The following is a 57671-nucleotide window of genomic DNA, read 5'->3' on the forward strand; positions in this document are numbered from 1 at the left end:
GGTTCGACGAGCCGGTCGGCGACAATGCGATCGAGGTCCATGTCACTCGCCTTCGCACCAAGCTCGCGCCGGACGGCCCGGGCATTCGCACCGTCCGCGGCGTCGGTTACATGCTCGATGCCGGCTGAGACCGTAGCTGCCGACCGGGGCACCCCGGCGCTGCGCACCCGGCTGTTGGTGGCGGTGCTCGGCCCGTTGCTGGCGGCGGCGATCCTGATTGGCGTGGTCGGCGCGACGCTGATCGCCGACGTGGTCCGCCGCACCAACGACCGCGTGCTCGGCGGGGCACTCGGCGCGATCGCGGAGACCGTGCAGGTCGAGCGCGGCGAGGTGACGCTGGACCTGCCCGCCGCCGCCTTCGGAATGCTGGAGAACACCGAGCGCGACAACGTCTATTACCGCGTCGCCGTGGGGAACGACCTGCTCACCGGCTATGCGGATTTGCCCGCGCCCGATCCCGCAACGCTGGCGATCGACGTGCCGCGCTATAGGTTCGCGCGCTACCGCGACCAGAAGATCCGCATCGCCGAAGTCCGCCGCTCGCTCCCGCGGATCGACAAGCCGGTCATCGTCCAGATCGCCGAGACGCTCGACAACCGTGGTGCGCTCACCCGCCGCCTCATGCTCGCGCTGCTGATCGGCGAATGCGTCCTCGTCGGTGCCGCGGCACTGCTTCTCCGCCCTGCATTAGGATGGTCGTTGCGTCCGCTGGCCCGTCTCCGGGGTGCCGTCGAAGCGCGAGACGAACGCGCGCGCCCGGATTTTTCGCCGCTCGACACCGGTCCGCTTCCCAGCGAACTCCGCCCGCTCGCCGGTGCGTTCGACCGTCTCCTGGCGCAGCTCGACACCGCCACCGTCGGCGTCCGCCGCTTCACCGCGGACGCCTCGCACCAGATGCGCACGCCCTTGTCGGTCCTGAAAGTCCAGGTCGCCCTCGCGCGGCGCGGTTCCGATGCCGAACGCCGCGAGGCGCTCGACGAGATCGCCGACGTCGCGATCCGCCTCGAACGTCTGGTGACGCAGCTGCTCGCGCTGGCGCGTGCGGAGGAGGCTGGCGTGTCCGCCCCGCTCGAGGCGGTCGACCTGCGTGAAGTCGCGAGCGCGGTCATCGCTCGCCAGATCAATACAGCGATCCGTGCGGGCGTCGACCTCGTGCTCGAGAGCGACGACGATCGCCGCTACGTCGTGGCGGGCCATCGGACCCTGGTATTCGAGATCGTCTCGAACCTGATCGACAACGGTATCCGCTACAATCGCGAGGGCGGGACGGTGTGGATCGCGCTGCGTGACACACCGGACGGACTGGCGATCGTCGTTGCCGACGATGGGCAGGGGATCGCGCCCGAGCACCGGGAAAAAGCCTTTGGCCGCTTCGTGCGCCTCGGTGCCGCGACCGGGGCTGTCGGCAATCCCGAGGGCACCGGCCTGGGCCTGGCGATCGTAAAGTCGGCCGCGGCGCGTCTCAACGCTACCGTCGGGTTCGTCGACGCGGACCGCGGGACGGCGATCATCCTGAAATTCGCGCCATCGGACGGTACGGTTCAGGTCCCGCCGGGCAACGCATGACGTGCCCGACGGGTCCGGTTTAGCGTTCGCTTAGAGGACGCGGTTGATTAGATTTTCGATCCGCTCCTGCTGGCCGGAAACCGGCTTCGGATCGATGCCGCGCTCGATCGCGAGGTCGGCGATCCCCGCCAAGTCGAGCCCGCCGATTGCGCCGCCGAATTCGCCGTCCCAGCCGGCATAGCGCTTGGTCTTGATCGCATCGATACGACCGTCTTCGATCAGCTTGGCAGCATTAAGAAGGCCCTTCGCGACGACGTCGATCGCGCCGACATGACCGTAGAACAGGTCGGCCGGGTCCATGCTCTGGCGTCGCACCTTGGCGTCGAAGTTGAAGCCGCCGGTGGTGAACCCGCCTGCACGAATGATCTCGAGATTGGCGAGCGTCAGTTCCTCGACCGAGTTCGGGAATTGATCGGTATCCCAGCCGTTCTGCGGATCGCCGCGGTTGGCGTCGATCGAGCCGAAGATGCCGAGCGCCGCGGCGGTCGCGATCTCGTGCTCGAACGTGTGGCTGGCGAGCGTCGCGTGGTTCGCCTCGATGTTGACCTTGACCTCGTTCTCCAGGCCATAGCGCTTGAGGAAGCCGTACACCGTCGCGGTGTCGAAGTCGTACTGGTGCTTGGTCGGCTCGAACGGCTTCGGCTCGATCAGGATCGTGCCGGTGAAGCCGATCTTGTGCTTGTGCTCGACCACCAGGCTCAGGAAACGGCCGAAATTGTCGAGCTCGCGCTTCATGTCGGTGTTGAGCAGCGTCTCGTAACCCTCGCGACCGCCCCAGAGCACGTAGTTCTGGCCACCGAGACGATGCGTCGCCTCGAGCGCATCGCGGACCTGCATCGCGCCGAACGCGAACACTTCCGGATCGGGGTTGGTCGCGCCGCCGGCGGCAAAGCGCGGGTGGCTGAACAGGTTGGCGGTGCCCCAGAGGAGTTTCCGCCCCGATGCGGCCTGGAGCTGTTCGAGATGGTCGACGGCTTCGGCGAAGAACTTGCGATGCTCGCTGATGTTGGCGGCGTCGGCCATCACGTCGACGTCGTGGAAGCAGTAATAGGGCACGTCGAGCGTCTTGAAGAACTCGAACGCGACCTCGCGCTTCATCGCGGCCGCTGCGCTGTCGTTGGCGCCGCGGTGCCACGGGCGATCGAACGTGCCGCCGCCGAACACGTCGGAGCCGGGCCAGCAGAAGGTGTGCCAGAAGCATGCGGCAAAGCGGAGGTGATCCTCCATGCGCTCGCCGAGGACCAACTTGTCCTTGTCGTAGAAGCGGTACGCCAGCTCGTTGGTGCTGTCGGGGCCCTCATACTTGATCTGGGGGATATCGGCGAAGAAGTCGGACATCAAAGCTTCCTACGATTTGGGGGTGATGCGGGAATAGGCTTGGCGGAACGCGGCCTTCTTCTCGGCGAGCGCCGAGACGAGGGCAGGGTCGGGGACGATGGTGTGCGAGACGGGGGGCGCGACGCAGATGTCGGCGGGATCGCCGCCGTCGACGCCGAGCTGCGCGAGCCGCGCGGCACCGAGCGCGGGGCCGACCTCGCCGCCCTGGAGGTAGACGAGTTCGACCTCCATCGCCGCAGCGATCACCTGGCCCCAATAGCGCGAGCGGGCGCCGCCGCCGATCACCGCGAGGCGCTCGACCGTCGTGCCGGCCTCACGCAACACGTCGAGACCGTCGGCGAGCGCGAACGCCACGCCTTCCAGCACCGCCTGCGAGAGGCGGCCGGCGTCGGTGTCGTTGTCGAGGCGGAGGAACGCGCCGCGTACCTCGGGGTCGTTATGCGGCGTGCGCTCGCCCGAGAGATAGGGGAGGAAGATCTCGGGGCCACTGGCAGGGCCGGCAGCCTCGGCGCGCGCGAACAGGTCTGCGGCACCGGCGGCACCGGTGATCCGCGCGACCCAGTCGATGCACGATGCGGCCGAGAGATGGACCGACATCTGGTGCCACATGCCGGGTAGCGCATGACAAAAGGCGTGGACCGCGCGCGCTGGATTGGGGCGGAAATCCTTGGTCGCGACGAAGATCACACCCGACGTGCCGAGCGACAGCAGCGCATCGCCGTCCCTGACGACACCGACGCCGACCGCGCCCGCCGCATTGTCGCTGCCGCCTGCCGCGACCGGCACTTGCGGCATGCCCCAGAGTTCGGCGACTTCGGCGGTGAGCGTGCCGGTGATCGCCGACCCTTCGAACAACGCCGGCATCTGCGCCTGCGTCAGTCCGCAGGCGGTGAGGATCTCGTCGCTCCAGCAGCGGCCGCCGACGTCGAGCCACAAGGTGCCGGCGCTGTCGGACAGGTCCGACGCCTTGTCGCCGGTCATCAGCAGCCGGACATAGTCCTTCGGCAACAGCACCGTGGCGATCTTCGCGAAGACCTCAGGCTCATGCTCGCGGACCCAGAGCAGCTTTGGCGCGGTGAAGCCGGGCATCGCGATGTTGCCCGAGATTTTGCGCAGATCGGGGACGGCGCGTTCGAGTGCCTCGCATTCGGCAAAGCAACGCCCGTCGTTCCACAGGATCGCGGGGCGCAGCGGCTTATCGTCGGCATCGAGCAACGTCGCGCCGTGCATCTGGCCGGCGAGCCCGACGCCGCGCACCGAACGGCGGACGCTCGGGTCGATCGCCTGGACCGCGGCGATCGTCGCCTTCCACCACGCGTCTGGATCCTGTTCGGACCAGAGCGGATGCGGCCGCTGCACGGTCAGCGCGGCGGTGCCTTGGCCCACCACGCTGCCATGCTCGTCGAGCACCACGGCCTTGACACCCGAGGTGCCGATATCGATTCCGAGGAACATCAGTTGACGAACGGATCGATGGTCGGGATCGAGCCGTCGGGCGCGAACTTGAGTTCGGTCACCTTGACGTTGCGCAGGTGGTTCTTGTTGCTCATCTGCGTATCCGCATAGAACAGCCACCATTTCTTGTTCCATTCGATGATCGAATGGTGGCTGGTCCAGCCCTGCACGGGCTTGAGGATATGACCCTTGTACGTGAACGGGCCGTACGGATTGTCGCCGGTCGCGTAGTTCAGGAAGTGCGTGTCGCCGGTCGAGTAGGTGTAGTAATATTTGCCGCCGCGCTTGAAGACCCAGGACGCCTCGAAAAAGCGGCGTTCATGGTCGCCGCCGAGCACGGGCTTGCCGGCCTCGTCGAGGATCTGGACGTCGCGCGGGGTCTCGGCGAAGCTCTTCATGTCGGGGTTTAGCTTGGCGATCTGGCCCGACAGCGCGGGCTGATCGTCCTTGCCGAGATCTGTGTCCGAGCCGTTGGCGTCGAACTTGCCGTCCTTCCAGCGCTGGAGCTGGCCGCCCCAAATGCCGCCGAAATACATATAGCTGGTGCCGTTCGCGTCGGTGAACACCGCGGGGTCCATCGAGAAGCTGCCCTCGATCGGCTTGGGATCGGCCTTGAACGGGCCGACCGGGCTCTTCGAGGTGGCGACGCCGATCCGGAACGTGCCGAGGCCGTTCTTGTCGAGCTGTTTGTCGCGCGCCGGGAAGTACAGATAATAGGTGCCGTTCTTGTAGGCGGCATCGGGGGCCCACATCTGCTGCGACGCCCAGGGCACATCCTTCACATCGAGCGCAACGCCGTTGATCTTCACCGGCCCGCCGATCCGGTCCATGCTCAGGACGCGGTAGTCGCGCATCGCATATTGATTGCCGAGATCGTCGTCGGCGACCTTCACGTCGATATCGTGGCTCGGATAGACGTAGATCTTGCCGTTGAAGACATGCGCGGACGGGTCCGCTGTGTAGATGCTGGTGACCAGGGGCTGCGACAGATAGCGCTTGCCCTCGGGGCTGCGCGGCGCCTTGCTTGCGGCGGTCGGGGCAGGGCCGGTGGATGGAGCCGTCTGGGCCAGCGCGACGCTGCCGGCGAGCAGCAGGGGCAAGCCCGCGGCGAGGGTGGATATACGAAGCTGCACGACCGTTCGATCCTTCCTAAATTACGCGATCTTCTGCGAGATCTGCCAACCCGCGTCACTGCGGAAATAGCGCTACCATAACAGGACGTTCGAGGCGGGCAAGCGGACTTTACCGACGATGGCCCAGGACTGAGGTCGATTGGACCCGGGTCCATGTCGACAGGCATTTCCTGCAAGGGGCGGTTGCGCTAACGATAGGGCAATGGATACTTCCCCACCGCCTATCGCCAAACCGTCCCGCCGCGCGGGCGGCGCGCCGACTATCAGCGACGTCGCGCGTCGGGCCGGCGTATCGCCGATGACCGTCTCGCGGGTCATCAACGGCGAGAGCAACGTCCGCCCGGTCACGCGCGAGGCCGTCAACGCGGCGATTACCGCGCTGAACTATGCGCCCAACCCCGCCGCGCGCAGCCTCGCCGGGGCAGGGCAGACCAGGATCGGACTGCTTTACAGCAATCCGAGCGCAGGATTTCTCAGCGAGTTTTTGCTCGGCAGTCTCGATCAGGCAGCGCGTAGCGATGTCCAGATCATCGTCGAGCAATGCGAACTCGGCGAGCATGAGCTCGAGGTCACGCGACACCTGATCGCGGGCGGCATCGACGGCATCGTCCTGCCGCCGCCGTTGTGCGAGGCAGATGCGATCCTCGAGCTGCTGGCCGAGGCGCGGATCCCGACCGTCTCGGTCGCCAGTGGCCGTCCGTCCGACGAGGTGCTTGCGGTCCGGATCGATGACCGCGAGGCGGCATTGACGATGACCCGCCACATCATGGCGCTCGGCCATCGGCGGATCGGGTTCATCACGGGCAATCCCAATCTTTCGGCGAGTGCGCGTCGCCTCGAAGGCTATGGGGCCGCGTTGCAAGAGGCAGGAATCGCGCTCGACGAGACGCTGATCCAGTCCGGCCTCTACACCTACCGATCGGGTCTCGACGCGGCGGAAGCGCTGTTGGCGCTTCCCGAGCCGCCGACTGCGATCTTTTCGTCCAACGACGACATGGCCGCTGCCACGGTCGCAGTCGCGCATCGTCGCGGCTTCGACGTGCCGGGGGACCTTACGGTGTGCGGATTCGACGATACCACATTGTCGACCGCGATCTGGCCCGAGCTCACGACGATCTACCAGCCGATCGCGGACATGGCGCGAGTCGCCGTCGAGATGTTGGTTGCGACGATCCGCCGCCCGAGTGGCATGATTATGAGCGATCGCCATCGTCTGCTCGACTATACGCTGATTCGTCGCCAGTCCGATGCGGCGCCGCGGCAGCGGCCGCGCGCGCAGCACGGCTAAAAGGCGACGGCGGGGCGTAGTTTTTGCAGGGCCGGCAGCAACGCGAGATGCTTGACGCCGTCCGGGAAGATGGTAGCGATACCAGCAATGAATGCCGCCAGCCGATCGGCGACGGCTCGATAGGAGAGTATCGCGTGCAACGGCAACCGGTTCGGCCCTTCCGATCGCGTGACTGGTTCGCGGACCCCGCGCGCTCGGATATGACCGCGCTCTACCTCGAACGGTTCATGAACTACGGTCTGACCCCCGCGGAGCTCCGCTCGGGACGGCCGATCATCGGCATCGCCCAGACCGGCAGCGACCTGTCGCCTTGCAACCGCATCCATCTCGATCTCGCGCGCCGCGTCCGCGACGGCATTCGCGACGCGGGCGGGATCGCGATGGAATTCCCGGTCCATCCGATCTTCGAGAATTGCCGCCGGCCGACCGCGGCGCTCGATCGCAATCTTGCGTATCTGGGGCTGGTCGAGACGCTGTACGGCTATCCGATCGATGCGGTCGTGCTGACCACCGGCTGCGACAAGACCACGCCGTCGGGGATCATGGCGGCGTCGACCGTCGATATCCCTGCGATCGTGCTGTCGGGCGGACCGATGCTCGACGGCTGGCATGAGGGCGAGCTGGTCGGATCGGGCACCGTCATCTGGCGCTCGCGGCGCAAGCTCGCGGCGGGCGAGATCGACGAGGAGGAGTTCCTTCAGCGCGCGACCGACAGCGCGCCGTCGGCCGGGCATTGCAACACGATGGGCACCGCCTCGACGATGAACGCGGTCGCCGAGGCGCTCGGCCTGTCGCTGACCGGCTGCGCGGCGATCCCCGCGCCCTACCGCGAGCGCGGCCAGTTCGCGTACGAGACCGGGCGGCGGATCGTCGACATGGCGTATGAGGACCTGCGGCCGTCGCAGATCCTCAGCCGCGAAAGCTTCCTCAACGCGATCCGCGTCGTGACCGCGATCGGTGGGTCGTCGAACGCACAGCCGCACATCCACGCGATGGCGAAGCATGCGGGGATCGAGATCACCGCGGCCGACTGGTCCGATCACGGCTATGACCTGCCGCTGCTGGTCGACGTCCAGCCGGCGGGGCGGTTCCTCGGCGAACGCTTCCACCGTGCGGGTGGCGTGCCTGCGGTGCTGAGCGAGTTGCTCGCGGCGGGCAAGCTCGACGGCGACTGCCTGACCGTCACCGGCCGGACGCTCGCCGAGAACATAACCGGCCGCGTCGCGACCGACCGCGAGGTGATCCGCGCGTACGACACGCCGCTGAAGGAACAGGCCGGGTTCCTGGTGCTGTCGGGCAATCTGTTCGACGTCGCGATCATGAAGACCAGCGTGATCTCGCCCGCCTTTCGTGCGCGCTATCTCGAGCGCTCGGGTGCCGAGGACGTGTTCGAATCGCGCGCGATCGTGTTCGAGGGCTCGGACGATTATCACCACCGGATCAACGATCCCGCGCTCGACATCGACGAGGACTGCATCCTCGTGATCCGCGGGGCGGGGCCGATCGGCTGGCCGGGCTCGGCCGAGGTCGTCAACATGCAGCCGCCCGATCACCTGATCCAGCGCGGCATCATGACGCTGCCGACGCTGGGCGACGGGCGCCAGTCGGGGACGTCGGACAGTCCGTCGATCCTGAATGCGAGCCCCGAAAGCGCGGTCGGCGGCGGGCTTTCGTGGCTGCGGACCGGCGACATCATCCGCATCGACTTGAAGGCGGGGCGGTGCGACGCGCTGGTCGACGATGACGAGATCGCGCGGCGGCGTGGCGAGCCGGCACCACCGGTGCCGAGGAGCAACACGCCGTGGGAGGAATTGTACCGCGAGAAGACGGGGCAGCTCGCCGATGGCGCGGTGCTCGATTTCGCGGTCAAGTACCGCGGCATCGCGGCGCGGACGCCGCGGCATAATCACTGACCGGTTCGACGAATACACGCAAAGACGACACCAGGCCGCAACGGTCGGCGTACAGGAGAGGAACATCATGGCGAATATGCACAGCGGAGACCCGGGGGCGGGATTACAGGCCGGATTACAGGGAAGCGCCGCGGTCAATCACGGCTTCATCGCCGCGATCGTTGCGGTGGCGACGATCGGTGGCTTCATGTTCGGCTATGATTCGGGCGTCATCAACGGCACGCAAAAGGGCCTGGAGGCGGCGTTCGGTCTCGGTCGGCTCGGGATCGGCGTCAATGTCGGCGCGATCCTCGTCGGCTCGGCGGTGGGGGCCTTCGGCGCCGGGCGGATGGCCGACGCGATCGGTCGCCGCAACGTGATGATGCTCGCTGCCGGGCTCTTCCTGTTCAGCGCGCTGCTTGCCGGTGCCGCAACCGGATCGGGCATCTTCATCTTCGCGCGCATCATCGGCGGCCTCGGCGTCGGCGCGGCCAGCGTCATCTCGCCCGTCTACATTTCCGAAGTCACGCCAGCCTCGATCCGCGGTCGCCTGTCGAGCGTGCAGCAGGTCATGATCATCTCGGGTCTGACCGGCGCGTTCGTCGCGAACTTCGCGCTCGCCCGCTATGCCGGGGGCTCGACCGCGGATTTCTGGCTCGGCTATCCCGCCTGGCGCTGGATGTTCTGGCTGCAGGCGATCCCGGCCGCGATCTATTTCTTCGCGCTGCTCGTGATCCCGGAAAGCCCGCGTTTCCTGGTCGCCAAGGGTCGCGAAGCCGAGGCGCACGTCGTCCTCACGCGTCTGTTCGGCAGCGAAGAGGCGGACCGCAAGGTCGTCGAGATCCGCAATTCGCTGTCCGCGGATCATCACAAGCCAAAGCTTAGCGATCTGCTCGACAAGACCACCGGCAAGATTCGGCCGATCCTGTGGGCCGGTATCGGCCTCGCCGTGTTCCAGCAGCTCGTCGGCATCAACGTCGTGTTCTATTATGGCGCGGTGCTGTGGGAAGCGGTCGGCTTTACCGAAGACAATGCGTTGCAGATCAACATCCTGTCGGGTGTGCTGTCGATCGCCGCGTGCCTGTTCACGATCGCGACCGTCGACAAGATCGGCCGCAAGCCGCTGTTGCTGGTCGGCTCGGCGGGCATGGCCGTCACGCTCTCGGTCGTCGCCTATGCGTTCTCGACCGCAGTGACGGGCGCGGACGGCGCGGTGTCGCTGCCCGGTCATAACGGCATGATCGCACTGGTCGCGGCCAACCTGTACGTCATCTTCTTCAATGCGAGCTGGGGCCCGGTGATGTGGGTGATGCTCGGCGAGATGTTCCCGAACCAGATCCGCGGATCAGGTCTCGCGGTGGCGGGCTTCGCGCAGTGGATCGCGAACGCCGCGATTTCGGTCAGCTTCCCCGCGCTCGCGGTGTCGCCGGGCCTGGCGGTGACCTATGCGGGTTACGCGTTCTTCGCGGCGATCTCGTTCTTCTTCGTGAAGGCGCTGGTCAACGAAACCCGCGGTCGCGAACTCGAGGACATGACCGGCTGATCGAGAGAAGGAGCGTGTAGGGCACCATCACGATGTTTGGCACCGTCATGCTCCTGCTCGTTCTCGCCATCGGATGGTTTGCAGGCGGACGCACGGCGTCTGGCCTGCGCCGCCTGGGTTGGTCACGGGGACTGGCGATCGGTGTCGGCGGGTCGCTGCTCGCCGTCCTGATCCTCGCGGTGTTCTGGACGACCGCGTTCTACTTCGTGTCAAAGCCGCCGGGTCCGGACGAGACGGACGCCGGGGCCATGGCCTTTGCGCATTTTTCATCGTGGGTGGCGCACTCGCCGCATCCGCCTGGATCGGCGGCATGGTCGGCGCGATCCTGGCGGTGCGACGTTAGGCGTCGAGCGGCCGAAACGCCGATGACGTAATCTCATAGGCAGGTTGCCCCGCCACACCCGCATCGAACGCGAACACGTCGCCCGCGAGCGGCTGTCGCGCGCGGTCTTCGTCGCTCAATCCCTTGGACGCGGTCGTCGCATAGGCGGTGCGGCCATCGGGGCCGCCGATCGCGATCTTGGTGACGTTCGAGACGGGTAACCGGACCTCGGCGACCTGCGTGCCGCCGGGGGCATAGCGCCGCACGCACCAGCCGCCGTAGAACGATACCCAGACATACCCGTCGGCATCGACGATCGGGCCGTCGGGATACCCCTGGGTCGCGACATCGACCGCCGCGAAGACGCGCGTGTCGAGCAGGCTGCCATCCGCGCCGATCGTGCAGGCGTGAATCGTGCCGCCGAGCGTGTCGCAGTGGTACAGGGTCGTGCCGTCCGGCGAGACCGCGGGGCCGTTGGTGATGACGATCCCGTCGACCACCGGCGCGACGCCGTCCGCATCCGCGCGGTAGATCAGCCCCGACACGGCGCTCTCGCCATCGTCCATCGACCCGAACCAGAGCCGACCTGCGGCATCGACGGTCGAATCATTCAGGCGGTTGCCCGGCGCGTCGGGCTCGACCACGTGGAGATGCGTGAAGCTGCCGTCGCCCGGATCGAACCGGTGAAGCCCGGTCTGCAAACCGGCGAGCATGCCGCCATCCGCCAGCGGCTGAACCCAGCCGACCTGCGCGGGCGCGGTCCAGCGCTGGTGGTCGCCGGTCACGGGGTCGAACCGGTGCACCTGATGCTGCTTGATGTCGACGAACCACAGCGCATCGTCGAGCCACAAAGGCCCTTCGCCGAGGGTCGCGCCGACCCTAAGGACCGGTTCCACGATACCGATCAGCGCCATCCCGCATCTACCCAATAATTATGACCGGTGCACATCCGCGCATCGTCCGACGCCAGGAACAACGCCATAGCGGCGATATCCGAGGGCTGGATCCGGCCGTCGAGGCACTGAGATGCGACGATCTCGGCCTCGCCTTCGGGAGTGTACCATTTCTCCTGGCGCGGCGTCTGGACGTTGCCCGGGATGATCGCGTTGACGCGGATCCCGTCGCGGCCGAGGTCACGCGCCAGGCTGCGTGTCATGCCCTCGATCGCCGCCTTTGCGGTCTGGTAGAGGATCAGTTCCTCCATCGCGAGGTGCCAGCTGATCGAGCCGAAATTGACGATCGCGCCGCGGCCCGCCGCCTTCATCGCAGGCACCACTGCCTGTGCCGCGAAGAACAGATGGCGGAGATTGACGTTCATCCGCTGATCCCAATACGCCGGGGTCACCTCGGCGATCGTATGGCGATCGTCGTTGGCGGCGTTGTTGATCAGGATATCGACGCCGCCGAGCTGGTCGATCATCGTCGTGAACACCGTGTTCAGCGCATCGAGATCGGTCAGGTCGAGCGCGTGAAAGATCGGCGCGTGGTCGGCGCCGTCCGACAGTCGCTCGATCAGTGCGCGGCTGTCTGCCTCCGCGACGTCGACGAACGCGACCTTCGCGCCCTGTGCCACGAAGCCTTCGACGAGCCCGGCGCCGATGCCAGATCCGCCGCCGGTGATGATGACGCGCTTGTCCCTGAGCGACGGATAGACGGCGCCTTCGTGGCGACCGGCGGTTTTCTGCAGCACATTGTTCTCCGAATAAGTCATGCCGACAACAGCCCGCGCGCGGCGAGGTTGCGCATCAGCGCTACCAAGCCGAATTCCCAGGGCGGTGCGGCCTTCGAGGTGGTGACGGTATTGACGAGGCGACCGAGGCCGGGCGCGGCGATCGAGACGGTATCGCCCGACTTGTGCGTGAAGCCGCGGCCGGCATCGTCGCGATCCTTGGTCGGCGCGAACAGGGTGCCGAGGAACAGGACGAAGCCGTCGGGATATTGATGCTCGCTGAGCGCCTGGCGTACCAGTTCCTCGGGGTCGCGGCTGATCTGGCTCATCGAGCTGGCGCCATCGAGGACATAGCCGTCGGTGCCCTCGATGCGGAGCACCACTTCGGCACGGCGAACATCGTCGATCGTAAAGTCGTCGTCGAATAGCCGGATGAAGGCGCCGAGCGAACAGGACGCGTTATTGTCCTTCGCCTTGCCCAGCAGCAGCGCCGAGCGTCCTTCGAAGTCGCGCAGGTTGACGTCATTGCCGATCGTCGCACCGACCACGCGGGCATCGGGGGCAACCAGCAGCACGATCTCGGGCTCTGGGTTGTTCCACGTCGAATCGGATCGCACACCGATCTTCGCGCCCCATCCGACCGTCGACAAAGACGGCGCCTTGGTGAAGATCTCGGCATCCGGGCCGATCGCGACCTCGAGATATTGCGACCAGAGTCCTTCCTCGATCAAGGCGGCCTTCAAGGCGGCCGCCTCGGGCGTACCGGGAACCACGCGCGCCAGTCCGCCCCCGATCCGCTGCTCCAGCCGTGCCCGCACCGCAGTGGCGGCACCGGCATCGCCACGCGCCTGTTCTTCGATCACGCGTTCGAGCGCGGATACGGCAAACGTCACGCCTGCCGCCTTAACGCATTGAACGTCGATCGGGCTCAGCAATCGCGGCATGCCATCGGTCGACAGGCCAAGCGAGTCGAGATCGCCGATCGATGTCCCGGCATGCGGATCGAGCAAGTCGCGCGCTACGAGTTCGGCAACCGTCGGCGCGACCCGGCTCATATCGTAGACAGTGCCGTCCGACACGATGACGGGAGTCGGTCCTTCGCCGAGGTCGACTCGACCAATCCAGCGACCGGTGCGCCAGTCGGGTCCAAGGGCGTCGAGGGTATCGAAAGCGAGTGTCACGGCAACATCTCCGGCAAGGCTGTTTCGGTCGGGCTAAAGGACGGCGGCGGGGGGAGGGTGGTAGTAACGGGCAGCGGCGGCGGACCGGGGGCGGGGCATTTCAATGCCTTGCACGTCATACCGGTCCATGCTGTCTCGTCACGGTGTTCCATTATGGCCGGGCTTACCGACCATGCACGTCCTCTCCTCCGCCGATTGACAACGGTAGCGGTACCATTACCGACATACCAACCGCGTTTGCAAGACGACTGGCGGTATATTCGACGTTTCGGCCAAAGCTCCGCAGCATGGTCGCACCCAAGGTCGGTCATCGCGGCAGCGTGATCGTCTTTTTGGTGGCAAGCACGGCCGATCGGATCGGTGTGCCGGTCCTCGCTTGGCCGCCGCCCACGCTGACCTTGAAGCGCCCGGCCGTGACTTTGCGAACGCGATCGGCGCCGTGACGCCAGCGAAGGACGCCATCGCAGAAGGTCAGCGGCAGGCGGCCTGCAGGGTTGATCGGCCCCGCGAGCATTTCCGCGATTGCAAGGCCACCGGCCTGGCCCGGATACCAAGCTTCGACGATCGCCGCGGCATTGGCCTTGGCCCAGGGCAGATCGATCGCGCTGCCGTTCATGGCTCCAGGTCGTGCGCCGAGACGATCATGTTGGCGCTGTGGCGGGTCGATTCCGGAAAATTGGTGCGGGCGCCGGCGCAAGCGCGCCGTGCAACGATTCCGTCCATATGCGCGGCATCCGGCGCGAGCGCCTGCGCCGTCTGTCGTGCGGGTGTCGGTCCGGCCACCGCCGCGAAAGCCTAAGCGATCGCCGCAGACGCCACGCTCCCGCGCCACAAGTCCTGACAGGCCCGCAGCGCAGGTCTCCCTTGCGGCACCTCAGGAAAGCGGGATCTCGAACGGTCCCACGGGCAGTTGCGCCTCGTCCGCCAGATTGACCACCGGGCTGTCGGCCCAGGCATAGCGGACGCGGACGACCGGCTTGCCATCGGGCGCGAGCGTTACCCGATCGCCGCGGGCGACCGCGCTGGCATAGCGGCAGCTCCCGGCATCGGCTCCGCACAGTTCGAAGCCGATCGCCTGTGCCGACGCCCGTGCATGCAGCGCGCCCGTGACCCCGGTGAAGCGTAGCGTCACTCCGCCGTCGGGGGTGCGGCTTGCCGACGCGATGCCCGGACCGACGGGCTCGCGGCCCGCATAGGCAAGCGGACGGATGACCCGCGCGAGTCGCTGCCCGACGGCATGCTTCTCGCCGGGATGGATATCGAGCGGATCGCCGAGATCGATCGTCACCGCGACCCCTGCATGACCGTCCCGCTGTGCCATCACGCGTTGCGCCTCGCGGACATTGGCCCAGCCGCTTTCGCCGGGCGCGATCGGGGGCGTGCCGTAATTGGCAAGCTGCGCGATCGCCAGCGGGATCGTCGGCCGACCGAATTGTTGCCGCCATGCGCGGGTCATGGTGGCCAGCCGCGTCTCGTATCCGGGCAGGCCGGTATCGGACTCGCCCTGATACCATGCGATCCCGGCGAGCGCCGTCGGCCCGAGCGGCGCGATCATCCCGTTGTACAAGGTCCCCGCGCCGTTGATGTCGTCCCAGGGCGAGCGCGGCGCGTTGCCCGGCACGCGCCTGGCGATCGCGTAGCGCCAGCCGTCACCGATCGGCACGACGCTGCCATCGGCCAGTGTCAGCGTCATCGTATCCGCCGGCCCGGTCATCCCGCCATAGGCATAGACGTCATCGTCGTTGACGGTGATGACGTTGCGCCCCGCCTTCAGCGCGCCAGCAGGCAGCGTATAGATGCGGGGCCGGCCGGCATTGCTGTTCCCGCCGACGCCGATGCCGTTGACCCATGTCCGATCCGCGTCGTCGACCACGCCGATCGCCAGCGTCGCCGCGCCGCGCGCCTGCGCGGTGGTCAGCGTGACGACGCGCTGATACCAGACCATGCCGTTATAGTCGGCGAGTGCGGGCACGCCCCAATTTTCGAAATTGCCGATCTTCGGCACGGGCTTCCAGTCGAGCACGGCGTCCGGCTGCCAGGGTTCGCGCCCTTTGGCGTCGCCCGTGCCGCCTCGCCACCATTCTTCCCAGATCGTCGACGCGCCTCGCTCTGCGGCGACCGCGTCCTTTGCGTGCACCGCGAGCAGGTCGGCCTCGCGCGCCATCCCGGCAGACCGCAGCGCAGTGTCGCTCATCCAGGCGCTGATCCGCGATCCGCCCCAGCTTGCGTGGATCGCGCCGATCGGCACGCGCTCGCTCCGCCGCAGCGCCTGCACCATGTAGAAACAGGCCGCCGAGAACCCCGGGACGGTATCGGGATCTGCCGCCGCCCACTGCGGTTTGGCCGCGAACCGGGCAAGCGGCGTTTCGCTGGTCGCCTTGGCGATCGTGACGAGGCGGAGTTGATCGTCGAGCGGCGGATGCGCGTCGGGTATCAGGTCCTGTGCCGAATTCACCGCCAGTTCCATGTTGCTCTGTCCCGAACACAGGAACACGTCGCCGATCAGCAGGTCGTGGATCGTCGTCACGCCGTCGCTACCGGTAACCGTCAGGTCGTAGGGCCCGCCTGCGGAAAGCGGTTTCAGGCGCAGCTCGAATCGACCATCGCGATCCGCCTTCACCGTCGAGGTACGGCCCGCCAGGCGGACCGTAACCGGCCTGCCCGGAAGGCTTTGGCCGCGCAGCACGACGGGCTGGCCACGCTGCAGGACCGCGTGATCCCCGATGATCCCGTCAAGGCGTGGGGCGATATTCGGATCGGCCGCTGCCGCCGAGCCAGATACTGCCGAGCCGAGCGATACGGCGATTCCGACCATGGCAACTGACAGGGCGTTCGACGGACGGATCTTCATGCGTTTGCCGCTTCGATAGGAGGAAAGGGGGAGGGAGGAGGTAAGGCGGGCATAGGAGCAACGGGGAGAATCATGGCGTCGGCATCCCCCGCGCGGCGATCTCGCGCAGCCGGATCCGGTAGCGCGGCGAGCCCGCAATCAGGCGCTGCCTCTCCACGCCGCTCTTCCGGATTGCTTGTCCGGCGACGACCGCATTCGGCATAGGGTTTTGCGCGGTCCGTCTCCCATCAACATCGTGTCGTACCTCGCCATTCTTGGCAGCGTTGGTATCGCTCACACTTCAATTTATACGCCGACAAAGACCGCCAGCAACTCTTTTCTGGCCGCCGTGAATTGGTCAATTCGACCGGTGCGTGCGTTGCGGGGTCTGCGTTCGGCCCTGCATCGTGACAGAGAAGGCGTCGATGCAATATTCGAGCGCAACTGTCCGTGATATCGGTATCATCTGGAGCGTATCGGGTGTCTCGCGCCGCCCGCCTTCACGACCGTTTCTTTGGGAGACCAGTAATGCCGATCGCTTCCTCGCTCGATACCGCATCCCGCCGCTGGAGGTACGCGCTCGCCGCATTGCTCGCGTCCACTCTGATGCCGGGCGCCGTGACGGCCGATCCGCTCGATCCGACCGGCCGCTGGAGTGCGAATCAACAGGGCCAGGCCGCCGTTCCGCCGATGGGCTGGAACAGCTGGAACGCGTTCAACAGCGGTATCGACGAGGAAAAGATCCTCGCGTCCGCGCAGGCGCTCGTCGATACGGGGCTGTCGGGGATGGGGTATCGCTACGTCAATATCGACGATGGCTGGTGGCTGAAACGCCGGACCTCGGACGGACGCATGGTCATCCGCGCCGCGCAATTTCCGTCGGCACGCATGTTGGCGAGAACGGGAGCCGCGAGCAGCCAGGGTGCCGATTATACCAGCTTCCGGCCGCTCACGAACCGGTTGCACGCAATGGGACTGAAGGCCGGAATCTATTCGGATATCGGGCGTAACAGTTGCGGGCAGATCTACACGGCGCAGTTCGACAACCAGCCCGTCGGCAGCGTTGCCGAGCGCGAGGTGGGGCTTTATGGGCACGTCGATCAGGATATCCGGCTGTTCTTCACCGAATGGGGCTTCGATCTGATCAAGGTCGATGGCTGCGGGGTGCGCGGGTTGCCGGCGGATCACCCGCGGGTGCGATCGGGGCTGTACCGTGCGTTCCCGCCGATCATCGACATGCAGTCGCTGGGCCGGACGGACGTCGCGGCGGTTCGCGCGCTATACGGTTCTGTCGGCGCGGCGCTGCACCGCGAACGCCCGCGCGGCGACTATCTGTTGTCGCTGTGCCTTTGGGGATCGGCCGACGTTCGCGCCTGGGGCAAGGATCTCGGCAACATCTCGCGCACCAGCGACGATATCACGCCGCACTGGACGCGGATGCTGACCAATTTCGACACCGCCGCGCAGCGTGCGCTCTATGCGCATCCGGGGTCGTGGAACGATGCCGACATGCTGTTCGTCGGCACCGGGGAGTTCGATGCGCAGCACATGACCGAAGCGAAGTCGCATTTCGCGCTGTGGGCGATGATCAATTCGCCCCTCGTGATTGGGTACGACCTTCGCAAGCTGACGCCGGCACTGCTGTCAGTGTTTGGCAACCGCGATATCATCGCGCTGAACCAGGATCCCGCGGGCAATCAGGCCGTGATCGCCTATCACAGCGACGACGTGCAATTCTTCGTCAAGACGCTCGCCGACGGCAGCAAGGGCGTAGCGCTGTTCAACCGCGATGCGGCCCCGGTGGATGTCGTGTTGCAGGCCGGACAGATGAAGTTTCGCGACGATGCGCCGGTGACGCTGGTCGACCTGTGGAGCAAGAAGACGACGCGGTTTACCGGCGAGACGCGCTTTACGCTGGCGGCCCATCAGACGCTGGTGTTCCGGGCGCAGGGTACGCGACGGTTGAACGAGGGGCTGTATCTGTCCGAACAACCGGGCCGCGTTAATCCCGCGGTCGACGGCGTGGATACCGCGCGCGCCGACCCGACGATCCATCATTCGGTCACCGCATGGTCGGGCACCAAGGGGCCGGGCGAGCATGTTCAATATGGCGGCTGGGGCGGCGCGCGGGCGGATCGCGCGGTATATGGTCAGGTGCTGCGGATTGCCGGCAAGGATTATGACACAGGCTTGGGCGTGCTGGCCGGTTCGCGGCTGGAGGTTCGTAACGCAGGGTTCACCCGGTTTGCGGCCGAGGTCGGTATCGACGACGCAGGTCCGGCGGCCAGCAGTCCGCTGCGGTTCGCGATTTATGGCGACGGCAAGCTGCTTGCGACCTCGCCACCGATCGGTTTCGGCGATCCTGCGGCGTCGTTGGAGGCCGACGTGACCGGCGTGAAGATCGTCGAACTCGTAACGCGATCGACCGGGCAGGGCGCCGCGCTGCCGCCGCGCCCTGCGGTGTGGGCGAATGCGAGGCTCACGCGATGACGGCGAGAGAAGCGACGTCGATGCTGATCTCGACCCGCAGTTCCATTCTATCGTGGTCGACCGGGTCTGCTGATCGTGACGATCGCATGCTGCGCATCGGGGGGCGTCCAAGGCCAATTAGCCGGCACCTACGCGTGCAGACACGCCATAATAGCGATGGTCGGCTGGGTCGTAATTTAGCTGGGGGTGCGGGCTGTCTGAGCCGCAGAGGACTGTATCAGCCCTGTCGGAAAATGGCTCCCTGAGTAGGATTCGAACCTACGGCCACTCGATTAACAGTCGAGAGCTCTACCGCTGAGCTATCAGGGAACGTTGCCGGAGGCGGCTCTATAAACGGCCAGTCGGACGATGCAAGCAGGTTTCGCCGCAAAAATGCAAAGTCCGCGATAAACCGCGCTCAGGAGACGAACTGTTCCATCGTGATCCGGTCGTCGAGCGCGTGCTCGGGATCGAACAACAGCGTCAGTTCGCGCGCGCGGTCCATGCAGATGTCGACCTGTGCGACATCGCGAATCTCGCGCTGGTCTGCGACCGCTGAGACGGGGCGTTTGCCGGGATCAAGCACGCGGATACCGATGCGGGCCTTGTCCGGCAGGATCGCGCCGCGCCAGCGCCGCGGGCGGAACGGGCTGATCGGGGTCAGCGCGATCATGCCGGAGCCGAGCGGCAGAATCGGGCCCTGTGCCGACAGGTTGTAAGCGGTCGAGCCGGCCGGCGTCGCGACGAGAATACCGTCGCAGGCGAGCTCGGCCAGGACGATGCGGTCGTTTACCGTCACTTCGAGATTGGCGGTCTGGCGGGTCTCGCGCAGGAACGACACCTCGTTGATCGCGGGTAGCGTGTGCGTGCGCCCGTCGACGCCGAGCGCGGTCATGCTGAGCGGGACGACCTTGAACGGCTTTGCGCGCTCCAGGCGGTCGCCGAGCCCGTGATGCCGCCATTCGTTCATCAGGAAACCGACCGTGCCGAGGTTCATCCCGAACACGGGGACCGGCGGCTTGCGGCGTTCCAGCATGGCGTGGAGCGTCTGGAGCATGAACCCGTCGCCGCCGAGCGCGATGATCACGTCGGCGTCCTCGACCGACACCCACTCGCCCATGTCGGCGAGCTGGGCCTCTGCGGCACGAGCGGGCGGGGTGTTGGACGCAACCAGCGCCCGCCGCTCGTACCGGCTCATCCGCCGGTGACGCTCATGTGGCGCGCGACGGCCGGGCCTTCGCCTTGGCCGATGCGGAAGTCGTGCGCCTTCGGCTTGGCGAACAGGCCGGCGTCAATCGCTGCGTCGAGCCCGGCGGTACCGCCTTCGCGCAGCGCCGCCTTCAGATCGACCTGATCGTCATGGCCGAGGCACATGTAGAGCTTGCCCTCGGTGGTCAGGCGGACGCGGTTGCAGCCGTCGCAGAAATTGGCGGTCAGCGGCGAGATCAGCCCGAGGCGCGTGCGCGTGCCGTCGACGTTCCAGTAGCGCGCCGGGCCCCCGGTCTTGTGGGCATCACGCGCGAGCGTGAACTGCTGGCCGAGTTCGTCAAACACCTTGGTCAGCGGCAGGAAACGATCGGTACGGTCCTCGTCGATCGCACCGAGCGGCATCGTCTCGATCAGCGAGAGGTCGAAGCCTTCGTCGCGACACCAGGCGAGCATCGGTGCGATCTCGTCCTCGTTAAAGCCCTTCAGCGCGACCATGTTGATCTTGATCGCCAGCCCCGCGTCACGCGCCGCGTAGATGCCGCCAATCACCTGCGAGACGTCGCCATGGCGGGTGATGTAGCGGAAGCGCTCAGGGTCGCGGCTGTCCATGCTGACGTTGACGCGGCGGATGCCGGCGCCGACCATCGCCTCGGCATGCTGTGCGAGGCGCGTGCCGTTGGTGGTCATCGTCAGCTCTTCGAGCCCCGACCCGATGTTGTGACCGAGGCGCTGGACGAGTTCCGCAACGTCGCGACGCACGAGAGGTTCGCCACCCGAAAGACGTATCTTCGTCACGCCACGCGCGATGAAGCGCTCGGCGATGATCGCGATCTCTTCGAGGCTCAACAGCTTGGCGCGCGGCAGGAACGTCATCTGCTCGGCCATGCAATAACGGCAGCGCAGGTCACAGCGATCCGTCACCGAAATCCGCAGATACTTGATCGTGCGGCCGTGTGTGTCCTGCAACGGCTTCTGCTTGAGGGCTGGCGCTGACGTCATCCCTTCAGAGCTAGGACGTGGCTGTCCCGGTAACAAGGCCGGATCGGCCGGTAATGGACGGGCAAATGGATTGGCGGGGGGCGATGCGCCAGCTAAGCTCGCACCGATGGTATTGGGTGCGACGGATATGGAAGACATGCAGACAGCAACGACACTGTTTGCAGTATCGTTCCGTCAACGCGATGAGATTGAAGAGATTCTGGCATCCACGGGGGCTGGTGCCGGCTGGCGTGCTGCGGTCTTCGGTGACGCAGAAGCGATCGGCAGCCGGTTTCTCGCAAGCCATGCCGCGGTCGCCCTGATCGACGCACGCGGCGCGCTCGACGAGGGCCTGGCCGCGGTGCGTGCGCTCGGTGGGCTGGTGGCGACCAACGGGGCAGCGTTGCTGGTGCTGGTCTCGCGCGGCGACGTCGAGGCGATCCGCGAATTCTTCGATGCCGGCGCGACGCAGTTTCTCGCCAGCCCTGCGAGCGAAAGCGAACTGGTGCAGGCCTTGCGGTTTGCCGGGCGCCATGCGGCGCGTGCTTCGGGCGGGACGATCGACCGACGTGGTATACCCGGCGCGTCGCGATATGATCGGGAAACGGGCGAAGCGCGGCGCTGGATCGTCGGGCGGATCGCAGAGGACCGCCCCGTCGCCGTCGTACTGGTAGCCCTGTCGCGGCTCGACATCGTCAACGCCGCGCATGGTCGGCCAGCGGTCGACGGACTGATCGAAGCGGCTGTCCGTCGTACCGAAACGGTCGCGCGCGAAGCCATCGGCGTCGAGGCGATGGTCGCGCGGCTGGGCGGGTCCGAGTTCGTGCTGGTTATCGAAGCGTCGGGGGCGGCGGTCACGGCGGCGATCACCGCGCTGGATGCGGCGCTCGCGCGCCCGTTCACGGTCGCGTATGCGCGCGCCGTACTCGGCTGCCGGTTCGGCGTGGCACAGCGCCAGCCGGGCGACGATGCCGCCGCACTGCTTCGCCGCGCGAGTGAAGCGCTGGCCGAGGCGAAGGCGAGCGACGGATCGGTGCTGCACGTCGCGTTGCCCGACGGGGTCGCCCCAATCGATGCGCTGGCGATCGATCTGCACCACGCGATCGAACGCGACGAGATCGAGCTGCGCTGGCAGCCGCAGATCGAGGTCGCAAGCGGCAAGATCACCGGCGTCGAAGCGCTCGCGCGCTGGAGCCACAGGACGCTCGGGCCGCTTGGCGCGGACACGCTGTTCGATGCCGCCGACCGTGCCGATCTGGGAATTGCGCTGTCCGATCATATCCAGCGCCTGGTGTTGGCGCGGGCGGTGGCATGGCCGGAAGCACTCGGCACGTTGCGGGTGTCGCTGAACCTGACCGCGGCGGATATCACCCGGCCGGGCTTCGCGGCGTTGTTCCTGGCGCGCGTCGACGAGAGCGGGTTTCCCCGTGGTCGATTGACCGTCGAGATCACCGAGACCGGGCTGATCGAGGATCTGGCCTCGGCGTCGGCCTTGCTTGCGGAGTTGCGCGGGGCGGGGTGTCGGGTGGCGATCGACGACTTTGGCACCGGCTATTCGAGCCTTGCCTATCTGAAATCGCTGCCGCTCGATTACGTCAAGATCGACAAGTCGCTGGTCCGCGATATCGACGGCGGCGCGCGCGACCGCGTGGTGGTGGCGGGCGCGATCACGATGGCACGATCGCTCGGGATGGTCGTGGTGGCCGAGGGGGTCGAGACGCCGGCGCAACTTGAACTGCTGGCCGCCGCGGGATGCAGCCTGTACCAGGGGTTCCTGGTATCCGAGGCGGTCACCGAGCCGGCATTGCTCGAACTGATGATGCGGGAGTGATGCGAAAATGATGCGTGCTTCGATCCTGCCGGTGGCGATGTTCGTTGCCATACCGGCGGCCGCACAAGCGCCGGCGGAAACGGCGATCCGCCAGGCGATGGAGGCGAGCGCCGCCGGCTGGAATGCCGGCGACCTCGCGCGGTTCATGGCGATCTACGCGGACGATGCGGTGTTCGTGACCCCGAAGGGCGTGTTGCGCGGCAAGCCGGGGATTGCCGCCAAATACCAGCCGAGCTTTCGCGGTGCCGGCAACGCACGCGGCACGCTGTCGTTCGCGTTCCTGGAGATGCGGGGGATCGATCCACGCCATGCGCTGCTCGTCGCGCGCTGGACCCTGAGCGGACCGTCGACGACCGAAAGCGGGATGACGACCCTGGTCTTCGCGCGGCGTGGTACGGCGTGGCAGATCATCGCGGACCACAGCAGTTGACCCCTAGCGGTTGACGGCACAGTGCCGCTACGGCTGCTGACGCAACGCGCCAGCGGACCGGATATCGGTGATCGTCGGATAGCCGTTGACCGCCATCAGCAGGTCCGCCTCCGCCAGCAGGCATTTGAGCACGTGCGCCGCGCCCGCTGCGCCACCTAGCGCTAGCCCATATGCATAAGGCCGACCGACGCCCACCGCGGCGGCACCGAGCGCCAGCGCCTTCACCACGTCGGTGCCCGAGCGCACGCCGGAATCGAACAATACGGGCGTTTCTCCCGAGGCTGCCACGACGTCCGGCAGCATGTCGATCGCCGCGATGCCGCCATTCGCCTGCCGTCCGCCATGATTGGAGCAATAGATCGCGTCGGCGCCGGCATCGATCGCGCGCCGTGCATCGTCGGGATGGCAGATGCCCTTCAGGACCAGCGGCAATTTGGTCAGCGACCGCAGCCACGGCATGTCGGCCCAGGTGAGCACCTTGCCGAACACGCCCGCCCATTGCCGCACCGCCGCCGCGGGGTCTTCTTCGGGCGGACGGTCGAGCATCGCCCGGAACACCGGATCGCTGAAATAATTCGCCAGAACATGCCCGCGCAGTTGCGGGAAGTTCGCCGTATTCAGGTCGCGCGGCCGCCAGCCCGTGACCCAGGTGTCCAGCGTCACGACGATCGCCTTGTACCCGGCGGCCTCGGCACGGCGGACGAGGCTTTCGGTCAGGGCGTCGTTCTTCGGGGTGTAGAGCTGAAAGAAGCCCGGCGTGTCTCCGAATTGTGCAGCGACGTCTTCGAGGGGATCGTTCGACAGCGTCGACTGGCAAAGCGGCACGCCGGTGGCGGCGGCGGCCTTTGCCGCTGCGAGATCGCCGTGACCGTCCTGGGTGCAAATGCCGTTGATTCCGACCGGCGCCATGAACAGCGGCGTCGGAAGGCGCATGCCGAACAGCTCGATCGACAGGTCGCGGCGGGAACAATCGATCATCATCCGCGGCGTCATCCCCCAATGCGCGAACGCGTCGGCGTTGTGGCGCTGGGTCTGCTCATCGCCGCACCCGCCCTGCAGATAGGCGAGCGTCGCGGGGGGCAGCGCGGCGGACGCTCGCGCTTCGAGCGTCGCGAAGTCGACCGGCACGCTCGGCAGCACGCCGTTCAGCCCCGCGAAGTAGATCGCGTTCTGGTAATCGCCAAAATGCGGCGCACTCTTGGGTGCAGCGGCCATGGTGCCTCTCCTATGTTTTGTCGGACACTACACCGGGCGCCAGCGAAGTCGGACAGATTTTCGCACGTCAGGCCGGCGAACACGCGCCTTTGGTCGGCGGCGACGGATCGAAACCAGGAAGGGAGTGGCGGATCGGGCCGTAGTCCTTAAGATCGCGCCATCCATGCAAGAAAGCGTAACCATGCATCTTCGCCTTCCCGTCATTGCCCTGCTGTCGCTATCTGCGAGTGCGATCGCGCAGATTCCTGTACAGACTCCCGCCCAGGCCCCTGCTGCCGATCCGGCCGATCCGAACGCGTATCTGGAGGATATTCACGGTGCGCGGGCCCTCGACACCGTGAAGCGCTGGAATACGCGGTCGCTGGCGGCGCTCGAAGCGAAGCCTGGCTATGCGGCGTACCGCCAGCGCGCGCTGGACCTGTTGCAGGCCGACCGCCAGATCGCCAACCCTGACCAGATCATCGGCGATCAGGTGCTCAACCTCTGGCAGGACAAGAGCAACGTGCGGGGCCTTTGGCGGGTCGCGTCGCTGGCGTCGTTCAGCAGCGGCAAGCCGGTCTGGCGGACGCTGATCGACGTCGATGCGCTCGGCAAGGCGGAGGGCAAGAGCTGGGTGTGGAAGGGTGCGACCTGTCGCTCGCCGTCCTATGATCGCTGCATGGTCGCATTGTCGAACGGCGGCGGCGACGCGGTCGAGGAGCGGGAGTTCGACATCCCGTCGGGCAAGTTCGTCGCGGACGGCTTCGTCGTGCCGATCTTCAAGACGCGGTTGAACTGGGCTGGGCCGGACGCACTGTACGTCGCGACCGATTTCGGTCCCGACAGCTTGACCAAATCGGGCTATCCGCGCGTCGCCAAACTGTGGCGCCGCGGTACGCCACTGACCGCCGCGACCGAGATCGCCAGCGCGACGCAGGATGACGTCGGGATCAACGTCAGCGTATTTCCGGATGGCGAGCAGCGCTATCCGCTGGTCGTCCGCGACACCGATTTCTTCCATTCAAAGCGCAGCCATGTCGCGCAGGACGGCCGGCTCGTGCCGTCGCCGCTACCCGACGACGCGGTGATCAACACCGTGCTCGACGGCCGGCTGATCGCGACGCTGGCGTCCGACTGGCGCGGTGTGCCGGCGGGAGCAGTGGTCGCCTACAGCATCGCCGACGTGTTGGCCGGCCGCGCGCCGACGATCGAGCGGGTGCTGGTGCCGACCGCGACGCAGGCGGTGGAACAGGTCGATTCGAGCAAGTCGGTGCTGTGGGTGAAGATGCTCGACGACGTATCGGGGCGGCTCGTGTCGCTGACGCGCCGTGCGGACGGTCGCTGGACGCAGGCGGTCGCGGCTTTGCCGACCGCTTCGACGATCCACCTCGATGCGACTGCGGGCAAGGACGATCTCGCCTTCGCGATGGTCGAGAGTTTCCTCAGTCCGCCAACGCTCTATGCCGTCCGTCCGAACGCCCAGCCCGCGACGGTCGATACGCTGCCTGGGCGGTTCGATGCCTCCAGAATGCAGGTCGAACAGCGGTTCGCGACGTCGAAGGACGGGAGCAAGATCCCGTATTTCCTCGTGCGGAAAAAGGGCACGAGCGGACCCGTGCCGGCGCTGGTCCATGCCTATGGCGGCTTCCGCAATGCGCAGACGCCGACCTACCTCGTCGACCAGCCCTATCGGTCGGGCCCGGCCGGTCTGTTCTGGGTCGAGGAGGGCAATGCGTTCGTGCTCGCCAATATCCGTGGCGGCGGCGAATACGGGCCGCGCTGGCACCAGATGCCGCTGCGTGAGAACCGGCAAAAGGCGTATGACGATCTGCACGCGGTCGGCGACGATCTGGTGCGGACCGGAGTCAGCGCGAAACGGAAGATCGCGGTGTCGGGGCGGTCGAACGGCGGTCTGCTGGTCGGCGTCGCGATGGAGCAGCGGCCGGACCTGTATGGCGCGATCGTGATGGGATCGCCGCTGCTCGACATGCAGCGCTATTCGCATCTGTCGGCAGGCGCGTCGTGGATCGGCGAATATGGCGACCCGGACAAGCCGGCCGACTGGGCGTTCATCTCGCAATATTCGCCCTACCAGAACCTGAAGCGCGGCGTGAAATACTCGGTGCCGTTCATCTACACCTCGACCGAGGACGACCGCGTCCACCCCGGCCACGCGCGCAAATTCGCGGCGCGGCTGGAGGAATATGCCGACCCGTTCTTCTACTATGAGAACCCCGAGGGCGGCCACGCGGCCGGCGCCGACAAGATCGAGGACGCCAAGCGCGCGGCGCTCGTCACCGTCTATCTCAACACCCAGCTCGGCACCGCTCCACAGCGCTGATCGTCAGGAATTAGACCATGCGTAACTTCCGTCTGCTACTCGGCGCCGCGATCCTGGTGCTGCCCGTTTCCTCGATCCCGACCGCAGCCGTGCACGCTGCGGAGAACGCCACGTTCGCATCGCTGTCGAAGCGCTATGTCGATGGCCTCGCGCGGCTCAATCCGTCTTCGGCGACCGGCCTTGGCGATCACCGGTTCGACGCGCAGGTCACCGATATGTCGGCGGCCGGGCGTACCAAGCGCGAGGCATTCTCGAAGGCAATGCTAGCGGACCTCCAGCGGATCGATCGGAAAGCCTTGTCGCGCGAAGAGCAGGTCGATGCGGCGTTGCTCGACAATGCGCTGCGCTACGACATCTGGGATGCGGATACGCTGCGCGGCTGGGCGTGGGATCCGCAGGTCTATAACGACATCGCCGGCGGATCGCTGTATTCACTGGCCGCACGCGATTTCGCGCCGTGGCCACAGCGCCTGAAGGCGGCGACCGCGCGGATGGAGGCGCTGCCGGCGTTGCTGGCGCAGGCGCGCGCGAACATCGTGGTTGCGCGTGTGCCCTCGATCTACGCGACGACGGTGGCGAAGCAGAACAGCGGTATCGTCGACATCGCCGAAAGCATGCTCGCGCCGCACAAGACGGAGTTGTCGGCTGCGGACGCCAAGCGCTTCGACGCGGCCCTCGTGACGCTGAAGGCGGCAGTGGCCGAGCATCAGGTCTGGCTCGACAAGACGCTCGTGCCGGGCGCGAAGGGCGACTTCCGCCTCGGCGCGGCGCTGTACGACAAGAAGCTCGGCTTCGCGCTGCAATCCGACCTCACCCGGACCGAAATCAAGCGGCGCGCACAAGCTGCGATCGTCGATACGCGCGCGCAGATGTACGCGATCGCACGGCAGATATTCGGCGCCAAGCCGGGCGCGCTGCTGCTCCCCGACAAGCCATCCGACGCGCAGCAACAGGCCGCGATCCAGGCCGCGCTCGAACTCACCTACGCCAAACGTCCGGCACGCGACGGCATGATCGACGCCTCGACCAAGGCGCTGGCGCAGGCGACCGCGTTCGTCCGCGACAAGGGGCTGGTCGGGATGCCCGACGGTCCGGTGAAGATCATCACGATGCCCAAATTCCAGCAGGGCGTCGCGGTCGCCTATTGCGATTCGCCGGGTCCGCTGGAGAAGAACCTGGGCACGTTCTTCGCCGTCTCGCCGGTCCCGGACGACTGGACCGAGACGCAGGCGACCTCGTTCCTGAGCGAATATAACGACTACATGATCCACGACCTGGCCGTGCACGAGGCGATGCCGGGGCATTTCCTCCAGCTCGCGCACGCCAACGCGACGCAGTCGACGCTGCGCGCGGTGCTTGGCTCGGGGCCGTTCATCGAGGGCTGGGCGGTGTATGCCGAGGGGATGATGGCGGACGAGGGCTATCTGAACGGCGATCCGCTCTTCAAGCTGACCGTGCTGAAAATGCGGCTGCGCTCGATCTCGAACTCGCTGCTCGACATCGGCATCCATACCGAGGGCATGACGCGCGAGCAGGCGATGCAGCTGATGACGCACACCGCGTTCCAGCAGGAGCGCGAGGCGGCCGGAAAATGGGTCCGCGCGTCGCTCGGCTCGACCCAGTTGCTGAGCTATTTCACCGGCTATTCGGAGCATATGGCACTGCGGGACGAGGTCAGGAAGCGTGAGGGCGCGGCGTTCAACCTGAAGCGCTACAACGATGCGCTGCTCGCGCATGGTTCGCCGCCGGTCCGCTATGTCCGCGAGCTGCTGCTCGACCTGCCGATCGGGTAAGTGTCGGTCGCTTGACCGGGTCTGCGAATGCTGTGACCCTGCTCCGATAAAAAGAAGTCATCGGAGGGGTGTCATGGCCGCAGCATTTCGTGGGCGCCGTACAGGGTTGCGGCGTTGACCGGCCCGCTCGCCGGGATACGGATCGTCGAGCTTGCCGGGATCGGGCCCGCGCCGTTCGCCTGCATGATGCTCGCCGATCACGGGGCGGAAGTGATCCGGATCGAGCGCCCGGACGCGAAAAGGGGCGGCCCGGGCGGCGATCCTGCCAAGGACATCCTACTGCGATCGCGGAAAACGATTGCGGTCGATCTCAAGTCCGCCGCGGGGATCGGTGTCGTCCGCGATCTGGTCGCATCGGCGGATGGCTTCGTCGAGGGGTTCCGGCCTGGCGTGGCCGAACGATTGGGGCTGGGGCCGGAGGTGCTGCTCGGGCTCAGGCCGCGGCTCGTCTATGGTCGTATGACAGGCTGGGGGCAGAACGGGCCCTATGCGCAGGCCGCGGGGCACGACATCAACTATATCGCGCTGGCCGGGGCGTTACATGCCTTCGGGCGCGTGGGCGAGAAGCCGACGCCGCCGATCAACATGGTCGGGGATTTCGGCGGGGGCGCGATGATGCTCGCGTTCGGTATGGTTAGCGCCCTGCTTCATGCGCGGACGACAGAGCAGGGGCAGGTGATCGATTGCGCGATGACCGATGGCGCGGCGTTGCTGATGAGCATGATCTGGAGCTTTCACGGGCAGGGCCTGTGGCGCGACGCCCGCGGCGTAAACCTGCTCGATAGCGGCGCCCATTTCTACGATACCTATGCCTGTGCCGACGGGACATACGTGTCGATCGGCGCGATCGAGCCGCAATTCTACGCCGTGCTGCGCGAGAAGGCGGGACTGGCGGCCGATCCCGCGTTCGACCGGCAGATGGACCCACGCGGATGGCCGGCGCTCAAGGAAAGGGTGGCGGCGATATTCGCAAGCCGGACTCGCGACGAATGGTGCGCGCTGCTGGAGCATAGCGACGCCTGTTTCGCGCCGGTCTTGTCGCTAGCCGAGGCGCCCGCGCATCCGCACAATGTCGCGCGCGGCACGTTCATCGAGGCGGGGGGGGTGATCCAGCCGACGCCTGCACCGCGCTATTCCGTTACACCGACGGTCGCGCCACGCATGGCCGATGGGCAAGCCGACACGGCGCGTGTTCTCGCGGAAATCGGATATTCGCCAGCATCTATAGCAGCGTTGACGGCGGAGAAGGTTATCGCCTGAAGCAGGACGCGGTTCCGGTCCTGTCCGGCATGGCGGTGCCTAGGATCGATGGTCGCGCGTTCGCAGCGGTTTCGATCGATCGGCCTGCGGGTATGATCCGGTATGCTGGTGTGGGCCGGTGCTTTCACACCGGCCCGGTAGATTAGTTGCTATCCGAATCGTCGCTATCGCCATCGATTGCGAGGTACAGACCGCCGCCAACCGCGACAGCGGCGAGTGCGACGATGATCAGGCCGCCGTCGCCGGCGATCTTGCTCTTGTCGCCGGTTGCCGATCCCGAGCGAACGGACTTGCTCACCGACAGGCTGCCAGCGGGGCTGGTCGGTGCAGCGCTGGCGGCGACAGGTGCAGCAACGAGTGCGAGGCCGGCCGACGCCATGGCCAAGGATTTGATAAACATTACAAAGTCTCCCGAAAGCACGGCGAACACCACCGCGGCCTACAAAAACGTTCCTGCACGGTAGATTGTTCACAAAGTTTAAAGATCGACGCCCTGTTTCTTCCAAAATTGAAATTAGACGGTCCGTTCGACCTGGGCCTTCGCATGTCTGCTTACGTCTGGTGATTGGCCGCCGGATGATTGTTTCGCCTGAAACGAAAGCGATAGCGCCAGAATCGATCGATTCCCGGCATCCGGTTCAGCGCGGAGAGCGTCGCTATCGACCGACGAACAGACCGGCGAAAAAATTGGTGGGCCCGGCAGGAATCGAACCCGCAACCTAGCCGTTATGAGCGGCCAGCTCTAACCGTTGAGCTACAGGCCCCACCGCCGCCTGCGTTAGCGCAAGCGATCATCCGGCAAAAGGCCGCACAGCAAATGCGCAAAGAAAAAGGGCGCCCCCGAAGGAACGCCCTTTCCGACACTAAATCCTATCGAGCGTAGAAACGCCCGACAGATTTTAGTTCATGTTGTCGGTCTTCTCGTCGGCAGCGTCACGGACGTTGTCGGCAGCTGCGTTCATGTTGTCGGCAGCGTTCTCGAGCACGTCGGTAGCGACTGCGTTCGAGGTGTTGTCCGCCATTGCGTCCATGTTGTCAGCCTGCATTTCCATGTTGTCAGCCAGCATGTCCGCGTTGTTCTCAACGGCGGCGGCTTCTGGCGACTTGCTGCAGGCTGCGACGGACATCAGGCCGGCGGCAGCAGCGATCAGAACGATCTTCTTCATTCGAATGCTCCCAAGCATAGTTTCACTCGCGGCCGACCCGATTGCCGTCGCGAAGTCACGTCAAATAGCGGACCCCGGCGGGCGGTCAATCCGCTAAATTCATCTGTCCGCAAGGTTTGCGGCAGAACGATGACGTTTCGGTTGCTGCAACTCGTCACTTATGGGGCACGATCGGGCCGATTTCCTCGGGCGCATTGGCGACCGTCGCGATCATCGCGGTCCACGCCGCGACGTTCTGGCGAAGCTGTTCGGGGTCGATCAGATCCAGCGTATCCTCGGGCGTGTGGTGGTAGTCGAAGTAGCGCAGACCCGACTGGTTGAGGTCGATTCCAGCGACGCCCGTCGCAATCACCGGGCCGACGTCGGTGCCGCCGTGCGGCGTATCGGCCCCGCGGATGATCCCGAGCGGGGCAAGCGCGACCGCCAGGCGGTCCTCGATGGGCTTGGCAACGGCGGGCAGGCTGCTCTCGAACCGCCAGACGCGGTCGGCACCGAAATCCGATTCGGCGGCGGTCGCGTGACGCTCGCCGGCATGCGCCTTGGCGTAGGCTTGGCCCCCGAAGCCGCCGCTCTCTTCGTCGCCGAACCAGACGACGCGGATTGTGCGACGTGGGCGCTGCCCGCTGTCCATGACGATCTTGGCGGCGGCCGCGGTGATCGCGATGCCCGCGCCGTCGTCGATCGCGCCAGTGCCGAGATCCCAGCTGTCGAGATGGCCACCGATCAGCACGATGCCCGCCTTGGGGTCCGTGCCGGGAACCTCGGCGACGACGTTACCCGATTCCTGCATCCCGACCTGCTTGTCTTCGAGCACCAGCTTCAGCGTCACCGGCTTGCCGAGCTTCACCAGCCGCTCGACATGCTCGGCATCCGCAACCGACAGCGCCGCAGCAGGGATCGGCGTCACGCCCGCTTCGAAATTGGTGTTGCCCGCGTGCGGCCCGCGGCCGTGATCGGTGCCGATCGACCGGATCACGATCGCCGCCGCGCCCTTCTTGGCGGCGACGTTCGGTCCGACGAAGCGCGCGGTGCCCTGCGATCCATAGCTCGACCCGTCCTGGGTCGGCTGCATCGCGTTGGAGACGAACGCGATTTTGCCCTTCAGGCTGCCGTCGGCGGCGAGCGCCAGGTCGTTGTACGTCGGGAAATACACGATCGGCAGGGTCAGTCCGCCCGGCGGCGTCGCGCCCGAATTGCCGAGGCCGACCAGATGCAGCTTCTGCGCATAGGGCGCGACCAGTTCCCCGCTCTCCGTGCCGCGCGACCAGACCGGCAGCTGGTATGTCTCGATCCGCACGTTCTTGAACCCGAGCGCCTTCAGCTTCGCCACCGACCAGGCGCGCGCCCGCGGTGCCGCCTCGGTACCGGTCATGCGCGGGCCGACCTCGGTCGTGATCCCCTCGACGATCTTGTAGGCGGTATCGTCGGTGAGCGCCTTGTCACGGAGTGCAGCGACCTTCGCATCCGCCGCGGTCGGCGGGGCGGCGGTGCGCTGCGCGAACAGGGGGGAGGTGAGGGCGGAGGCGGCCAGCGCCGCGAGCAGGGTGCGTTTCATCATCGGGGCAGCGTATGTCGGCGCTCCCCGTTTGCCAACGGCCCGCCGCATCGCTATCTGCGCACGTCAAATCCCGCCCATATTCAGAACGGAGCTCGGCACCCACATGGCCGTCCAGTATACCTACGTCATGAAGGGTCTGTCGAAGACCTTCCCCGGTGCCAACAAGCCCGTTCTCAACAACATCCACCTGCAGTTCATCCCCTCGGCGAAGATCGCGATCATCGGGCCGAACGGCTCGGGCAAGTCGACGCTGATGAAGATCATGGCCGGCATGGATCCCGATTTTACCGGCGAGGCCTGGGCAGCCGAAGGCGTCAACGTCGGCTATCTCGCGCAGGAGCCCCAGCTCGATCCGACCAAGGACGTCATGGGCAACGTCAAGGATGGCGTCCGTCCGGTCGCGGATCTGGTCGACCGGTTCAACGCGATCTCGGCCGAGATGGGCGATCCGCAGGACGACACCGACTTCGACGCGCTGATGGAGGAGATGGGCGAGCTCCAGGCCAAGATCGACGCGGTCGATGGCTGGGCGCTCGACAGCCAGCTCGAACAGGCGATGGAAGCCCTGCGCTGCCCGCCGGGCGACGCGTCGGTGGTCAACCTCTCGGGCGGCGAGAAGCGCCGCGTCGCGCTGTGCAAGCTGCTGCTGGAAAAGCCGCAGATCCTGCTGCTCGATGAGCCGACCAACCATCTCGATGCCGAAAGCGTGTCGTGGCTGGAGAACTACCTCAAGGAATATACCGGCAACGTCATCCTCGTGACGCATGACCGCTACTTCCTCGACAACGTCGTCAACTGGGTGCTCGAGCTCGATCGCGGGCGCTACTACACCTATGAGAGCAACTATTCGGGCTATCTGGAGAAGAAGGCACAGCGCCTCAGCCAGGAAGAGCGCGAAGAGGCCGGCAAGCAGAAGGCGATCGCCGACGAGCTGGCGTGGATGCGCCAGACCCCCAAGGCGCGCCAGACCAAGTCGAAGGCGCGTATCCGTGCGTTCGACGAGCTGATGGAGAAGCAGGAGAATCGCGTCGCCGGCAAGGCCGCGATCCTGATCCAGCTGCCAGCGCGTCTCGGCGGCAAGGTGATCGAGGCGAAGGGCCTGACCAAGTCGTATGGCGACAAGCTGTTGTTCGACGGTCTCGACTTCACGCTGCCGCCGGGCGGCATCGTCGGCGTGATCGGTCCCAACGGTGCGGGCAAGTCGACCTTGTTCAAGCTCATCACGGGCCAGGAAACGCCGGACGAGGGCACGATCGAAGTCGGCTCGACGGTCAAGCTCGGTTATGTCGACCAGAGTCGCGACGATCTCGATCCGAACAAGAACGTCTGGCAGGAAATCTCCGACGAGCTCGAGATCTTCCGCTTCGGCAAGCAGGAGATGGGGACGCGGGCGTATGTCGGCGCGTTCAATTTCCGCGGGCCGGACCAGCAGAAGAAGGTGGGCCAGCTCTCGGGCGGTGAGCGCAACCGCGTCCACATGGCCAAGATGCTCAAGGAGGGTGGCAACGTCCTCCTGCTCGACGAGCCGACCAACGATCTCGACGTCGAGACGCTGCGCGCGCTCGAAGAAGCGCTGGAGACGTTCGCGGGTTGCGCGGTGGTCATCAGCCATGACCGCTTCTTCCTCGATCGCCTCGCCACGCACATCCTCGCGTTCGAGGGCGACAGCCATGTCGAGTGGTTCGAGGGCAATTACGCGTCGTACGAGGAGGACAAGCGCCGCCGCATGGGCGACGCCGCCGATCGGCCTACGCGTCTGGCGTACAAGAAGCTGACCCGCTGAGGACGATGCCGGTCGTCGAACACCCCCCGGGCGGTACCAACGCTCCCGCTGCTGGCGAACTCGAATATCGTCTTCGCCAGCAGTCGATCCTGGCCGATTTCGGGATCGAGGCACTGCGCGCGCGGGATCTGGATCCCATGCTGCAGCGCGCGACCGAGCTGTGCGGCGAGGGCATGCGCTCGAAATACTGCAAGTTCCTTGAATATCGCCCCGAACAGGACAGCCTGCTGGTGCGTGCGGGGATCGGCTGGGAACCGGGGGTGGTCGGGTCGACCGAGATGCGGACCGATCTCGGCTCGCCCGCCGGGTTCGCACTGGAGACGGGCGAGCCGGTGATCTCGAACCATCTCGAGAACGAGCAGCGGTTTCGCACGCCCGAGTTCATGGCGCGCCACAAGATCCGGCGGGCGATCAACGTGCTGGTCGAGACGTCGGGCAAGCGCTTTGGCGTGCTCGAGGTCGACAGCCCCGATGAGGGCCAGTTCGAGCCTGCCGACTTCGCGTTCATGCAGGGGTTTGCGAACCTCATCGGCGTGGCGATCGAGCGGCAGCAGGCGGAGCAGCGGCTGAGCGAGGCGATGGAGCATCAGGAGCTGCTCACGCGGGAGGCCAGCCACCGCGTGAAGAACAGCCTCGCTTTGGTCTCGGCGATGCTCAACCTGCAGATGCAGGAGGACGACGATCCGCGGATCCGGCGGCTGCTCGGCGACGCGCAGGCGCGGATCACGGCGATCGCGCAGACCCACGATCAGCTGTGGCGTGGCGATCAGGTTGGCATCGTCGCGCTCAACGATCTGGTCTGCGGGATCGCGACGGGGCTGGGCGAGCAATCTCTCAACCACCGAATCGACTGCGATATCGAACCGATCCTGATCAGCGCGGATGTCGCGATCCCGGTCGGGTTGCTGGTCACCGAACTCGTCACTAACGCGATCAAATACGCGTATGGCGACGATGGCGGCGTGATTTTGGTCTCGGTACGCAGCGCGGACGGGCGGATCGTGTTGACGGTGTCCGACAAGGGCGGTGGATTGCCGGCGGACTTCGACCTCAAGGCGGCGTCACGCAAAAGTCTCGGGATGCGGATGATCGGCAGCCTCGCGCGGCAGTTGCGCGGGACCGTGACAATCGAGAACGCCGCGATCGGGACCTGCGCGACGCTGGAGGTGCCCGATCCGCGGGTAACCGAGACTTAAATCCCGCGGGGTGGCCGGTTCAAACCGGCGCTATCACCCGGATGATCCCAGCCGCGACCTTAGCCGTCACCGGTGTCCGTGCCAGCACCTCGCCGTCGATCGAAATAGGCAGCGGCGGGATCGTGTTGATCTTCAGGCTCTGCCCCCGGAAATCGCGAACCTTTTCGTGGCGCGAGTCGAGCCGGAAGACGCTGGAGACCCAGTTCTGCACGAGCCGGCGCTTCACGTGGCCCATCACCGCCTGGACCACGATCTCGCCCGAGTCGACGGCGGCCGCATCCACCAGTTCGGTGCCGCCATGATAGGGCCCGTTCGATATGCGGACCTCGACGACACGAATCTTCACTGCGGTCGGCCCTTCGCCGACGATCAGGGTGAACGGGCGGAACCGGAGATATTGGTAGGCCGCCCAGGTGAGATAGCCGACCTTGCCGAAGACCTTCTTCAGACCGTGCGGTACGGTGGCGGCGATTTTCGGGCTGATGCCCATCGCCGCGCAGTTCGCGAAATAATCGCCGTCGATCATGCCGAGATCGATACGGCGCGGCTTGCCGGTCCGGATCACCTCGACCGCGCCCTCGATGTTCAAAGGAATGCCGAGCGTCCGGGCAAAGCTGTTGGCGGTCCCGAGCGGCAGTACGCCAAGGATCACGTCATGGCCGACCATCAGGTCGACCAGCCCGCTGACCGTGCCGTCGCCGCCGCCGAGAATGAGCAGGTCGGGCTTCTTCGCCAGCGCGCGCAGGACGGTCGCTTCAAGGTCCTTCGGATCCTCGACCGCGTGCGCGTCGACCTCATAGGGCAGTCCCGACATTGCGGCGCAGGCGCGCTTGAACAGCTTCTGTCCTTTACGCGACTTGGCGTTGACGACGAGCGCGGCGGAGGTGATCGTTTCGTTCGACATGGGGCCCTCAACGCACCGGATGCGGTTTCGCACCCGTAACGCTCATGGGTAAAGCTTGATCCGCCCGCGGTCATCCCGCAAAGCCCGGGCATGACCGCAAGCTATCCCGCGCTTCGCCTCCGTCGCACCCGCGCCTCCGCCTGGAGCCGCCGCCTCCATGCCGAGACCGTGCTGACCCCCGCCGACCTGATCTGGCCGCTGTTCGTTGCCGAAGGAGAGGGTGTCGAGCAACCGATCGCCAGCCTGCCAGGCGTGTCGCGCTGGTCGGTCGACGGGATCGTTGCGCGAGGCCGCGAGGCGCGCGACCTCGGCATCCCGTGCATCGCGCTGTTCCCGTACACGCAGGTCGAGCGCCGGACCGAGGACGGCCGCGAGGCGCTGAACCCCGACAATCTGATGTGCCAGGCGATCCGCGCGCTGAAGGATGCGGTGCCCGAGGTCGGCGTGCTGACCGACGTCGCGCTCGATCCGTACACGAGTCACGGCCATGACGGGCTGGTCGATGCGGCGGGCTATGTCGTCAACGACACGACCGCCGAGATGCTGGTTGCGCAGGCGCTCAACCAGGCCAACGCGGGCGCGGACATCATCGCGCCATCGGATATGATGGACGGCCGGATCGGCATGATCCGCAGCGCGCTCGAGGCGGAGTCGCATCATAACGTCCAGATCATGTCCTACGCCGCCAAGTACGCGAGCGCGTTCTACGGACCGTTCCGCGATGCGGTCGGATCGCGCGGGCTGCTGAAGGGCGACAAGAAGACGTACCAGATGGACAACGCCAACGCCGAGGAAGCGCTGCGCGAGGTCGCGATGGACCTGGCGGAGGGCGCCGACACGGTGATGGTCAAGCCCGGCCTGCCGTATCTCGACATCATCGTCCGCGTCCGTCAGGCGTTCGAGGTGCCGGTGTTCGCGTACCAGGTGTCGGGCGAATACGCGATGATCGAGCACGCGGTCGCCGCGGGTGCGGCGGAACGTGACGTCATGGTGCTGGAGACGCTGATGTCGTTCAAGCGTGCCGGTTGTTCGGGCGTGTTGACGTACCACGCGGCGCATGCGGCGAAATTGCTCGGCGGATGATCGAGACCGAGCGGTTGATCTTGCGCGGTTGGCACGAGGATGATGCCGCCGCGCATCACGCGATGTGCGCCGATCCGGCGGTAATGGCGTATCTCGGGCCGGCGCCCTCGCTGGCCGAGTCTGCTGCGGTCGTCGCGCGTCAGAACGCGATCCTCGCCGACTATGGCGCGTGCTTCTGGGCGTTGGAGAGGCGGGATACCGGAGCGTTCATCGGCTGGTGCGGGATCAAGCCGGGCTCGGTCGGTACGCCGATCGATGGCAAGCCCGAGATCGGCTGGAGTCTCGTCCGGACCGCGTGGGGGCAGGGATATGCTCGGGAAGCAGCGGAGGCTTCCCTCGCCTGGGGCTGGCATGAGCTGAACCTTCCGACGGTCTGGGCAATCACCGTCCCCGCAAACACGGCCAGCCGCAAGCTCATGGAACGGCTCGGGATGATCCGCGTGGTCGACGGCGATTTCGACTACCCGAAGCTCGCGGAAGACGACCCTCTCCGTCGCCATATTCTCTACCGGATCGACCGTCCCGCTTATGTCTGAAAAACCATTGATGGCGCGCTGGTGCCGGACGATGTTCGTCGCGACGATCCTGACCGGATCGTTCCTGCTGTTCCTCGTCCAGCCGATGGTGGCGCGGATGGCGTTGCCGCGGTTGGGTGGCGCGCCGGCGGTGTGGAACTCGGCGATGCTGGTGTACCAGGCGTTGCTGCTCGCGGGCTATGCCTATGCGCATTGGCTCGGGCGGGTGCGGCCGCGGGCGCAGGCGGCGATCCATCTTGGCGTGCTTCTCGTCGCGGCGCTGTGGTTGCCGATCGGGCTGGTCGCTATGGCACCGTCGGCGGAGGCGCAGCCGGCGCTCTGGGTGCCGTGGCTGCTCGGGCTGTCGATTGGGCCGCTGTTCTTCGCGGTCTCCGCGCAGGCGCCGCTGATCCAGCGCTGGTTCAGTGCGGCGAGTGGCGGCGGTGATCCGTATGCGCTGTACGCTGCGTCGAACCTCGGCAGTTTCGCGGGGCTGATCGCGTATCCGCTGCTGGTCGAGCCGCTGATGGCGGTGCACGGGCAGAGCTTGCTGTGGAGCGGCGGCTATCTGCTGCTGATCGTGCTCGTGCTCGCCTGCGCCACCCGCCTGCCCAGGACCGCGGCGGTCGACCATGTCGCCGCGACTAGCCCGCCGCCGGGCGCCAAGCGGATCGCGCACTGGATCGCGCTGGCGCTCGTGCCCTCGGGGATGATGCTGGCGACATCGACCTATATCTCGACCGATATCGTCGCGATGCCGTTGCTGTGGGTGATTCCGCTCGGGCTGTATCTGCTGAGCTTCAGTGTGGCGTTCGCGAACGATCGCTGGCTCGCCGACCTGCTGACGCGGATCGCGCCGATCACGATCCTGTTGTTCGGCGGCATCATCATGGGCGGGATGAACGAGCGCCCGTTCTTCAGCGCAGCCATCGCGCTGGTGCTGCTGTTCATGATCTCGGTCGCGCTGCACACCGCGCTGTACCGCAAGCGGCCCGCGCCCGATCGGCTGACCGGCTTCTACCTCGCGATGTCGGCGGGCGGCGCGCTGGGCGGAGTGTTCGCCGCGCTGGTCGCGCCGGTGGTGTTCGACTGGACCTACGAGTATCCGCTGTTGATCCTGGCTGCGGGGGCGCTGGTGCCGCAGATGTATCTGCTCGGCCAGTTCCGGAGCATTTGGATGGCGAAGGGGCGGACCCGGTGGATCGCGCTCGCGGCGATCACCGTCGTGGTGGCGGTCGTCGCCGGGCTGCGGATCACCGATCCCGGTGGGGTCTTCGGCGAGAGCCGGCAGGGGCTCGATTTCCTCGTCATCGCCGCGCTGGGCTTTGCCGTGATCGGGGCGCGCCTGCCGTATATGATCGTGCTGGCCGGCTCGCTGGTCCTGTTCGGCGGCTATCGCGCGCTCGAACTCTCGATCGATCCGGGCGCTCGGGTACGGAGCTATTTCGGCGTCTATACCGTCCGCGACGAGCCCGGACCCCATGGCGGCCTGCGCGAGCTCGATCACGGTACGACCGTGCACGGCATCCAGTTGCGGGGTTCGCCGGAGCGCGAGCGGACGCCGACCACCTATTACGCGGCGGGCTCCGGCGTCGGGCAGGCGATGCAGGCCGCCCCCGCGCTGTACGGCCCGCGCGCGCGGATCGGCGTCGTCGGGCTCGGGACGGGCACGCTGTCGTGTTACGCACGACCGGGCCAGCGGTGGCGGTTCTACGACATCGACCCGGCGGTGGTGCGGATCGCGCGCGATACCGGCCAGTTCACCTATCTGTCGCGGTGCCTGCCGAACCCGGAGATCCGGATGGGCGACGCCCGCGTGGCGCTGGCACACGATGCGTCGAACAGCCTCGATCTGCTCGCGCTCGATGCGTTTTCGTCGGATTCGGTGCCGATGCACCTGATGACGCGCGAGGCGTTCGCGACCTATGGCCGGGTGCTGGCGCGCGACGGATTGCTGCTGGTGCATATCTCGAACCGGTTCATCGATCTCGAACCGGTGATCGCGGCGGCGGCACGAGAGGGCGGCTGGATCGCGGTCGAGATGAAATATCGCCCGTCGAGCCTGCTGGTCGACCGCGCCTCGGCGTCGGACTGGGTGGCGCTGTCGCGTGACCCGCGCGGGATCGCGGCGTTGCAGGCGAAGGATCTGGATTGGACCGCGCTGACGCCGCGCGAGGGCTTTGCGGCGTGGACCGACGATTACTCGACGATCCTGCCGTTGCTGAAGGGGTTCTGAGTTTCTCGATCCTCCCCCGCCAGGGGGAGGTGGCGTTTGCCAGACGGAGGGGGAGGTCGGGGCAACCGCCGTTCCGTGTCCTCCCCCTCCGTCGCTTCGCGCCACCTCCCCCTGGCGGGGGAGGATTGAGAAGATGTGCTTACGCCGCGGGCATGCTCGCCTGGATGCGGCCGATCGTTTCGCTCTGGCGATCGGTCTCCGCCTGCGCCTTCGCCCGGATCGTCGCAAGCGCGGGATAATCCGGCTGCAGCTTCGCCGCGCGGTCGGTCGCGAGCGCCTCGATGTCGGTCACCAGCGACGAACTCTGCGCGCGCCAGTCGTCTAGCCCGGCGAGCGCGGTTTGCGCGGTGATCCACGCATCGCTGCCGACCGCCGCACCGCGCGCCGACCGTGCCAGCGCCTCCGCCTTCGCCGCATCGCGCGTAAAGCCCATCGTGATCGCATCGAGCTTGCCCGAAATCGCCGCGATCTCCTTGTCGAGCGCCGGATCGGGTGCCGCGACCGTCGTCTTCACCTCGGGCTCGGCGAACCCGAGCTTCTCGACCGGGCGCAGACCGAGCGACGGATAGGTGTTCGGATCCTTGCTGCACGCACCGGTTGCGAGAACCAGCGCGAACGATGCGAAGCGGAGCGAAAAGGCGTGTTTCATGTCTGCCGCTCTATGCCGGCCGGCGCTCGTGCACAACTTTCTCGCGGCAAACCCTTGCGCCCCCGAAAATGCCTGCTATCAGCGCCCCTCCAGTGCACCCATAGCTCAGCTGGATAGAGCATCAGACTACGAATCTGAGGGTCGGGCGTTCGAATCGCTCTGGGTGCACCAGGATTTTCCGCTTCATAGCGGGCTTGTCGAACCGGACACGGGACGGCGATGCACCCATAGCTCAGCTGGATAGAGCATCAGACTACGAATCTGAGGGTCGGGCGTTCGAATCGCTCTGGGTGCACCATTTTTCATCATCGGGTCTTCAGCCATGCGGCGATGCGATCGAGCAATCGTGACGTCGCATCGACGCGTCCGCCGAATTGCAGGAACGCGTGGATCATGCCGTCGTATCGGCGGTGATCGACCGCGACGCCGGCCTCGCGCAGTCGTTGGCCGTACGCTTCGCCTTCGTCACGCAGCGGGTCATTCTCGCATGTTACGAGCAGGGTCGGGGGCAGGGCGCTCAGGTTCTCCGCCAGGATCGGTGATGCACGCGGATCGGTCCGCGCATCCGGCGATGCGAGGTACAGGTCGATCTGCCGCTCCAGCGAGGCGGCGTCGATGATGTTGCCATCCTCGCTTTTGCGCGACGCATAGTCGGTTTCGCTGCGCAGGTCGGTGTTCGGATAGAGCAGGATCTGGCCGCTCAGCGCCGGGCCCCTTTCCGCAACGGAGCGTGCAGCGAGGGCGGTTGCGAGCGTGCCCCCGATGCTGTCGCCCGACACGACGATCCGCGTCGCGTCGATATCGAGCGCTGCGGCTTGCGCGACGAGGCCCGTCAAGGCCGTCCAGCTATCGTCCAGCTGCGCGGGAAAGCGGTGTTCGGGTGCAAGGCGGTAGGCGGGTGCGGCGACCAGCCAGCCTGTCCGGTTGGCCAGCGCACGCAACGCCGGGTCGTGACCCTCGATCGACCCCGCAATCGCCCCGCCGCCGTGGATGTAGAACAGCAGCGGCAAGGGGCCCGGTTTCGGCCGATACAGGCGCACGACCAGCGGCCCCGCCTCGGATGGCAGCAGCAGGTGCGTGATCGCGTGCACCGGTTCGGGTTCGCCCGAGAACGTCTTGAGCAGGGCGGTTTGATAACGGAAATCCGCCAGCCACTGTGCATCGTCCGCAGCGGGGTCAACGTCCGGCGCCAGCGTCGCGATCGAGTCGAGTATCGTCTGGGCCTGTGGATCCACCTGCATCTCCTTCGGGCATGGGACGTTTGGCGGTTGCGACGGGTTCCCGGACGCGCGTGTTGCGACTTTGGACATGGCCGCGCGTTTGGCCCGTAACGGATTTGAAGGAGATCGTGATGAAGCGGACGGGCAAGGGATTGATTGGTGGTGCGGTGCTGGCGGCGGTGTCGGGGATCGGGCTGTCGCTCTATTCGAGTCGGGTCGCGCGCAAGGCCGAGGAACTGGTGCCCGCGGAAGGCCGCTTCCTCGACGTGGCGGGTGCACGGCTGCACTATTTAGACGTCGGCTCCGGTCCGACGATCGTCATGGTCCACGGTCTTGGCGGGCAATTGCGCAATTTCAGCTATGCGCTCGTCGACCAGCTGAAGGACGAATATCGCGTGATCGTCGTCGACCGGCCGGGCTCGGGCTATTCGGTCGCGACCGGCAACACGACGCCGGGGATCCTCGCGCAGGGGGCGATCATCGCCGACTTCATCCAGAAGCTCGGGCTCGATCGGCCGCTGTTCGTCGGCCATTCGCTGGGTGGCGCGATCGGGCTGGCAGTGGGCCTCGACCATCCGCATCTGGTCCGCGCACTCGCGCTGATCGCGCCGCTGACGCAGCCGCTGGAACAGGTGCCCGAGAGTTTCCGCGGACTGGCGCGGATTCCGTCGGGTGCGCGTCTGGCGTTCGCGCAGGTGCTGGGCACGCCGCTGAGCCGCCTGACCGCTAAGAAGACGCTCGAGGGTGTGTTCGCGCCGGAAGCGGTGCCCGAGGATTTTGTGACGCGCGGCGGCGGTGCGCTATCGGCGCGGCCGATCGCGATTGCGGCGGCGGCGGCGGATCTGGCTGGCGCGAACGACGACGTGACGGCGATGACGGGGCGGTATTCGGAGATCGGCGTGCCGACGCGGATTTTGTTCGGGCGGCAGGATGCGATCCTCGATCCGGCGTGGAACGGTCATCGGACGGCGGCGGTGATCCCGGGGGCCAAGATCGACACGATCGAGGGCGGCCACATGATTCCGATCACTGCGCCTGAGGCGTGTGCGCGGTTTGTCAGGGCTGCGTTCGCGGCTGGGTGAGGTTCGGAATCGAGTTGACCTGAACACCAAGCCCCACCCCGGCGAAGGCCGGGGTCCAGTTGGAAAGGTCGACGTAACCGAGAACGGCGCTCCGTTAACAACGTTCCCCAACTGGGCCCCGGCCTTCGCCGGGGTGGTGTTGGCACAGTCGGCACCGACACGCCACAATCGAGCGGTAACTCCCGCTCCTTGTTCTCCCGCGAAGGCGGGAGTCCAGTCTGGGCTCCCGCCTTCGCGGGAGAACACGCTTTGGGCCAGCTTTACCCTGCGACGGGCAGCTTCACCTTGCCTTCGTCGTCGCGTTCCAGCGGGCCGTAGGACAGAACGACTTCCAGCAACAAAGGCCCGCCATAGATGTGTGGGAACAACTGTCCCCCGCGCGACTCTTCCCACTTCACGTCGTCACCAATCGCTTCAAGATCGATCGCGGCAACGTGCAGGTCGGACTGCCCAGCGAAGTGCTTGTCGACCGTTTCGGTCAACTGCTCGGCGGTCGAAAGGTGGATATAGCCATCCGCTAGATCCACCGGTGCTCCCGCAAAGCTCCCGCTTTCCAGGGTCGCCAACTGCTCGCCCGTCAGCACCTTATAGGCGATCGGATCGCGGCTCACTCGCCGTCCTCCGGGCCCGCAGCCGTATCCTCACCGATCGTAGCGCCGGTATCCGGAGCGATCTCTGGAACCGCATCCGCCAGGTTGATCTCGGCGTCTTCCTCGGTTTCCTCGATCCGCGCGGCGGAAACGACGTACTCGCCTTTCGCCACGTCGAACAACTTCACGCCGGCCGAGTTGCGGCTGATGACGCGGAGCGACGCCAGCGTCGTGCGGATCAGTTTCGCCTGGTTGGTGACCAGCATTAACTGATGCCCCTTCGCCGCCGCGAAGCTCGCCACGACCGGGCCGTTACGCGCGATGTTGTCGATGTTGGTGATGCCCTGGCCACCGCGGCCGGTCTGGCGATAGTCGTACGCGCTCGACAGCTTGCCGTAGCCGTTCTCGCAAACGGTCAGGATGAACTGCTCGCGGTCCTTCAGATCATTGTACCGTTCGGCACCCAGATCATGCTCACCTTCGCGCTCGCCCTTCCAGGGGGCGAACTTGAGGTACGTCTCGCGCTCTTCGGGCGTCGCGCCGACACGGTGGAGGACCGACAGCGAGATGACCTCGTCGTCGCCCTTCAGCGTCACGCCGCGGACACCCGTCGACGTCCGGCTCTGGAACTCGCGGACGTCGTCGCCGGCGAAGCGGATCGCCTTGCCGAGCTTGGTCGCGAGCAGCACGTCGTCATGCTCGCTGAGCAGCGCGACGCCGATCAGCTTGTCCTCCGAGCCCTCCTCGAAGCGCATCGCGATCTTGCCGTTCGACGGCACGTTGGTGAACGCATCCATCGCGTTGCGGCGCACGAGGCCGCGCTGCGTCGCGAACATCACGTGCAGGCGGCTCCACTCGCTCAGATCCTCCGGCAGCGGAAGCACGGTCGAGATCGTCTCGCCCGGCGCCAGCGGCAGCAGGTTGATCATCGGCCGGCCACGCGTGGCAGGACCACCCTCGGGCAGTCGCCAGACCTTGTAGCGATAGACCTTGCCGAGGTTCGAGAAGAACAGCACCGGGGTGTGCGTCGAGGTGACGAACAGCTCGGTGACGACGTCCTCGTCCTTGGTCGACATGCCCGCGCGGCCCTTGCCGCCACGCGCCTGCGCGCGGAACGTGTCGAGGCTGGTTCGCTTGATATAGCCCTGCATGGTCACGGTCACGACCATGTCCTCGCGCTCGATCAGGTCTTCGTCGTCGATGCCGTGGGCGGCGGCGGCGATCTCGGAGCGGCGCGGCGTGGCGAATTCGTCGCGGATCGCGATCAGCTCGCCGCGCATCACTTCGTACAGCTTCGCACGGTCGCCGAGGATGTGGAGCAGCTCGCCGATCGTCGCGGCCAGCGCCTTCAGCTCGTCGCCGATCTCGTCGCGGCCCAGCAGCGTGAGTCGGTGGAGGCGGAGATCGAGGATCGCGCGGACCTGCGGCTCGGACAGCTTGTAGATGCCCTCCTGCTGCTTGTCCTCGACCGCCTCGACGAGTGCGATGTACGGCGCGATCTCCTCGACCGGCCATTCGCGCGCGAGCAGCTTGCCGCGAGCCTCGGCGGGGCTCGACGAGCCGCGGATGATCTTGACGACTTCGTCGAGGTTGGTGACCGCGATGACGAGGCCGAGCAACAGATGCGCGCGCTCGCGTGCCTTGGCGAGTTCGAACTTCGAGCGGCGGGTGATGACCTGCTCGCGGAACGTGATGAACGCGCCGATGATGTCGCGCAGGTTGAGCAGCTCGGGACGACCGCCGCGGATCGCGAGCATGTTGGCGGGGAAGCTCGACTGTGCCGGCGTGTGCCGCCAGAGCTGGTTGAGCACCACGTCGGGGGTCGCGTCGCGCTTGAGGTCGATGACGATGCGCACGCCCATCCGGCTCGATTCGTCGCGAATGTCGCTGACGCCTTCGATGCGCTTGTCCTTGGCGGCTTCGGCGATCTTCTCGACCAGCCCGTTCTTGCCGGTCTGGAACGGGATCTCGGTGAGCACGATCGAGCGACGGTCGCCCTTGCCCTCCTCGACGATATGACGTGAGCGGACGATGATCGAACCGCGGCCGGTCTCGTAGGCGGACTTGGCGCCCGCGCGGCCGAGGATGATCGCGCCGGTCGGGAAGTCGGGACCGGGGACGATCTCGAACAGTTCCTCGGTCGTGATCGCGCCATTGTCCATATAGGCGAGGCACGCGGCGATGACTTCGCCGAGATTGTGCGGCGGGATGTTGGTCGCCATGCCGACGGCGATGCCGCCCGCGCCGTTGACCAGCAGGTTCGGGAAGCGCGCCGGCAACACCGAAGGCTCGCGCTCCGAGCCGTCATAGTTCGGCGTGAAGTCGACCGTGTCCTTGTCGAGATCGCCGAGCAGCGCGTTGGCGACCTTGCCGAGGCGTGCCTCGGTGTAGCGCATCGCTGCGGGCGGATCGGGATCCATTGAGCCGAAGTTGCCCTGACCGTCGATCAGCGGCACGCGCATCGACCAGTCCTGCGTCATGCGGGCCAAGGCGTCGTAGATCGAGCTGTCGCCGTGCGGGTGATATTTACCCATCACGTCGCCGACGATACGCGCGGACTTGCGGTATGGCTTGCCGGCGACGAAGCCGCTCTCGTGCGCGCCGTAGAGGATGCGGCGATGGACGGGCTTCAAGCCGTCGCGGACGTCGGGCAGCGCGCGCGCGACGATCACGCTCATGGCATAGTCGAGATAGCTCGACTTCATCTCGTCGACGATCGAGATAGTGGCGATGCCGGCGGGCTCGCCGCCGGTGGGTTCGGCGAGTGTGGTCTCGTCGGTCAAATCTGAACGCTTTCGGCTTGTGTCGGTATGATCGGATACCCTAGCCGAGGGGGCGACACGTTACCACCCCCGCGCACGCGTACGCACGAGGGGGTGGTATGTTTCGGGGCTATTTGCAGGCGGTCTTGGTCTTGTTGCCGGCAAGGGCGCAATCATACGTAACGGTCTTGCCGTTCGCGAGCTTGGCGGTGACCATACGGCCTTTCCTGACGGTCGTAGTGCGCTTGGCGACCCTGGTGTTGCCCATCGGTGTGGTCGTCCTGGTGGTGGTCGTGTGGGTCGCGACGGTCTTCGGCTGGACGGTCTTGGCCTGCGTCGCGGCGATCGCGGCGCCGCCGGACAGGAGTGCGCCGCCGGCGAGGATCGCGAGGGGGAGGGATTTGGTCATGGGGGGTATCCTCTCGTTTCGGCCTTGGTGGACGATGAGCGGAGAGTGCGCCGGGGGACCTGACTGCGTGATGGCAGGCGGGTGAAATCCGCGTCATGGAGGTTGATGAGCGCCGGACGTGGGCGTCGGCGGATCATATGACGCTATTCGCAACGTCACCCCAAATCCGTCACCCCAGCGAAAGCTGGGGTATCCCCGTTTGGCGGGCGGCACTTATCACACGATCATATCCCAGCTTTCGCTGGGATGACGAGTTGGGGCGGGGGGCGGAAGCGATATTGTCCGCGCTACGGCGTTACCTCGACGCCGTCCCACGCGAACAGTTTCCCGCTGTCCGGGGCGCGCAGGCCGTCGATCACGTCGAGCAACTGCACCGCCGCACGGTCCGCCTTGAACAGGTTGCCGGGCGTCACGTTGCCCTGGAAAGGCTTCGACAGCCCGGTATCGACTGTGCCCGGATGAAGCCCGACGACGATCCCGCTGGAGTTGCGTCGCTTGTCCTCGATCGAGATCGTCTTCACCAGCTGGTTCAACGCTGCCTTCGACGCGCGATAGCCGTACCAGCCGCCCAGCTTGTTATCGCCGATGCTGCCGACCCGCGCCGACAACACCGCGAACACGATCCGCCCCGCCTTTGAAGTCACCGGCAGGAAATGCTTTGCCACCAGCGCCGGCCCGATCGCGTTGATCGCGAAGTTGCGTGCCATCCATACCGGATCGAGTTCGCGCATCGCCTTTTCCGGCCCCTTGCCGCCGTCGTGCAACAACCCGGTCGCGACGATCACCAGCGTCGGCGACCCGACGCGCAAAGCCGCCGCGGCAATGCTCGCCTCGTCCTCCAAATCCAGATGTCGGTCGCCAGAGTCCGACCGCGAGAACCCGTAGACCTTGTCGAACGCACCCTCTTCGATCAGCGCCTCTTCCAGCGCCTTGCCGATGCCGCCCGAGGCGCCGATGACGACCGCGCTGCTCACTTGCGCACGAACCGGAACTGCGCGTCGCTGCTGCCCGCCGCGTCATAGGCATACCCGTCGCTGTCGAACCCCTTGATGCCGTCGATGTCGTCGACGCGGTGCTCGACCAGCCACCGCGCGACCATGCCGCGCGCCTTCTTCGCGTGGAAGCTGACGAACTTCTGCGCCTCGCCCTCGCGGAAGTCGATCGCGACGACGCGTATGGAGGAGGGCAGCTTGCCGTCCGCCGCCGCCCAATATTCCTGGCTCGCGAGGTTCACGATCGTCCCCGATCCCTCCGCGTCGACATCGTCCGCGAGCAGCTTGGCGATCCTGTCCCCCCACCAGTCGGTCAGTTTCGTCTTCCGCGGCGCCCATCGCGTGCCCATCTCCAGCCGATAGGGCCGCATCAGGTCGAGCGGGCGTAGCAGGCCGTACAGCCCCGACAGCATTCGCACGTGATCCTGCGCGTGATCCACCGCCGCCTCGTCGAGCGTCTTGGCCTCCAGCCCGGTATAGACGTCACCGGCAAACGCGAACATCGCCGGCCGCTCGGGTAGCGTGTCGAAATCGCGATACCGGTCGGCGTTCAGCTTGGCGAGCGCGGGCGAGATGTGCATCAGTTCCGACAGCTTCTTCTGCGTCAGGTGTGCAGCGGCATGCGCGAGCGTTTTCGCCTCGTCAGCAAACCGTGGCGTGGTGGGCTCGAGCTTGGGTAGTGCGCTCTCGTAATCGAGCGTCTTGGCGGGCGATAGGACAGCGATCATCGTCGCGATTTAGCTATGGCACGAGGCGCGTTCAATCGCCGTTCACGCGCAATCGCACATCAGCGGGATCCAAGCCGCTCGCTTGAACGTATGCATGGCGGACCATATAGCGTCGTCGCGCGCCGCCAAACCGAGGTGGGCCGACGCAGAGGGAGAGTTTCCGCATGAAGACCATTTCTAAGCTTGCACTGGTTGCGGCGTTCGCCACCGGCACGAGCGGCCTTGCGCTGTCTGCGCCTGCGTTCGCCAAGGACAAGAAGGCCGATGCGGCCGACGCGGCCGTCAAGTTGAGCCCCGAAGTCCAGAAGCCGGGCCTCGCTGCTCAGACCGCTTTGGCTGCGAAGGATTACCCGACGGCACAGACCGCGATCGATCAGGTCGATGCGGCGGCCAAGACCGACTATGAGAAGTATATCGGCGCAGCGCTGCGATATCAGCTTGAGTCGGAGAAGCTGGTCGCTGCGCAGACCGCGAACCCGAACGCACCGATCAACGAGACGACCCTGGCAACCCCGCTCGATGCGCTGATCGCCAACCCGGCGACGCCGGCCGCTGATCGTGGTCGTTATGCCTATCGTCGCGGTGCGCTCGCGTTCAACGGCAAGCAGTACCCGATCGCGCTGCAGTATTTCTCCAAGGCCAAGGAACTGGGTTACAACGATCCGAACCTGCCGTTGCAGATCATCAAGGCGAAGATGGATAGCGGCGATGTCGCTGGTGCTACTGCCGATCTGGATGCCTCCATCACCCAGATGAGTGCATCGGGTCAAAAGGCGCCGGAAGAATATTATCGTTATGCCGTCGCCAAATCGTATGCGGCCAAGCGCAAGCCCGAAACGATGGCGTGGCTGAAGAAGTGGATCACGGCATACCCGACCGCCAAGAACTGGCGCGACGTGCTGATCCTTTCCGGTATCCAGAAGGATGCGCTGATCACGCTCGACGAGCCGCAGAAGGTCGACATCTTCCGCCTGATGCGCGCGACGAACTCGCTCGCCGACCAGACCGACTATCTGCAATATGCAGACAGCGTGAACCGTCGCGGTCTCCCGAGCGAGGCGCAGGCCGTGCTCAAGGAAGGTATGGCCTCGGGCAAGATCCCTGCGTCTAACACCATGGCAAAGGGCTTGATGGCGGATGCCACCAAGAACATCGCCGCGGACGGTCCGTTGTCCGGTCTTGAAAAGCGCGCCGCGACGGCGCCCAACGGGAAGCTCGCTGCCGGTACCGCGGATGCTTATCTGGGTCAGAACAACTACGCCAAGTCGATCGAGCTATATCGTCTGGCACTGACCAAGGGCGGCGTCGACGCCGATGAGGTCAATCTGCATCTCGGCATTGCGCTCGCCCGCTCGGGTGACAAGGCCGGCGCCGCAACCGCGTTCGCTGCGGTCAAGGGCGCACCCAAGTCGGATATCGCCGGCCTGTGGAACACGTGGCTCGGCGCACCGGTCGCGTAAGCGACCGGGCTCCCGGCTTTGAGGACACGGGGCGGCAGCGATGCCGCCCCGTTTTCGTTTCGGGGCTTTCCCTATTATCCTCCCCTTGCAGGGGAGGATCGAAGTATCCCCTAGTCCACCACCACCGGTATTCCCGACAATGCCTTCGCGGTCCGGATCGTCAGCGACGTCTTCACGCTCGCAACGTTGGGTGCCGGCGTCAGGTGCGTCGTCAGGATCTCCTGGAAACTCTTCAGATCCGCTGCGACGATCTTCAGGATGAAGTCGATCTCGCCGTTGAGCATGTGGCATTCCCGGATTTCCGGAATATCCGCGATATGATGTTCGAATGCCGCCAGGTCGTGCTCGGCCTGGCTGCGCAGCGACACCATCGCAAACACCGTGATCGGGAAGCCCAGCCGGCCCGCATCGAGATCGGCATGATAGCCGCGGATCGCGCCTGCCTCCTCGAGCGCGCGGACGCGGCGCAGGCAAGGCGGCGCGGTAAGGCCCACCTGGTCGGCCAGGTCGACATTGGTCATCCGACCGTCGGCCTGCAACAGCGACAGGATCTGACGATCGATCCGGTCAAAACTCATTTCACGCAACTCCCGATAGGCATCGCAAACCGAGCGATTCATTCCTCATAGCGATAAGATTGTTGCGGCGAAACGCAATTGTCCCACTATGCGACGAACCTTCCGTCCTGCCGAAATGCGCTGTTCCGTCACCAGGTCGGCGGCGTTAAGGAATCGGTACGGAGAGCATGGTAGGCCCATGGCAACCGGGGAGCGATGTGCGGTTCGACGATAGCCTGAAGACGATCCTCGCTGCCGACATGGCCACCGATTTCGGCGCGCAATCCGCGTGGCGGCAATTGGTGGATCTGATGGGTCGCGGTCGGACGACGGTCGACGAACCGGCTATCGACCGGTTGCGGGTGTTGCGGGCGGCGGTGCCGGTCGAGGTCCGCGCGGCCAGCGCCCGCGCGCTCGCCTTCGCCCGGCCCGATGCCAAGCTGGTCGGGTTCTTCGCCGAAGATGCGTTGGCGATCGCCGCGCCGGTGCTGCGGACCGCGACGCTCGAGTCCGACGATTGGCTGGCGATCCTGCCGCGCCTGACGCCGGCTAGCCGCTCGGTGCTACGCCATCGCCGCGACCTGCCGGCGTCGGTGCAGCGTGGCTTGCAGAGCTTCGGTGCGGTCGACTTCGTATTGCCGCACCCCGACGTCCCGATCGAGGCTGAGTCCGTCGTTGCCGAACCGATCGCTGCGGAGCGGGTGCTGGCCGAAGAGCCGTCCGTCGTTCAGCCGCGGGTTTCTCAAGAGTCGGTTGCCGAGGTGCTGCACACGACCCCGGTCGACGTGTCCCCCGCCGCAGTTCCCGAACCGCCGCTCTACACAGCCCCCCTTAGCGAGACCCCGTTCATGGCCCTCGGCGCGGTCGCGCGCGGCCTGCCGTTCGTTGCCGAGGCGTTTCGCCATGCCAAGCTGGCCGAGAGCGAGCCTCCCGTCGTCGAGCCGAGCGGACCGACATCTGCAGACCGGTTCGAGATTTCCGACCTCGTCGCGCGGATCGAAGCGTTCAACCGCGATCGCACCGCCGACGCCGCCACGCCGACGCCGCCGGCGGCTGAAATCGAGAGCTTCCGCTTCGAAACCGATGCCCAAGGCATCATCCGCATGGTCGACGGCGTCGCCCGCTCTGCGCTGGTCGGCGTGTCGCTTGCCTATGCCGCGCAGCAGGGCGAGGCGCATCTCGATGGCGTCGCCGCCGGCGCATTCCGCCGCCGCTCGCGGTTCAACGATGCGCGGCTCGAAGTCGGCGGACTGTCCGACGCGTTCGGATCGTGGCGGCTGTCGGGCGTGCCCGCGTTCGAGCATGCGTCGGGTCGCTTCATCGGTTTCCGCGGCACCGCGCGCCGGCCGCGTCGCGACGAGACCGCGCACCTGGCGCGTGCGCCGGTGCTCCAGTCGTCGCCGGTCGCCGATTCACTCCGCCAGCTCGTCCATGAACTGCGCACGCCGACCAACGCGATCGCCGGGTTCGCCGAGCTGATCGAGACGCAGTTGCTGGGGCCGGTCTCGCCGACCTATCGCGACCGTGCCTCGGCGATCCGCACGCAGGCGGGCGATCTGCTCGCCGCGATCGACGACCTCGATACCGCCGCGCGGATCGAAGGCCATGCACTCGACCTGCGACCGACGACCGTGCCGGTTCGTGCGTTGCTCGACCGCGTCACGAAGGATTTGCAGCCGCTCGCCATCTTGCGCGGGGCGAGCCTGTGCGTGGCGATGCCAGCAGGCGACTGCGCTATCCGCGGCGACGATCGCGCGGTCGAACGGCTGGTGGGCCGCCTGCTTGCCGCACTGGTATCGGCCGGGCGGCAGGGCGAACGGCTCGGGATCGTCGTGCGGCCCGTCGCCGAGACGATCATGACGGAGTTCGACCGCCCCGCCGCGCTCGCCGCGCATGCGACCGATGTGCTGCTCAGCATCGATGCCGAGCAGGAGGCTGACGGCGCACCGCTTCTCGGCACCGGCTTCGCGCTGCGTCTTGCGCAGAATCTCGCGGTCGAACTCGGCGGCGTCCTCACGATCGGTGCGGAACGCCTGACGCTGCAACTCCCGGCCGCAGATGTCGTGGACGCGGAGCGCCCCGTCGTCGATGTCGCGGAAGCGGAGCGCATCGCCGACGATCAGCGGTGAGCTACCGCCCGCCGCGGCCGCCCGATGCGCAGCGGATAGTCTGGCCTGAGAATTTCGGCACCCGCTTCACCGTCTTTGTGGACGTCGAAGAGGAGTTCGATTGGCGCGCGCCGCTCGATCGCCGCAACCGCGCGACGACCGCGATGGCGGCATTCCCCGACGCGCGCCGCCGATTCGCCGAGCGCGGCGTCGCGCTCAACTGCATGGTCGACCACCCGATCGCCACCGATCCCGCTTCGGTCGCGATCCTGTCTCACGTCGTCGAGGATGGGCGGTCGGAGATCGGCACGCAGTTGCACGCCTGGGTCAATCCGCCGTTCGAGGGGGCGGCGACATCGGCGGCGAGCTATGCGGGCAATCTGCCGCGGGCGTTGGAGGCGGCCAAGCTCGAAACGCTCACGTCGGCGATCACGACCGCATTCGGCACGGCCCCTCGTGCGTATCGCGCCGGTCGTTACGGCATCGGGCCGCATAGCTTCGACCTGCTGGCGGCGCTCGGCTACCGGATCGATAGTTCGGTTCGTCCCGGTTACGATTATGGCGGCGACGGCGGCCCGGACTTCTCGATGGCTGATGCGGGTGCGTATCGCGAGCGCGGCATCGTCGAACTGCCGCTGACCACCGTTTTCACCGGTCGCGCGCGATGGGGCGGCGGCAGGCTGTACCGCGTGCTCGGACATGTGCCGAAGGGCAGGGGCGTGTTCGCCCGCGCGCGCCTGTTGTCGCGGATAGCGTTGACGCCCGAGGACATGCCGATAGAGGCTGCGCTGGAGGCGGTTGCGGTTGCGGCGGGCGAGGGGTTGCGGCTGCTCAATTTGTCGTTCCACTCGCCGTCGCTGGCGCCGGGTAACACCCCCTATGTGCGCGATGCCGCCGACCTGAAGCGCTTTCATGCATGGTGGACGACGATGCTCGACGAGTTCGAGCGTCGCGGTATCCGCAATGCGTCGCTCGGCGAGATTATCGCCGCGCTGGGATGAGCTGGCATGTCGGAACGATCCTCGATCGCAAGGGGGAGGCGGCGCGAAGCGTCGGAGGGGGAGGACACGGAACAGCAGTTCTCCCTTGCCTCCCCCTCCGTCTGGCAAGAGCCAGCCACCTCCCCCTAGCGGGGGAGGATCGCCGCAGACGCCGCTTTCTATCTTGGGCTCCTGTGCGCGGGTGAACGATGTCGTCCTGCACCAATGCCCAAAACGAGAAAGGGCGGCCCGTTGCCGGACCGCCCTTCTGATACGCAATACTGAAAGCGAGATTAGCGCTTCGAGAACTGGAAGCTACGACGGGCCTTCGCCTTGCCGTACTTCTTGCGCTCGACGACGCGGCTGTCGCGGGTCAGGAAGCCTGCTGCCTTCACCGAGGTGCGCAGCACCGGCTCGAAGCGGGTCAGGGCCTGGCTGATGCCGTGCTTGACCGCGCCGGCCTGGCCCGAAAGACCACCGCCCTTGACGGTGCAGACGACGTCATACTGACCTTCGCGCTCGGTGATGCCGAACACCTGGTTGATGACGAGGCGCAGCGTCGGACGTGCGAAATACACTTCCTGGTCACGACCGTTGATCGTGATCTTGCCGGTGCCGGGCTTGACCCAGACGCGAGCGACGGCGTCCTTACGACGGCCGGTCGCATAGGCGCGGCCCTGCTTGTCGAGGATCTGCTCGCGCAGCGGCATCGGCTCGCGGACGGGCTCGTTGGAGACCGGTGCGGCGAGATCGCCTTCGCTGGTCGGCAGAGCCTGCTCGGCGGGGGCAGCCGGCGCGGGCTGGTTGGTCAGGCTCGCAAGATCGGCGAGCGACTGGCGGTTGTCGGACATTATGCGCCCACCTTGTTCTTGCGGTTCATGCTGCCGATGTCGAGCACGGCAGGGTTCTGTGCCTCGTGCGGATGCTCGGTGCCCTTGAAGATGCGCAGGTTGCGCATCTGCTCACGACCCAGCGGGCCGCGCGGGATCATGCGCTCGACAGCCTTTTCGAGAACGCGCTCCGGGAAGCGGCCGTCGAGGACCTTGGCGGCAGTGATGCCCTTGATGCCGCCGGCGTACCCGGTGTGCTTGTAATAGATCTTCTTCGCGGCCTTGTTGCCGGTGAAGCGGATCTTGTCGGCGTTGATCACGACGACGTTGTCACCGCAATCGACATGCGGGGTGAACGACACCTTGTGCTTGCCGCGCAGGACGTTGGCGATGATCGATGCGGCACGACCGACGACGAGACCTTCCGCGTCGACGATATGCCACTGCTTCTCCACCTCAGCCGGCTTCGCCGACTTGGTGGTCTTCATGAGCGCCTTCATGGGCGTTAGACCTTCCAGATTGAATGCAAGCGCACCAAGGGGAGGCCCCGCAGCGCGAATGCCGGCCTAATGCTGAAAGGTGGGCTTCAAGTCAAGCTTTCCGCCGGTTTCCTGACGGGTATTATTATACCCGCTGCTTGAGGCCCGGTTGATTCAGGCGGGGTGCGCTGCCGATCGCGTGGGCGGCAAACATTGCGGCGATCAGCAGCAACGCGGAATTGCCCTGGTGGGCGACCGCGACGTCGATCTGCACGCCGGTCATCAGTGTCGCGATCCCGAGCATGATCTGCAGCGTGACGAGGCCGACCACATAGAACCCCGCGCTGCTGCCGGTTTTGGTCGCCTTGATCGCCAGCCAGATCAGCCCGGCGGCGGCGGCGAAGGCGAACCAGCGGTGGATGAACTGCACGACGATCGGGTTGTCGACCGCGTTGCTCCAGGCGGGGTTCACCATCGGCACGTCGGCCGGGAACAGCCCGTCGCCCATCAGCGGCCAGCTGGCGAACGCATAGCCGGCGTCGAGCCCGGCCGTGAACGCGCCATAGACAAGCTGTACGAACAGCAGCGCCAGCGCGAGGATCGCGACCGGCTTCAGGCTGGCGGGGGCGGACAGCGGATTACGGTGCAGTGCCATCAGGTCGAGCGCGGTCCAGACGATCCCGGCCAGGATCGTCAGTGCCGTCAATAGATGGACGGCGAGGCGGATGTGGCTGACATCGGTGCGGACCGACAAGCCCGATGCGACCATCCACCAGCCGATCGCACCCTGGAACGCCCCTAGCGCGAGCAACGCCGACAAGCGCCAGCCATAGCCGACCGGGATCCGCTTGCGCACCGCGAACCAGATCAGCGGCACCGCAAAGGCGAGCCCGATCAGTCGGCCCCAGAGCCGGTGGAGATATTCCCAGAAGAAGATCGCCTTGAACCCGCCCAGCGTCATGTCCGCGTTGAACGCCGCATATTCGGGGATACGCTTGTAGGCGGCGAACTCGGCCTGCCACTGCGCGTCGTTCAGCGGTGGGATGATCCCGCTGATCGGCTTCCACTGCGTGATCGACAGCCCCGACTCGGTCAGCCGGGTGATGCCGCCGATGACCACCATCGCGACGATCAGCGCCGCCACCGTATACAGCCACAGGGCGACCGCACGAGGACGGGCTTTGGTGAGAAAGGCGGCACTGGGTTGAAGCATGGTGAGAAGATAGTGCTTTGCGCTGCTTGGCGCCATCGCTTCGTGATGAGGCATTGCTTCATGTTGTCGCAGGCGGGGCACGGCGTCTTGACTACTTCTCCGTCATCCTGACGAAAGTCAGGACCCAGGGTACCAAACGCTGCCGCTTGAGGCTCTGGGGGCCTGACTTTCGTCAGGATGACGGCAGCAAGGCGGAGAATGATCGACCAAAACCGATAAAATTCCACGAGAAAATCGGCAATGTAATGTTGTATCCTTTCAATCGCCCGTCTATATCCGGAGGACGATGACGCCCTCGGCCACGCATACCCACCGCTTCGCCGGTCTCGATCGCTATGCGATCGGGCTATCCGGCCTGTGCATGGTGCATTGCCTGGCGACGTCGGTGCTGGTTGCGCTGATGTCGACCGCGAGCGGGTTCCTGCTCGATCCGATCTTCCACGAGGTCGGCCTGACGATCGCGATCGGCCTCGGTGCGCTGGCGCTCGGCCGCGGAGTGCTCAATCACGGCTATATGATGCCCGCCGCGATGGGTGCGCTGGGGCTCGGCATCATGGCAGGCGCGATGACGTTGCCGCACGACAGCGGCGGTGGCGAGACCTTGTGGACGATCGTCGGGGTCGGCTTGCTTGCGTTTGGGCATGATCTCAACCGCAGAGCGGATAGCTGAGCGGGTTGCTGGAAGCCCTCCGGCATCCTACTTCATTCGCCATGGCGCATGTTCACATCCACACCGAACCGCAGGGCGCCGATCTGACCGTCGCGGCGCAGACGACACTCGAAAAGGCCGGCGAGCAGTGGACGACGATGCGTGCGAGCGTGTTCGCGGCGCTGGCCGCGTTCGACAAGCCGGCCTCCGCCTACGACATCGCCGAGGCGGTTTCGAAGGCCGAGGGTCGTCGGATCGCCGCCAACAGCGTGTACCGCATCCTCGACCTGTTCGTCGGCGCGAACCTCGCGCGGCGAGTCGAGAGTGCCAACGCCTATGTCGCCAACGCGCATCCGGATTGCCTCCACGACTGCATCTTCCTGGTCTGCGACTCGTGCGGCCAGACGACGCATCTCGATAACGATACGATTACTAAAGGTGTTCGTAACGCGGCGGAGGCAGCGGGCTTCTCGCCGGTACGCCCGGTTATCGAGGTCCGTGGCCGTTGCGCGGAGTGCGAGGCGAAGTAGCCTCGGCACCACTCGATCCTACCCCGCCAGGGGGAGGTGGCTGGCTCTTGCCAGATGGAGGGGGAGGGAAGGGCAAAATCTGTTCCGAGTCCTCCCCCTCCGTCGCCTATGGCGCCACCCCCCCCCCTTGGCGGGGGAGGATCGGACTTAGGCCAGATACTTCCCCATCCGCATCATCGGTACCGGTACCTCTCCCGGCGTCTCGATTCGCTCGATCGGTAGGTACCCGCAGGCTCGGTACAGCGGTTCCCCGGCCAACGTCGCCATCAT

General features: G+C 66.2%; 50 protein-coding genes, 4 tRNA genes and 1 pseudogene (2 of these 55 only partly in view). 25 read left to right on the forward strand and 30 right to left on the reverse strand.

What is annotated here, in order from left to right; translation table 11 throughout:
• On the forward strand, positions 1 to 128 hold the end of the coding sequence (locus tag U1737_RS18285; RefSeq protein ID WP_187502981.1) for a response regulator transcription factor. It extends 538 nt beyond the left edge of the window; only the last 128 of its 666 coding nucleotides appear in the window; its start codon lies off the left edge, out of view; the stop codon is at positions 126 to 128.
• Positions 118 to 1566, forward strand: coding sequence for a sensor histidine kinase (locus tag U1737_RS18290; protein WP_332797761.1), 1449 nt, complete (start codon positions 118 to 120; stop codon positions 1564 to 1566). The genes U1737_RS18285 and U1737_RS18290 overlap by 11 nt, the downstream gene beginning before the upstream one ends.
• Before the next feature lie 30 nt (positions 1567 to 1596).
• Here the strand turns inward: U1737_RS18290 and xylA are convergent, their stop codons facing one another.
• From xylA to U1737_RS18305, 3 genes are read right to left on the reverse strand one after another with little or no spacing between them, the layout of a single operon-like run.
• Positions 1597 to 2907 (reverse strand): xylose isomerase, encoded by a 1311-nt coding sequence (gene xylA, locus U1737_RS18295; protein WP_443027156.1) that lies wholly within the window; start codon positions 2905 to 2907, stop codon positions 1597 to 1599.
• A 6-nt stretch (positions 2908 to 2913) separates the two neighbouring features.
• A complete protein-coding gene (gene xylB, locus U1737_RS18300; protein WP_332797763.1) occupies positions 2914 to 4359 on the reverse strand; it encodes a xylulokinase in 1446 nt (481 codons plus the stop codon).
• Entirely contained in the window at positions 4359 to 5492 is a 1134-nt protein-coding gene (locus tag U1737_RS18305) for a glycoside hydrolase family 43 protein (RefSeq protein ID WP_432715054.1), read from the reverse strand. The genes xylB (U1737_RS18300) and U1737_RS18305 overlap by 1 nt, the downstream gene beginning before the upstream one ends.
• Positions 5493 to 5694: 202 nt before the next feature.
• Here U1737_RS18305 and U1737_RS18310 point away from each other — a divergent pair, with 202 nt between their 5' ends.
• The 4 genes from U1737_RS18310 to U1737_RS18325 all read left to right on the forward strand — a co-directional run bounded on the left by U1737_RS18310 (position 5695) and on the right by U1737_RS18325 (position 10589).
• Positions 5695 to 6780 carry a LacI family DNA-binding transcriptional regulator gene (locus tag U1737_RS18310; protein ID WP_332797764.1) on the forward strand — a complete coding sequence of 362 codons (1086 nt, stop codon included), beginning with the start codon at positions 5695 to 5697 and terminating at the stop codon, positions 6778 to 6780.
• Positions 6781 to 6914: 134 nt separating this feature from the next.
• Positions 6915 to 8693 (forward strand): IlvD/Edd family dehydratase, encoded by a 1779-nt coding sequence (locus tag U1737_RS18315; RefSeq protein WP_332797810.1) that lies wholly within the window; start codon positions 6915 to 6917, stop codon positions 8691 to 8693.
• Positions 8694 to 8769: 76 nt separating this feature from the next.
• A complete protein-coding gene (locus U1737_RS18320) occupies positions 8770 to 10215 on the forward strand; it encodes a sugar porter family MFS transporter (RefSeq protein WP_332797811.1) in 1446 nt (481 codons plus the stop codon).
• Between the two features lie 32 nt (positions 10216 to 10247).
• Positions 10248 to 10589, forward strand: a complete 342-nt coding sequence (locus tag U1737_RS18325) for a hypothetical protein (protein ID WP_332797765.1) — start codon at positions 10248 to 10250, stop codon at positions 10587 to 10589.
• Here U1737_RS18325 and U1737_RS18330 read toward each other — a convergent pair.
• The 6 genes and pseudogenes from U1737_RS18330 to U1737_RS18355 form a co-directional block, all read right to left on the reverse strand.
• On the reverse strand, positions 10555 to 11451 hold the full coding sequence (locus U1737_RS18330; protein ID WP_332797766.1) for an SMP-30/gluconolactonase/LRE family protein: 897 nt from the start codon (positions 11449 to 11451) through the stop codon (positions 10555 to 10557). The genes U1737_RS18325 and U1737_RS18330 overlap by 35 nt on opposite strands.
• Complete coding sequence (gene xylB / locus U1737_RS18335) at positions 11442 to 12227, reverse strand: D-xylose 1-dehydrogenase (RefSeq protein WP_332797767.1); 786 nt, start codon at positions 12225 to 12227, stop codon at positions 11442 to 11444. Before xylB (U1737_RS18335) ends, U1737_RS18330 begins: the two co-directional genes overlap by 10 nt.
• Positions 12228 to 12244: 17 nt before the next feature.
• On the reverse strand, positions 12245 to 13387 hold the full coding sequence (locus tag U1737_RS18340) for a fumarylacetoacetate hydrolase family protein (RefSeq protein ID WP_332797768.1): 1143 nt from the start codon (positions 13385 to 13387) through the stop codon (positions 12245 to 12247).
• Between the two features lie 466 nt (positions 13388 to 13853).
• Positions 13854 to 14006, reverse strand: a pseudogene (locus U1737_RS18345) (glycoside hydrolase family 3 C-terminal domain-containing protein); the annotation flags it as partial.
• Entirely contained in the window at positions 14000 to 14170 is a 171-nt protein-coding gene (locus tag U1737_RS18350) for a hypothetical protein (protein ID WP_332797813.1), read from the reverse strand. The pseudogene U1737_RS18345 and the gene U1737_RS18350, both read right to left, overlap by 7 nt.
• A 91-nt stretch (positions 14171 to 14261) precedes the next feature.
• Positions 14262 to 16238, reverse strand: a complete 1977-nt coding sequence (locus U1737_RS18355; RefSeq protein ID WP_332797769.1) for a sialate O-acetylesterase — start codon at positions 16236 to 16238, stop codon at positions 14262 to 14264.
• Positions 16239 to 16745: 507 nt separating this feature from the next.
• Here U1737_RS18355 and U1737_RS18360 point away from each other — a divergent pair.
• Positions 16746 to 18707, forward strand: a complete 1962-nt coding sequence (locus U1737_RS18360) for an NPCBM/NEW2 domain-containing protein (RefSeq protein WP_443027157.1) — start codon at positions 16746 to 16748, stop codon at positions 18705 to 18707.
• A 234-nt stretch (positions 18708 to 18941) separates the two neighbouring features.
• Here the strand turns inward: U1737_RS18360 and U1737_RS18365 are convergent.
• The 3 genes from U1737_RS18365 to moaA all read right to left on the reverse strand — a co-directional run bounded on the left by U1737_RS18365 (position 18942) and on the right by moaA (position 20894).
• Positions 18942 to 19016: transfer RNA gene (locus tag U1737_RS18365), tRNA-Asn, on the reverse strand.
• An 88-nt stretch (positions 19017 to 19104) separates the two neighbouring features.
• On the reverse strand, positions 19105 to 19884 hold the full coding sequence (locus tag U1737_RS18370; protein WP_248521663.1) for an NAD kinase: 780 nt from the start codon (positions 19882 to 19884) through the stop codon (positions 19105 to 19107).
• Positions 19881 to 20894 (reverse strand): GTP 3',8-cyclase MoaA, encoded by a 1014-nt coding sequence (gene moaA / locus U1737_RS18375; RefSeq protein ID WP_332797770.1) that lies wholly within the window; start codon positions 20892 to 20894, stop codon positions 19881 to 19883. The genes U1737_RS18370 and moaA overlap by 4 nt, the downstream gene beginning before the upstream one ends.
• A gap of 136 nt (positions 20895 to 21030) precedes the next feature.
• Between moaA and U1737_RS18380 the strand changes: the two genes are divergently transcribed.
• Both U1737_RS18380 and U1737_RS18385 read left to right on the forward strand, forming a co-directional pair.
• Positions 21031 to 22704: a putative bifunctional diguanylate cyclase/phosphodiesterase gene (locus tag U1737_RS18380; protein ID WP_332797771.1), complete on the forward strand. Its 1674-nt coding sequence runs from the start codon at positions 21031 to 21033 to the stop codon at positions 22702 to 22704.
• Positions 22705 to 22711: 7 nt separating this feature from the next.
• Positions 22712 to 23134 carry a YybH family protein gene (locus U1737_RS18385; protein WP_332797772.1) on the forward strand — a complete coding sequence of 141 codons (423 nt, stop codon included), beginning with the start codon at positions 22712 to 22714 and terminating at the stop codon, positions 23132 to 23134.
• Between the two features lie 27 nt (positions 23135 to 23161).
• On the opposite strand, the gene U1737_RS18390 is transcribed toward U1737_RS18385, so the two are convergent.
• Positions 23162 to 24349 carry an alpha-hydroxy-acid oxidizing protein gene (locus U1737_RS18390; protein WP_332797773.1) on the reverse strand — a complete coding sequence of 396 codons (1188 nt, stop codon included), beginning with the start codon at positions 24347 to 24349 and terminating at the stop codon, positions 23162 to 23164.
• A 181-nt stretch (positions 24350 to 24530) separates the two neighbouring features.
• Between U1737_RS18390 and U1737_RS18395 the strand changes: the two genes are divergently transcribed.
• The 3 genes from U1737_RS18395 to U1737_RS18405 all read left to right on the forward strand — a co-directional run bounded on the left by U1737_RS18395 (position 24531) and on the right by U1737_RS18405 (position 29722).
• Positions 24531 to 26669, forward strand: a complete 2139-nt coding sequence (locus U1737_RS18395; protein ID WP_332797774.1) for a prolyl oligopeptidase family serine peptidase — start codon at positions 24531 to 24533, stop codon at positions 26667 to 26669.
• 17 nt (positions 26670 to 26686) lie between these two features.
• Positions 26687 to 28462, forward strand: a complete 1776-nt coding sequence (locus U1737_RS18400) for a DUF885 domain-containing protein (RefSeq protein ID WP_332797775.1) — start codon at positions 26687 to 26689, stop codon at positions 28460 to 28462.
• A 114-nt stretch (positions 28463 to 28576) separates the two neighbouring features.
• Complete coding sequence (locus U1737_RS18405; RefSeq protein WP_332797776.1) at positions 28577 to 29722, forward strand: CaiB/BaiF CoA transferase family protein; 1146 nt, start codon at positions 28577 to 28579, stop codon at positions 29720 to 29722.
• 142 nt (positions 29723 to 29864) lie between these two features.
• On the opposite strand, the gene U1737_RS18410 is transcribed toward U1737_RS18405, so the two are convergent.
• The 4 genes from U1737_RS18410 to U1737_RS18425 form a co-directional block, all read right to left on the reverse strand.
• Complete coding sequence (locus U1737_RS18410) at positions 29865 to 30122, reverse strand: hypothetical protein (RefSeq protein ID WP_248521651.1); 258 nt, start codon at positions 30120 to 30122, stop codon at positions 29865 to 29867.
• 288 nt (positions 30123 to 30410) lie between these two features.
• Positions 30411 to 30486 (reverse strand) — tRNA-Ile (locus tag U1737_RS18415).
• Positions 30487 to 30621: 135 nt separating this feature from the next.
• Positions 30622 to 30888 carry a hypothetical protein gene (locus U1737_RS18420; protein ID WP_031393308.1) on the reverse strand — a complete coding sequence of 89 codons (267 nt, stop codon included), beginning with the start codon at positions 30886 to 30888 and terminating at the stop codon, positions 30622 to 30624.
• Between the two features lie 154 nt (positions 30889 to 31042).
• A complete protein-coding gene (locus U1737_RS18425) occupies positions 31043 to 32446 on the reverse strand; it encodes a M20/M25/M40 family metallo-hydrolase (protein WP_332797777.1) in 1404 nt (467 codons plus the stop codon).
• A gap of 103 nt (positions 32447 to 32549) precedes the next feature.
• Between U1737_RS18425 and ettA the strand changes: the two genes are divergently transcribed.
• The gene (gene ettA / locus U1737_RS18430; protein WP_055880597.1) at positions 32550 to 34229 is read left to right on the forward strand and encodes an energy-dependent translational throttle protein EttA; all 1680 of its coding nucleotides are present in this window, start codon (positions 32550 to 32552) and stop codon (positions 34227 to 34229) included.
• Between the two features lie 5 nt (positions 34230 to 34234).
• Positions 34235 to 35425, forward strand: coding sequence for a sensor histidine kinase (locus tag U1737_RS18435; RefSeq protein ID WP_332797778.1), 1191 nt, complete (start codon positions 34235 to 34237; stop codon positions 35423 to 35425).
• Positions 35426 to 35444: 19 nt separating this feature from the next.
• Here the strand turns inward: U1737_RS18435 and U1737_RS18440 are convergent, their stop codons facing one another.
• Positions 35445 to 36329 carry a diacylglycerol/lipid kinase family protein gene (locus tag U1737_RS18440; RefSeq protein ID WP_332797779.1) on the reverse strand — a complete coding sequence of 295 codons (885 nt, stop codon included), beginning with the start codon at positions 36327 to 36329 and terminating at the stop codon, positions 35445 to 35447.
• Positions 36330 to 36419: 90 nt separating this feature from the next.
• On the opposite strand from U1737_RS18440, the gene hemB reads away from it, so the two are divergent.
• The 3 genes from hemB to U1737_RS18455 are packed head-to-tail and all read left to right on the forward strand — an operon-like array spanning position 36420 to position 40163.
• The gene (gene hemB, locus U1737_RS18445) at positions 36420 to 37412 is read left to right on the forward strand and encodes a porphobilinogen synthase (RefSeq protein ID WP_332797780.1); all 993 of its coding nucleotides are present in this window, start codon (positions 36420 to 36422) and stop codon (positions 37410 to 37412) included.
• Entirely contained in the window at positions 37409 to 37948 is a 540-nt protein-coding gene (locus tag U1737_RS18450) for a GNAT family N-acetyltransferase (RefSeq protein WP_332797781.1), read from the forward strand. Before hemB ends, U1737_RS18450 begins: the two co-directional genes overlap by 4 nt.
• On the forward strand, positions 37941 to 40163 hold the full coding sequence (locus U1737_RS18455) for a spermidine synthase (protein ID WP_332797782.1): 2223 nt from the start codon (positions 37941 to 37943) through the stop codon (positions 40161 to 40163). Before U1737_RS18450 ends, U1737_RS18455 begins: the two co-directional genes overlap by 8 nt.
• 139 nt (positions 40164 to 40302) lie before the next feature.
• Here the strand turns inward: U1737_RS18455 and U1737_RS18460 are convergent, their stop codons facing one another.
• The gene (locus U1737_RS18460; RefSeq protein WP_332797783.1) at positions 40303 to 40812 is read right to left on the reverse strand and encodes a hypothetical protein; all 510 of its coding nucleotides are present in this window, start codon (positions 40810 to 40812) and stop codon (positions 40303 to 40305) included.
• A 94-nt stretch (positions 40813 to 40906) separates the two neighbouring features.
• On the opposite strand from U1737_RS18460, the gene U1737_RS18465 reads away from it, so the two are divergent.
• Positions 40907 to 40983, forward strand: a tRNA-Arg gene (locus tag U1737_RS18465).
• A gap of 50 nt (positions 40984 to 41033) precedes the next feature.
• Positions 41034 to 41110, forward strand: a tRNA-Arg gene (locus U1737_RS18470).
• A 7-nt stretch (positions 41111 to 41117) separates the two neighbouring features.
• Here the strand turns inward: U1737_RS18470 and U1737_RS18475 are convergent.
• Positions 41118 to 42047 carry an alpha/beta hydrolase gene (locus U1737_RS18475; protein ID WP_332797784.1) on the reverse strand — a complete coding sequence of 310 codons (930 nt, stop codon included), beginning with the start codon at positions 42045 to 42047 and terminating at the stop codon, positions 41118 to 41120.
• A gap of 116 nt (positions 42048 to 42163) precedes the next feature.
• On the opposite strand from U1737_RS18475, the gene U1737_RS18480 reads away from it, so the two are divergent.
• Complete coding sequence (locus U1737_RS18480; RefSeq protein ID WP_332797785.1) at positions 42164 to 43114, forward strand: alpha/beta fold hydrolase; 951 nt, start codon at positions 42164 to 42166, stop codon at positions 43112 to 43114.
• Between the two features lie 260 nt (positions 43115 to 43374).
• Here U1737_RS18480 and U1737_RS18485 read toward each other — a convergent pair whose 3' ends face one another.
• From U1737_RS18485 to yaaA, 5 genes are all read right to left on the reverse strand, one after another.
• A complete protein-coding gene (locus U1737_RS18485) occupies positions 43375 to 43725 on the reverse strand; it encodes a DUF952 domain-containing protein (RefSeq protein WP_332797786.1) in 351 nt (116 codons plus the stop codon).
• Positions 43722 to 46487: a DNA gyrase subunit A gene (gene gyrA / locus U1737_RS18490; protein ID WP_332797787.1), complete on the reverse strand. Its 2766-nt coding sequence runs from the start codon at positions 46485 to 46487 to the stop codon at positions 43722 to 43724. Before gyrA ends, U1737_RS18485 begins: the two co-directional genes overlap by 4 nt.
• A gap of 109 nt (positions 46488 to 46596) precedes the next feature.
• Positions 46597 to 46875 carry a hypothetical protein gene (locus U1737_RS18495; protein ID WP_332797788.1) on the reverse strand — a complete coding sequence of 93 codons (279 nt, stop codon included), beginning with the start codon at positions 46873 to 46875 and terminating at the stop codon, positions 46597 to 46599.
• 287 nt (positions 46876 to 47162) lie between these two features.
• The gene (locus tag U1737_RS18500) at positions 47163 to 47849 is read right to left on the reverse strand and encodes an SDR family NAD(P)-dependent oxidoreductase (RefSeq protein ID WP_332797789.1); all 687 of its coding nucleotides are present in this window, start codon (positions 47847 to 47849) and stop codon (positions 47163 to 47165) included.
• On the reverse strand, positions 47846 to 48595 hold the full coding sequence (gene yaaA / locus U1737_RS18505) for a peroxide stress protein YaaA (RefSeq protein ID WP_332797790.1): 750 nt from the start codon (positions 48593 to 48595) through the stop codon (positions 47846 to 47848). Before yaaA ends, U1737_RS18500 begins: the two co-directional genes overlap by 4 nt.
• A gap of 164 nt (positions 48596 to 48759) precedes the next feature.
• Here yaaA and U1737_RS18510 point away from each other — a divergent pair, with 164 nt between their 5' ends.
• Positions 48760 to 50055 (forward strand): hypothetical protein, encoded by a 1296-nt coding sequence (locus tag U1737_RS18510; RefSeq protein ID WP_332797791.1) that lies wholly within the window; start codon positions 48760 to 48762, stop codon positions 50053 to 50055.
• A gap of 110 nt (positions 50056 to 50165) precedes the next feature.
• On the opposite strand, the gene U1737_RS18515 is transcribed toward U1737_RS18510, so the two are convergent.
• A complete protein-coding gene (locus U1737_RS18515; RefSeq protein WP_128453226.1) occupies positions 50166 to 50633 on the reverse strand; it encodes an Lrp/AsnC family transcriptional regulator in 468 nt (155 codons plus the stop codon).
• Positions 50634 to 50830: 197 nt separating this feature from the next.
• Between U1737_RS18515 and U1737_RS18520 the strand changes: the two genes are divergently transcribed.
• The gene (locus U1737_RS18520; RefSeq protein WP_332797792.1) at positions 50831 to 52741 is read left to right on the forward strand and encodes a histidine kinase dimerization/phospho-acceptor domain-containing protein; all 1911 of its coding nucleotides are present in this window, start codon (positions 50831 to 50833) and stop codon (positions 52739 to 52741) included.
• Positions 52738 to 53721 (forward strand): polysaccharide deacetylase family protein, encoded by a 984-nt coding sequence (locus U1737_RS18525; RefSeq protein ID WP_248521619.1) that lies wholly within the window; start codon positions 52738 to 52740, stop codon positions 53719 to 53721. Before U1737_RS18520 ends, U1737_RS18525 begins: the two co-directional genes overlap by 4 nt.
• A gap of 272 nt (positions 53722 to 53993) precedes the next feature.
• Here the strand turns inward: U1737_RS18525 and rpsI are convergent, their stop codons facing one another.
• The 3 genes from rpsI to U1737_RS18540 form a co-directional block, all read right to left on the reverse strand.
• Positions 53994 to 54551: a 30S ribosomal protein S9 gene (rpsI, locus tag U1737_RS18530; RefSeq protein WP_332797793.1), complete on the reverse strand. Its 558-nt coding sequence runs from the start codon at positions 54549 to 54551 to the stop codon at positions 53994 to 53996.
• Positions 54551 to 55030, reverse strand: coding sequence for a 50S ribosomal protein L13 (gene rplM, locus U1737_RS18535; RefSeq protein ID WP_060524218.1), 480 nt, complete (start codon positions 55028 to 55030; stop codon positions 54551 to 54553). Before rplM ends, rpsI begins: the two co-directional genes overlap by 1 nt.
• A 124-nt stretch (positions 55031 to 55154) precedes the next feature.
• The gene (locus tag U1737_RS18540) at positions 55155 to 56222 is read right to left on the reverse strand and encodes a COX15/CtaA family protein (RefSeq protein ID WP_332797794.1); all 1068 of its coding nucleotides are present in this window, start codon (positions 56220 to 56222) and stop codon (positions 55155 to 55157) included.
• A gap of 286 nt (positions 56223 to 56508) precedes the next feature.
• Between U1737_RS18540 and U1737_RS18545 the strand changes: the two genes are divergently transcribed.
• Entirely contained in the window at positions 56509 to 56892 is a 384-nt protein-coding gene (locus U1737_RS18545) for a MerC domain-containing protein (protein WP_248521615.1), read from the forward strand.
• A 41-nt stretch (positions 56893 to 56933) separates the two neighbouring features.
• Positions 56934 to 57401 carry a Fur family transcriptional regulator gene (locus tag U1737_RS18550; protein WP_332797795.1) on the forward strand — a complete coding sequence of 156 codons (468 nt, stop codon included), beginning with the start codon at positions 56934 to 56936 and terminating at the stop codon, positions 57399 to 57401.
• Positions 57402 to 57548: 147 nt separating this feature from the next.
• Here U1737_RS18550 and U1737_RS18555 read toward each other — a convergent pair whose 3' ends face one another.
• On the reverse strand, positions 57549 to 57671 hold the final stretch of the coding sequence (locus U1737_RS18555) for a GNAT family N-acetyltransferase (RefSeq protein WP_248521611.1). Its footprint extends 411 nt past the window's final position; 123 of the gene's 534 nt are visible here — the last part of the coding sequence; the start codon falls outside the window, past its right edge; its stop codon occupies positions 57549 to 57551.

The sequence above is a fragment of the Sphingomonas fucosidasi genome, from assembly GCF_036663855.1.
GTDB classification, from domain to species: domain Bacteria; phylum Pseudomonadota; class Alphaproteobacteria; order Sphingomonadales; family Sphingomonadaceae; genus Sphingomonas; species Sphingomonas faeni_B.

Coding starts and splice junctions, on each gene's coding strand:
- U1737_RS18290 (WP_332797761.1), top strand. CDS start 118: ATGCCGGCTGAGACCGTAGCTGCCGACCGGGGCACCCCGGCGCTGCGC.
- xylB (WP_332797763.1), bottom strand. CDS start 4,359: ATGTTCCTCGGAATCGATATCGGCACCTCGGGTGTCAAGGCCGTGGTG.
- U1737_RS18310 (WP_332797764.1), top strand. CDS start 5,695: ATGGATACTTCCCCACCGCCTATCGCCAAACCGTCCCGCCGCGCGGGC.
- U1737_RS18320 (WP_332797811.1), top strand. CDS start 8,770: ATGCACAGCGGAGACCCGGGGGCGGGATTACAGGCCGGATTACAGGGA.
- U1737_RS18325 (WP_332797765.1), top strand. CDS start 10,248: ATGTTTGGCACCGTCATGCTCCTGCTCGTTCTCGCCATCGGATGGTTT.
- U1737_RS18330 (WP_332797766.1), bottom strand. CDS start 11,451: ATGGCGCTGATCGGTATCGTGGAACCGGTCCTTAGGGTCGGCGCGACC.
- U1737_RS18355 (WP_332797769.1), bottom strand. CDS start 16,238: ATGAAGATCCGTCCGTCGAACGCCCTGTCAGTTGCCATGGTCGGAATC.
- U1737_RS18360 (WP_443027157.1), top strand. CDS start 16,746: ATGCCGATCGCTTCCTCGCTCGATACCGCATCCCGCCGCTGGAGGTAC.
- U1737_RS18370 (WP_248521663.1), bottom strand. CDS start 19,884: ATGAGCCGGTACGAGCGGCGGGCGCTGGTTGCGTCCAACACCCCGCCC.
- moaA (WP_332797770.1), bottom strand. CDS start 20,894: ATGACGTCAGCGCCAGCCCTCAAGCAGAAGCCGTTGCAGGACACACAC.
- U1737_RS18380 (WP_332797771.1), top strand. CDS start 21,031: ATGCAGACAGCAACGACACTGTTTGCAGTATCGTTCCGTCAACGCGAT.
- U1737_RS18385 (WP_332797772.1), top strand. CDS start 22,712: ATGATGCGTGCTTCGATCCTGCCGGTGGCGATGTTCGTTGCCATACCG.
- U1737_RS18390 (WP_332797773.1), bottom strand. CDS start 24,349: ATGGCCGCTGCACCCAAGAGTGCGCCGCATTTTGGCGATTACCAGAAC.
- U1737_RS18395 (WP_332797774.1), top strand. CDS start 24,531: ATGCATCTTCGCCTTCCCGTCATTGCCCTGCTGTCGCTATCTGCGAGT.
- U1737_RS18400 (WP_332797775.1), top strand. CDS start 26,687: ATGCGTAACTTCCGTCTGCTACTCGGCGCCGCGATCCTGGTGCTGCCC.
- U1737_RS18410 (WP_248521651.1), bottom strand. CDS start 30,122: ATGTTTATCAAATCCTTGGCCATGGCGTCGGCCGGCCTCGCACTCGTT.
- U1737_RS18420 (WP_031393308.1), bottom strand. CDS start 30,888: ATGAAGAAGATCGTTCTGATCGCTGCTGCCGCCGGCCTGATGTCCGTC.
- U1737_RS18425 (WP_332797777.1), bottom strand. CDS start 32,446: ATGATGAAACGCACCCTGCTCGCGGCGCTGGCCGCCTCCGCCCTCACC.
- ettA (WP_055880597.1), top strand. CDS start 32,550: ATGGCCGTCCAGTATACCTACGTCATGAAGGGTCTGTCGAAGACCTTC.
- U1737_RS18435 (WP_332797778.1), top strand. CDS start 34,235: ATGCCGGTCGTCGAACACCCCCCGGGCGGTACCAACGCTCCCGCTGCT.
- U1737_RS18440 (WP_332797779.1), bottom strand. CDS start 36,329: ATGTCGAACGAAACGATCACCTCCGCCGCGCTCGTCGTCAACGCCAAG.
- hemB (WP_332797780.1), top strand. CDS start 36,420: ATGACCGCAAGCTATCCCGCGCTTCGCCTCCGTCGCACCCGCGCCTCC.
- U1737_RS18450 (WP_332797781.1), top strand. CDS start 37,409: ATGATCGAGACCGAGCGGTTGATCTTGCGCGGTTGGCACGAGGATGAT.
- U1737_RS18455 (WP_332797782.1), top strand. CDS start 37,941: ATGTCTGAAAAACCATTGATGGCGCGCTGGTGCCGGACGATGTTCGTC.
- U1737_RS18460 (WP_332797783.1), bottom strand. CDS start 40,812: ATGAAACACGCCTTTTCGCTCCGCTTCGCATCGTTCGCGCTGGTTCTC.
- U1737_RS18480 (WP_332797785.1), top strand. CDS start 42,164: ATGAAGCGGACGGGCAAGGGATTGATTGGTGGTGCGGTGCTGGCGGCG.
- U1737_RS18495 (WP_332797788.1), bottom strand. CDS start 46,875: ATGACCAAATCCCTCCCCCTCGCGATCCTCGCCGGCGGCGCACTCCTG.
- yaaA (WP_332797790.1), bottom strand. CDS start 48,595: ATGATCGCTGTCCTATCGCCCGCCAAGACGCTCGATTACGAGAGCGCA.
- U1737_RS18510 (WP_332797791.1), top strand. CDS start 48,760: ATGAAGACCATTTCTAAGCTTGCACTGGTTGCGGCGTTCGCCACCGGC.
- U1737_RS18515 (WP_128453226.1), bottom strand. CDS start 50,633: ATGAGTTTTGACCGGATCGATCGTCAGATCCTGTCGCTGTTGCAGGCC.
- rpsI (WP_332797793.1), bottom strand. CDS start 54,551: ATGTCCGACAACCGCCAGTCGCTCGCCGATCTTGCGAGCCTGACCAAC.
- rplM (WP_060524218.1), bottom strand. CDS start 55,030: ATGAAGGCGCTCATGAAGACCACCAAGTCGGCGAAGCCGGCTGAGGTG.
- U1737_RS18540 (WP_332797794.1), bottom strand. CDS start 56,222: ATGCTTCAACCCAGTGCCGCCTTTCTCACCAAAGCCCGTCCTCGTGCG.
- U1737_RS18545 (WP_248521615.1), top strand. CDS start 56,509: ATGACGCCCTCGGCCACGCATACCCACCGCTTCGCCGGTCTCGATCGC.
- U1737_RS18550 (WP_332797795.1), top strand. CDS start 56,934: ATGGCGCATGTTCACATCCACACCGAACCGCAGGGCGCCGATCTGACC.